Origin of the sequence: uncultured Thiohalocapsa sp., assembly GCF_913063425.1 — a bacterium.
Classification (GTDB): domain Bacteria; phylum Pseudomonadota; class Gammaproteobacteria; order Chromatiales; family Chromatiaceae; genus Thiohalocapsa.
Window position 1 is genome coordinate 1 of sequence record NZ_CAJXYK010000013.1, and the last position, 56,154, is coordinate 56,154.

Here is a 56,154-nt window from a genome sequence, read left to right on the forward strand (position 1 = left end):
AGGATGCCGATGATGGCGACGACGATCATCAGCTCGATGAGCGTGAAGCCGGACTGCTGTTTCTTCATGGTTTCGCTCCGTAATTGGGTTGGAAACGGTTGACGAACGGCCGTCACGTGGAGGGCGCTGTGCGTCCACCGTGCACGGGCTCCGCGAGCCGCGTGCCCGCGGGCCGATGCTCGCACTTGGCAAACTGCAAGAGACAGGCCAGCTCGCCCCCCGTTGGTCGCGCGCGGCAAGGCGTTGTATTTGTGGGGGCGGGCCGTAGGGGTGTGACGGGGTTCCCACTGTGCGGGGGATGGTGTTCGGGCGTGTTTCGCCGACGAACGGCGGAAAGTGACAATTTGCGTCACTTACAGGTCGGTGAACGTCTTGGCCGGCGGTCGGGCGGCCTGTTGTGCAGGTGTCGGGCGGTTGCTGTTCCTTCAGTCTGCTGTGGTGGTGGTTCGCCTGGCGGTGAGGGCTGGGGGCCTGTCTGGCGTGTATTGCCGGGCTGCCGTCACGATGTGTCAAGGGAAACCGGTGCCGCCGGCGGACGTGGAACGAGAGGCTTCATGTGAATTGCGAAGCACGTCACGTGCCGGGTTGTTGGGTCTGGTGGTTGGGGTTGGGACTGGCGGCGCCGGGGTCGCTGCGGGTGCCGATGGGCAGTGGATTGGGCGCGGAGACCTGGGCAAGTATTCCGACGTGTTGGCACGGACGGCGCAGTTGCAGGGTCGCCCGGGGGTGGCGGCGGAGGCGCTGGCGCGGTGGCGGGCGCTGCGGCCGGATGGGCCGGAACCCACCGGCAGGTCGCGCTCGGATGGTGTTGGGACGGTGTCGGAGTGACGGGGAAGTCGCGGCAGGAATGCCGCTCCCACGGGGTGCTGGTGCGGCTGTGGGAGCGGCCTCCGGCAGTGTTTGCTCGCTTGAGCGGCGGCGATGGACGGGCCGATGCGGCGTTGCCGGTGCGGGCGGTCAGTCTTTGGGCGCAGGGTGCTCGCGCAGCCAGGCTTGTAGGTCCGCCGGGGTGTTGAAGTCGAACAGGGCCTCGGACAGCTCGCCGCGCTGGGCGCTGGTGAGGGCGGTGATGCGCTCCCCCAGGCCGGCTGGGACTTGGTCGAATCGGCGTTTGACCAGACGCAGGAGCATGCTGGTTTCTGCACGCTGTGCGCCTTCTTCGCGGCCTTCTTCGCGGCCTTCTTTCTGTCCTTCTTCGCGGCCTTCGGCGAAGACCTCCTGGTAGAAGCGGGTCTGCTTGAGGTCGGTATCGGGGAGGTGGAGCATGGTCTTGATCTCCTCGCGGGTGAGCGTCGGAAACTTGTCTACCAGGCGTAGAAGTCCGGCTTGGATTGGAACTGCGCCTCGACGAAGATCACCGGTGCGTCACTCGTCCCTTGCGCGGGTACCGGCAAGCCGTCGAGCCGGAGGGCCGTCTGCTTGACCTCGACTGCGCTCAGACCATAGCCGGCGTTTTGGTCGTAGGGCAGGCCGGTGAGCTCGAAGACCGTCGCCGGGCGCTCTTGGAAGAGGCGGTAGAAGAGGGCGTCCGTGTGCCTGTGCGCGCTCGATGGGCCATGTCGAGCGCGCATTTTGGCACAGCGTCGTCATGCCGTGTTCCGCGGCGTTGTGGGAGCGGCCTCTGGCCGCGATGCGTTCGGCAGCGCCCCGGTGCTGCATCGTCGCGGCAGGGATGCCGCTCCCACGGTGCCAAGCCTCAGGGTAACAGCACGTCCGCCAGCTTGAATAGGGTGCCGAGCATGGAGCACACAGTCCAGCAGGCAGCAGGTCGTTGCGCTGGCTGTAGGGGCCGACGAGGCGCCGCAGCGCTGTCCCTGCCCGGGGGCGGTGCGGCGCCTTGGCAGCGCTGTCAGCCGGTCTGTTGGTCCTTGCGCGTTGCATCGTTGTCTTGGGCGGCGGCGATGCGCTCGACCTCGGCGAGGTCGAGGCCGAGCAGCTCGGCGACCCGGGATGCATCGAGCTGGCTGAGCAGTTGGCGGACGACGTGCTGTTGGGTCTTGGCTGCGCCGCGGGCCGCGCCGTCCTGGTAGCCCAGTTGATAGGACGGATACGCAGGGGCCGGATGAATCCGGTCGACGAGGCAGATCTGACGGAGGATTTGGCGGCGCTGGACGATCTGCGGCGGGCTGAACTGTGACGCTGGTCGTTCGGAGACAATCGCCCTTGGCTTGGAGATTGGCGCCAACCTGGTCTTGATGGATGAGCGCGAGGGTCGCCATCGGGCACAACGCATGGGTTTGCGTGTCATGGAGCGGTGCTGACGGTCTCGTGCACCCTGCCGTTACAGCCTCGGCACGATGAAACCGGCTTGAATGAAGTGCTGATCGAAAGCAAGCGCGGTCGTCAATTTCCTTTGACGCATCACGACAAAGGAAACGGAGTCGACTAGTCCCCACTGCTTGTCGGTGTGGCGCCGGTAGAGATCGAGCCCCGATTGGAACAGTTCGGGCGTGAGGTCCACAACGGTCACGCCTGACGAATCACGCAAATCGTCGATGATGAGTACAGCAGCGTCACGATCTATCCTCGACAGGGCGTTGCCGATTTCCAGCAGCACTGCGTCGGTGACCACGATGGGTTGGCCATCGTGCTTCTGTGAGAGGGCGACTGCTTCCGCGTGATGCTGATCATTCTCGTTGACCAGGGCGAGGATTTAGCCGGTGTCGACGAAAACGGACTCAGGCATCCCTGTCGCCGAGGAGGTAGGCGTCATGATTCGTCGAAAGATCCGACGGCCCTTGCGTTGTCACGCGTCGCAGCCGCGCAAAGATCGTGTCTTCGGCATCGGCGCACTGGGGCTCGGCATCGATCAGGACGACGCGTACTGTCTTGCCGTCCAAAAGGCGGCGATGCTCAGGCGGGATGTCGAGAATGCCGTCGTGGCAAACGGCCTGAAATTCGATTGAGCTCATCGTTCTGGATCACCTGTTCCCGAGAGACTCTTGCGAAGTTTGTCACAGACGTCATGTGCGAAGGGACTTGCAAGCACGCACTTGTCGCCCCTTTGAGCATGATACTTGGCAAGACCGAATCCCAGTGCGACCTCATTGCTGCCCGGCACCATAGCGATCGCCCGCGGCGGCGACAAGCGCCTTGGAGTCGTGATTGCACGGGCGGCGCGCGCCTGTCCAGCTGTGGGAGCGGCCTCTGGCCGCGATGACTCCGGCAGCGCCGGTGGTACATCGTCGCGGCAGGGATGCCGCTCTCACGGGGGGCGGGTGCGGCTGTGGGAGCGGCCTCCGGCCGCGACCTGGGCTGGCTGCGGCGCTCGCGGCAGAGGGATGCCGCTCCCACGGGGGGCGGCGTATCAGGGGATCAGCAAGTCCGCGAGCTTGAGCACGCCGCCGGGGACGGCGAGGTCGCCGGGCTGCCGTCGGGTCGTGTCGCTGGCTGTTGCGGTGCAGCCGCGCCGCGTGGCTGTCCCTGCCGGGGCGGTGCGGCGCCTTGGCAGCGCTGTCAGTCGGGCTGTTGGTCCTCGCGCGCGGCATCGCCGTCTTGCGCGGCGGCGATGCGCTCGACCTCGGCGAGGTCGAGGCCGAGCAGCTCGGCAACCCTGGATGCATCGAGCTGGGCGAGCAGTTGGCGCACGACGTGCTGTTGGGTCTTGGCTGCGCCGCGGGCCTCGCCGTCCTCGTAGCCCAGTTGATAGGACGGAAGCCGTTTGACATCGACTTGGGTCAGCATCTTTTCTGCCTCTTTGACTTGGGCCTGGAGATTCCGGTTCTCGGAGAGGATCTCCAGCATGGCCATGTATTCCCGGAAGCGCTTGTCGTTGTCGGCGAGCAGCTCCTTGAGCCGTCTGACAATATAGTGCACCACCTGCGCGGGGGCGCGCTCGCCGAAGTCGCACAGCACCGCCAGCACCAGGGCGTCGGGGTTGTCCTGCACCAGGAGCCCGGCACAGTTGATCTGGTGCATGTCCACGAGTTGATAGTGATAGTCGAGCAGCTTCGGCTCCGTGATGCCGTCGGGCATGGTCAGGCTGTCGCTGCCGATGTAGAGCAGGCACTGGCGCATGGGGCCCGCGTGGCCGGCGAGGCGGATATCGGTGTAGTAGCGCAGCATGCGCAGCGGCATGTCGGCATCGTTGTTGTTGCTGATTTCGGTATGCAGCAGAAATTCATTGCCGTTCGCTCCGCGCATGCGGGCGACGAGGTCGGCGCGGCGGTCTTCGACCCGCTGGTTCTGCGTCTCCAGCAGCTCGACGGCCTCGCCGTCGATGCGGAGCAGCTGCTGAGCCAGATCGGTGGTCAGGCGCTTGAGGGTGGCGCGGCTGATGATGTCTTTGGCGGTCATGGCGGCGTCTGGGCCAGCGTGCGGCGAATCCTTGTCGTGTACGGCGAGTCTACAGCATAGCCGCCTGGGCGCTTGCGCGTACCGGGGAAGCTGCGTTGCGCAGGACGGCCGTCAACGTGGTGCTGCATCGTGGCGGTATGGATGCCGCTGCCACTGTGCCAAGCGCGAGGGGAGCAGCAAGTCCGCCACCTTGAATAAGGAACCGAGCGCGGCAAGGCCGCCGAGCAGCCCACGAGTCTGGCCAGCTATCCTCGCTGCTCACGCCGCCGACGCGGCATCGCGCCGCGTCGGCGGCGAGCGGGCTGGAAAGCCGGCGGTCCCAGTGCGCCGCGCCGGACTCAGTGCCGCGGCTGTTCCGGCGTGCTTGGTGGTTGTCCGTCGCCATCGGCGAAGACCTCCTCGAGGCTGCCGGCGTGGTTGAGGCGTGTGCCCCAGCGCAGGAGCTGCTCGGCGTCGGCCTGCTCGAGTCGCTCGATCAGTGCCGCCGGCAGCGGGGCGAAGCGTTGCTCGAGCTGAGTCCGCAAGAGGCGGCTCAGACCGCGTCGCTCGCCCCGGCGCTCGCCGCGGCGCTCGCCGCGGCGCTCGCCGCGTCGCTCAACATAACTGAGGTAGGGCATCTTCAATTGCTCCTCGATCTGGAACACGGCATCAGTCTATTGCAGCTCCAGATCCTCCGGCAGGCGCATCAGCCAGTCCAGGAACCGGTAGAGATCAATAATGGTCTGCCGCGGCAGGCCGCGCTCGTAGAGCCGGCGGGTGAGGTGCAGCTTGCGCGCAAAGCGTGCCTGGGCATCGCCGCGGGTGGCTTGATTGGCCAGATGGGCAAGCACGACGGTGGCGAAGACGTTGTCGCTGGCCACCAGCGCCGCCTCGCGTCCGGCGTAGTCGAGCAGCTTGACGCTGTCGAGCAGCTCAACGCCGCGGCTGAAGTCGATCTCAGCCGCGGCGGCAGGGAAGAACAGGGCCATGAAGTCCGGGAAGTGGCCTTCCAAGATGTCCTTCCATGGGCTGTCATAGTCATCAGCCATAGGCGGCTCAAACAGCAAGGATGCAAGGGAGAGGTTTGCCGGTCGCACTGCATGCACGGTGCGCGCCTGTCCAGCTGTGGGAGCGGCCTCCGGCCGCGATGACTCCGGCACCGCCGGCGCATTGTCGCGGCAGGGATGCCGCTCCCACGGTGCCAAGGGTCAGGGGCGCAGCAGGTCGGCGAGCTTCAACACCTGACGCAGAGCACCGCAAGGTTGCCCAGCAGGCAGCAGGTCGTTGCGCTGGCTGTAGAGGCGACGATGCGCCGCAGTGCTGTCCCTGCCCGGGGGCGGTGCGGCGCCTTGGCAGCGCTGTCAGTCGGGCGGTTGGTCCTCGCGCGTTGCATCGTTGTCTTGAGCGGCGGCGATGCGCTCGACCTCGGCGATGTGGAGGCCGAGCAGCTCGGCGACCCGGGATGCATCGAGCTGGCTGAGCAGTTGGCGGACGACGTGGCGTTGGTTCCTGGCTGCGCCGCGGGCCGCGCCGTCCTGTTAGCCCAGTTGATAGGACGGATACGCAGGGGCCGGATGAATCCGGCGCAACTTGGGGCTGTCGCCGGGCGCGGCGCGTCAGGGGCTGGTTGAGGTTCAGGGGCCGATGAGTAGGTCCGCGAGCTTGAACACGGCGCCGAGCACGGCGAGGCCACCGAGCAGCCAGCGGGTTTGTGCCGCCATGGCCTGGTGCAGGTTGACCTCGACCTGCTTGATCTGGAGCTCGACGCCTTTGAGCTGCTCTTGGAGGCGGGCTTCGACCTCTCGGATCTGGAGCTCGACGCCTTTGATCTGCTCTTGGAGGCGGGCTTCGACCTCTCGGATCTGGAGCTCGACTTCTTTGATCTCCTTCTGCAGGCGGCCCTCCACTTCTTTGATGTCCTTCTGCAGGCGGCCCTCCACTTCTTTGATTTCCTTTTGCAGGCGCAGCTCGGACTCGCGCACGTGGCCTTGCGTGGCGAGGTCGTTGAGCTGCCGGAAGCGGGCGTCGAGCGCGTCGTAGGCATCGGCGATGATGCGCGCCCGTTTCTTGTCGTCGGTGGTTTCGGTGAGCTTGGCGTAGAGGTCGAGGGCGACGCTCATGGTCGTACGCTTCGGTTCGGCGTCAGTGACGGGGCATCATAGCATCCTGTCGGTGCTGCGGTTTTCGGGCGGTTTACCGGGCGTCGAGCGCTGCATTCGAGCGCTGTGTCGCGGCGGGGACTTGGCCCACACGGGTCGCCCTGGCGTCTGTGGGAGCGGCCTCTGGCCGCGATGACACTGGCATCACCGCGGGTGCATTGCCGCGGCAGGGATGCCGCTCCCGCGGTGCCAAGCGTCAGGGGAACAGCAGGTCGGCACGCTTGAATACGGTGCCGAGGATGGAGCACACAGCCCAGCAGGCAGCAGTTCGTTGCGCTGGCTGTAGGGGCCCGACGAGGCGCCGCAGCGCTGTCCCTGCCGGGGTCGGTGCGGCGCCTTGGCAGCGCTGTCAGTCGGGCTGTTGGTCCTCGCGCGCGGCATCGCCGTCTTGCGCGGCGGCCATGCGCTCGACCTCGGCGAGGTCGAGGCCGAGCAGCTCGGCAACCCTGGATGCATCGAGCTGGGCGAGCAGTTGGCGCACGACGTGCTGTTGGGTCTTGGCTGCGCCGCGGGCCTCGCCGCGGGCCTCGCCGCGGGCCTCGCCGCGGGCTTCGCCGTCCTCGTAGCCCAGTTGATAGGACGGAAGCCGTTTGACATCGACTTGGGTCAGCATCTTTTCTGCCTCTGCTGGGAGCGGCATCCTTGCGGCGATGGTGCTCGCGACGACGACACGGCATCGTCAAGGCAAGGGTACCGCTCCCGGGCGGTGTGGTGCTGTCGCGCGACTAGTCGCGGCGTGTTTGCCGGGCAAGCTCACGCGTGCGCCCCGCTGCCTCGATTAAAGCTGGCGGTACCTTCTCGTGCAAGGTGTTGAGCCAAGCCGTGCTGTCGGCGCTGTCGATGGTGGGGATTGCGAGATCGAGCAGGATGTCGAAGTCGTCGATCTGCTCCATGATGGCTCGGCTCGTCGCCGCGACCTCTGGGCCGAAGCGCTTGTGGATGAGGCCGACCAGCATGTTGCAGCTCGAGTGCAGCTCTTCGAGGCGGGCGCGGCGCGCGGTCGTTTCCGGGTCCGGCTGCTCGCGCAGCCCGAAGAAGCGATCCGGCGTGGCTGTGTATTCGTGCTGGAGCAGTGCCAGGGAAGTGATGCCGATGCCGTGCTCGCGGATGGTGGCGCGCAGTTGCTCCAGTTGCTTGCGCTGCCACGCGTTTTCATCCGGATGTGCAATCGCGTCCGCCGGCGTTGTCAGCACATCGGTTCCGTCGCGCTCGCACAGCTCGATGGCCACCTGGTCGATCCGGAACGGGTCTTGTGGGTCGATCCAGAAGAAGAATCGATAGCGGTAGTCGATATCCCATGACGGCTCCCAGTCGCCGGCGAGCGAGCCCATGTCCCCGGCATGCGTCGGCTGGGTGAGGTACTGCAGCCAACTCAGCAGGTCCAGGCGCAGCCCATAGTCCTGCCAGGGGCGCAGGTACGCTGCCGTGGCAATGAAGCCTCGGACCCTTTGCAACAGGGGGTCGGACTGTGGCGGGATCTCGAAGGGGCGCTCGGCCATGGCCGCATCGAGAGCGAAGCGCACATGGGCATCCGGCGGCTGCCGGCGCCCCTGCACGTCGAGTCCGCGCCAGCGCTCACGCTGCGCTTCGTCTGACGCGCGCTGCAGCAGGAACAGGAAGGCGCCGATTGCGAAATGCGGCGGTAGGCGCGCGTGCAGGTTGCCGAGCTGCTCGCGCAGCAGTCGGTCGAGCCATTCGACGGGCAGGCGATTGCTGTGCTGGTGCAGGCGGCCTTGGAACAACACATATTCCTCAAGCGCATTTTCCGGCGTACCGTCGCCCCATTTGTAGAATCGCATGGCGAGGGACAGCATTCCGGTGTCCGGTGCAATGACGTAGTAGTCGTACCAGGCGCGTGTTGACATGGCAGTGACGCTGAAGTGTTGCGAGTGGCGCCGTCGTGGCTGTGGAGCGGCTTTCGGCCGGTGCGCTGCGCCGGTGGCGCCGCCAGGTCTGTCGCGGCAGGGATGCCCTCTCACAGGACGCGCCAGCGGCTGTGGGAGCGGCCTCTGCAGCGTTTGATCCATTGACCGGCGGCGATGGACGGGCCGATGCGGCGTTGCCGGTGCGGGCAGTCAGTCTTTGGGCGCAGGGTGCTCGCGCAGCCAGGCTTTTGGGTCTGCCGGGGTGCTGCCGAGGTGCGGGACCTCGGACGGCTCGCCGCGCTGGGTGCTGGTGAAGGCGGTATCGTGCTCGCTCTTGCTGTCGGCGCTGTGCATGCCAAGCTCGTGTTCGGGTGACTCGGCTTGCGTGATGCGCGCGGTCACCTGCGCCAAGCGCGCCTCCATTGCCGCGAAGGCGTCGGCGATGATCCGCGCGCGGGTGTCGTCGTCCTTGGCTTCGGTGAGCTGTATGTAGACTTGGAGGGCGATGCTCATTTGGGGCTCCTGGAGTAGCGGTTGCGAAGCACGGCGGTAAGTGTAGAAGGGCGTTGTCGCGGCAGGTATGCCGCTTTCACGGCGACCGTTGAGGGTCAGGCAATCAGCAGGTCCGCCAACTTGAACACGGCGCCGAGCACGGCGAGGCCGCCGAGCAGCCAACGGGTTTGTGCCGCCATGGCCTTGTGCAGATTGACCTCCACCTGCTTGATCTGGAGCTCGACGCCTTTGATTTTCTCCTCGAGGCGGGCTTCCACCTCTCGGATCTGAAGCTCGACGGCCTTGATGTCCTGCTGCAGCCGCGCCTCGACTTCTTTGATGTCCTTCTGCAGGCGCGCTTCGACCTCTCGGATCTGGAGCTCGACGGCTTTGATGTCCTGCTGCAGGCGCGCCTCTACCTCTCGGATCTGGAGCTCGACGGCCTTGATGTCCTGCTGCAGGCGCGCTTCGACTTCTTTGATGTCCTGCTGCAGGCGCGCCTCGACTTCTTTGATTTCCTTCTGCAATCGCAGCTCTGATTCGCGCACGTGGCCCTGCGTGGCGAGGTCGTTGAGCTGCCCAAAGCGGGCGTCGAGCGCGTCGAAGGCGTCGGCGATGAGGCGGGCACGTTCCCTGTCATCCGAGGTTTCGGTGAGCTTGGCGTAGAGGTCGAGGGCGGCGCTCATGGTCGTACGCTTCGGTTCGGCGTCAGTGGCGGTGCATCATAGCATCCTGTCGGCGCAGCAGTTTTCGGCCGGTTTGCCATGCGTCGAGCACGCGGGCAGGCGGCCTGTCGCGGCAGGAATGCCGCTCCCAGGCGGCGCCGGTGCCGCTGTGGGAGCGGCCTCTGGCCGCGACCTGGGCCGGGCTGTGGCGGTCGCGGCCGGAATGCCGCTCCCACCGGCGCATGGGGCCTTGCAGCGAGCCTGACCCTGCCCGTCACGCCTCCAGCAGCACCACCTCGCCGCCGCGCAGCTGGTAGCGCTCGCCGGTATGGGGGCAGGTGGCCTCTGCGGCGCCGGTGAGGGGCAAGTTGAGCTGCTCGCCGAAGCGGCTCATCCAGCCGGCGTGGCGGGCGGGCACGCCCAGCACCAGGGCGAAGTTCGGTACATCCCGCGTGACCACGGCGCCGGCGCCGACGAAGGCATGCCGGCCGATGGTGACGCCGCAGACGATGGTGCAGTTGGCGCCGAGGGTGGCGCCGCGGCGGACCAGGGTGTCGCGGTACTCGTCCTTGCGGCTGATGGCTGCGCGGGGGTTGTAGACGTTGGTGAAGACCATGCTCGGGCCGCAGAAGACATCGTCTTCCAGCGAGACGTTGTCATACACCGAGACGTTGTTTTGGATCCTGACGTTGCTGCCGATACGCACGCGGTTGCCGACGTAGACGTTCTGCCCGAGGCTGCATCCGGCACCGATGACGGCGCCGGCGCAGACGTGCACCCAGTGCCAGATGCGGGTGCCGGCGCCGATGGCGGCGCCCGCGTCGATGATGGCGGTGGGATGGGCGGTGTAGGGGGCGTCCGTCATGGCCTGGGCAGTGCTTGGTACCGATCGCGCGTTTGCGGATGGCCGGGCACCTCATGATACGCGTCTGTGGGAGCGGCATCCTTGCTGCGACGGCAACGGCAGGCTGTGCTGCGGCGGCGGCGTGGCCGGTGGCCGCTGCCACGCAGGCACTCAATACTCCAGCGGCAGTGATACCTTGCGGCCATCCCGGGCGGACAGATAGGCAGCGATGAGCAGCTCCAGGGAGCGCAGCCCCTCGCGACCGTCGGTGGCGGCGTCCGCCTGGCCCTTGAGGGTGGCGATGACGTTTTCGTAGTAGGGCAGGTGGCCCTGGCCGTAGACGGACTGGGTCTGGTAGTTGGCCTGCTCCACCAGCTCATCGTCCGGGTCGCTGTCTGCAAAGGCCCAGTGGTCGAAGCGGTTGACGGCGACGCCACCCAGGCGGGCGGTGCCCTTCTCGCCGAGCAGGGTGATGGAGCCTTCCAGGTTCTTGGGATAGGTCAGCATGGTGACGGCCATGGTGCCGAGCGCACCGGAGCGCCATTCCAGGTTCATGACGGCGGTATCCTCCACCTCGATGCGGCGGGCGAGGGTGCCGGTCATGGCCTGCACGCTCTTCACCGGGCCCACCAGCCAGTCCAGCAGGTCCACGTAGTGGCTCGCCTGGTTCATGAGCGCGCCGCCGTCGAACTCCCAGGTGCCGCGCCAGCTGCTGCTGTCGTAATAATCCTGCGGGCGGGTCCAGAAGACATTCACCTGCACCAGGTAGAGCCGCCCGAAGCGCCCCTTGCGCACGGTGCGCCGCAGCAGCTCCAGCGTCGGGTTGTGCCGGTTCTGCTTGACCACGAACAGCCGGCGGTCGGCGCCGTCGAAGGCGGCCACCATGCGCTTGCCGTCCTGCCAGTGGGTGGCCATGGGCTTTTCGGTGATCACATGGCGGCCGGCCTCGGCGCAGCGGATGGCCTCGGTGGGATGCAGGCCGCTCGGGGTGCAGAGCGCGATGACGTCGGCATCGGAGTGATCCAGCACATCGCTCAGCTCCCGGTAGGTCTCCGCGCCGGTTGCCTGCGCGACGCGGGCGCGGGCGTCGGCGTCGGTATCGCACACGGCCACCAGCTCCATGTGCTCGGCATGGTGGCGGGCGGCGTCGATGTGTCGCTGCGCGATCCGCCCACAGCCGACGATGGCAAGCCTGATCTTACGCTGCTCCGGGATGATGGGGACCACGGCCGGCTCCTGTGCGTCTTGGGAGGGCTGCCGATCAGAGAATACGTGTACTCACCGATCAGTTTCCCCTTAGTGTTGCACAGGTGAGAAGCTTTCCGGGGTGCGGCATCCAAGGTCCGGGAAGCGGTGCACGAAACAGGTCCGAAAATCACGGGAACAAATTACGGGGATTATTTGGGGGGACGGTGTATTGATCTCACTAATAACGGGGACGGTATATCGATCTCCGGGATGGTGTGTAGCAATAACGGGGACGGTATATTGATCTCCGGGATGGTGTGTAGCAGAGTTAGATATACCGTCCCCCGATTCAGTCCCCCGATTCGGTCCCCCGATTCGGCGTACCCCGATTCGGTGTGGAGGTAAGTTAAATACACTGTCCCCTTACTCTGGTGCTGGTGCGGGTCATTAAGGTGGCGAAGCACCAGGACGCTCGCTGGCGCATGGGAGCTTGCGGCAGATCGCTTCGAGGGTGCACGACGGTGGTTTGCTCTTGGGCATACCCGGACACGGTCTTCCACCGTGCAGACAGTGCGCCCTCACGGACGTACGGGCGCCGACTGTCGGTCGGCGAGGCCCGCGGCGGCAGTGCGATGCCCAGGGCACGCACCCCGCAGGCTTCCGGTATCCGACGACTCCGCTCGGCATTATCGGCTGTGAGGATGCTGACTATTGGTCTGGGGCTCTTGTGGTACGGGCAGGGCGGCTATAGTCTGCTGCGATGCACAAATCCGGCGCCGCGCAGGCGCTCGGGGCCGGTTGCGGCGCGTACCCACGCACAGAGACCGGATAAACTCACCGGTCTCCGACGGCCGCCGGCGGCAAAACCAACAGCCTGCGGCGCGGTCACACCATCTGGAGACGGCGGCGGCAACCGTCGCCGCACTGCTGAGGACACAATGACAACGAGCCGACCCGTTTTCCTGGAGCTGTGGCACATCCGCCTGCCGATTCCGGCGGTGGTGTCCATCCTGCACCGCATCAGCGGCGTGCTGATGGTGCTGTCCATTCCCGTCTTCGCCTGGCTCTTCGCACAGGCGCTGGCGAGCCCGGCAGGCTTCGCGGCGTCCGCGGCCTTCCTGACGCATCCACTGGTGCAGCTGGGGCTGTTGGTGATGGCCTGGGCGCTGCTGCATCACCTGATCGCCGGTATCCGCTATCTGGTCATCGATCTCGGCATCGGCGTGGACCGACCCACCGCGCGCAGCACGGCCTGGACGGCGCTGACGGCGGCACTGGCGCTGACGGTGGTCGTGGCCGGGGGGATGCTGCTGTGAGCCGCCGCGCCTCCGGACTCAAGGCCTGGTTCCTGCAGCGGGCCACGGCTGTCTACCTCGGCCTCTTCGGCGTCTATCTGGCGCTCTATTTCATGCTTGCGACCCCGGCGGGCCACGCCGAGCTGGTGGCCTGGGTGGCGAGCCCCTGGGTGGCACTCGGGCTGCTCTTGTTCATCCCCATCCTGCTGGCGCACGCCTGGGTGGGCATCCGCGACGTGCTCATGGACTACATGAAGCCCATTGCGCTCAGGGCGACGGCCATGACGCTGGTGGGCTTCGTGTTCCTGGCCGCCGGGCTCTGGGCGGCGCAGGCCGTCATCGCCGCCCGCGCATTCCAATAACCACGGCTGGAGGTCCGCATGCCCATCCCTCATCGCAAGTTCGACGCATTGATCATCGGTGCCGGCGGCGCTGGACTCAACGCCGCGCTGCGCCTGGCCAGCGCCGACCTGCGCGTGGCCGTGGTGTCCAAGGTGTTTCCAACCCGCTCCCATACCGTCGCGGCCCAGGGGGGTGTCAATGCGGCGCTCGCCAATGTGCTGCCGGACGACTGGCACTGGCACATGTTCGACACCGTCAAGGGCTCGGACTACCTGGGCGACCAGGACGCCATCGAGTACATGTGCCGCGAGGCCATCCCGACGGTGTACGAGCTGGAGCACGCGGGCGTGCCCTTCTCGCGCATCGACGACGGGCGCATCTACCAGCGCGCCTTCGGCGGGCAGAGCCAGAACTTCGGCGGCGACCAGGCGGCACGCACCTGTGCCGCGGCGGACCGCACCGGCCACGCCATTCTGCACACGCTGTATCAGCAGAACGTCCGTGCCCGCACGCACTTCTTCGACGAATACTTCGCCATCGACCTGATCCGGGACGAGGAGGGCGCTATCCTGGGCGCCCTGGTGCTGGAAATCGAGACCGGCGAGACCCTGATCATCGAGGCCAAGGCCACGCTGCTCGCCACCGGCGGCCACGGCCAGGTGTTCCGCACCACCACCAATGCCTTCATCAACACCGGCGACGGCATGGCCATGGCGCTGCGCGCCGGCGTGCCGCTGATGGACATGGAGTTCTATCAGTTCCACCCCACCGGCGTCGCCGGCAAGGGCATGCTCATCACCGAGGGCGCCCGCGGCGAGGGCGGCTATCTGATCAACGGCGACGGCGAGCGCTTCATGGAGCGCTATGCCCCGCGGGCGCTGGACCTGGCCAGCCGCGACGTGGTGGCCCGCTCCATGGTGACCGAGATCCGGGAGGGCCGCGGCGCCGGGCCGGACAAGGATCACGTGATGCTGCGCCTGGATCACCTGGGCGCCGACGTGGTGCACCGCCGGCTGCCCGGCATCACGGACATCTGCCGCGTGTTCCTCGGCATCGACCCCGCGGAGCAGCCCATTCCGGTGTTCCCGACGGCGCACTACGCCATGGGCGGCATCCCGACGGACCGCTACGCGCGGGTGGTGGCGCCGGCAAGGCACGGGCCGGAGGAGATCGTCCCGGGGCTCTACGCCGCCGGCGAATGCGCCTGCGTCTCGGTGCACGGCGCCAACCGGCTCGGCGGCAACTCGCTGCTGGACATCCTGGTGTTCGGCCGCGCCGCCGGCACGGACATTCTGGACTACGTCGCCGAGAACCCGAACCACCGGCCCATGCGCGAGGCCGACATCGAGCCCGCGCTGACGCGCCTCGGCCGCTGGGACCGCACCGGCGAGGGCGAGTCCGTGGCGGCCGTGAAGGCCGATTTGCGCAAGCTCATGGAGGACCACTGCGGGGTCTTCCGCGACGACGCCACCATGGCCGAGGGCGTGGAGAAGCTGAAAGCCCTGCGCGAGCGTGTTGAGCATGTGCGCCTGAAGGACCAGAGCCGCACCTTCAACACCGCCCGCATCGAGGCCCTGGAGCTCGACAACCTGGTGGACGTGGGTATGGCGACCCTGATGTCGGCCTACCACCGCCAGGAGAGCCGCGGCGCCCACTCACGGGTGGACTACCCGGAGCGCGACGACGAGCAGTGGATGAAGCACAGCCTCTACGCCCGCGACGGCGACAGCATGGACTACAAGCCCGTGCGCACCAAGCCGCTGACGGTGGAGAGCTTTCCGCCGAAGGCGAGGGTCTATTGAGGACAGGGCCGAGGGCGGAGGGGTGAGGCAGGTCCCCCGCCAGCCCTCAGCCCTTCGTGCATCAAGCCGCCGCTGGGCAGATACGCTTCGCTTATCCGCTTTAAGACGCGAGAGCCGATCAAGTAAACATGCAAATCACCGTCTACCGTTACCACCCCGAGCAGGACAACAAGCCCCGCATGCAGACCTACGAGGTCGAGGAGCAGCCGGGCATGATGCTGCGCGAGGCGCTGCTCGCCATCAAGGCGCAGGACGAGACCTTCGCCTTCCGGCATTCCTGCGGCGAGGGCGTCTGCGGCTCGGACGCCATAAACGTCAACGGCGGCAACAAGCTCGCCTGCATCACGCCGGTCTCGGAGCTGAAGCGCCCCATCCAGGTGCGCCCGCTGCCGGGCCGCCCGGTGATCCGCGATCTGGTGGTGGACATGACCCAGTTCTATGAGCAGTACCGCAACGTCCAGCCCTACCTGATCCGCAAGGAGCCGCTGCCGGAGCAGGAGATCCGCCAGTCGCCCGAGGACCGGGACAAGCTGGACGGACTCTACGAGTGCATCATGTGCGGCGCCTGCTCCACCGCCTGTCCGTCCTTCTGGTGGAACCCGGAGAAGTTCCACGGGCCGCAGGCGCTGCTGGCGTCGTGGCGCTTCCTCGCTGACAGTCGCGACCAGGCCACCGAGGAGCGCCTGGACGCGCTGGAGGGGCCCTACAAGCTCTTCCGGTGCCACACCATCATGAACTGCGTCGAGGTCTGCCCGAAGGGCCTGAACCCCACCCGCGCCATCGGCAAGATCAAGGACCTGATGCTCGAGAAGTCCATCTGAGCCCGCGCCGGCACGCTGTCATGTATCCCACCGACGCCGCCACGGCCGAGATCAGCGCGCAGGCCGCGCGTCTGCGCTGGCAATGCCGGCGCGGGATGTTGGAGCTGGACCTGTTGTTGAACCGCTTCCTGGAGACGGGCTTCGCGGCGCTGGACGATGCCGGGCGGGCGGATTTCGTGCGCCTGCTGGGCTACCAGGACCAGATCATCCACGATTGGCTCATGGGGCAGGCGGTGCCGGCGGATGCGGCGCTGCGACAGCTGGTGGGGCAGATCCGGGCGGCGATGCGCGACGGCCCGGCGGGCGCCTGCTGACAGCGCCACGCACCACCCGCGTCAATCCTCCGGCGCCGGTAGACGGGCGATCAGGTCGTCCCAACGGATGCTGACCTCGGGCAGCACGCCCACCGGGGTCTGGCCGGAGAGCTCCTGCACCGCTGGCTTGCCATAGCCCTCCGGCCCCAGCCGGTAGATGGTGACCATGCGATCGCCCGGGTGCACCAGCCAGTACTCACGCACGCCGGCGCGCTCGTAGACGTGTCGCTTTTTCACGTGGTCGTGGCTGGCCGTGCTGGGGGAGAGGACCTCCACCACCAGATCCGGGCCGCCGCGCACGCCGCGGCGGTCCAGCTTGCCTCGATCGCACACCACCAGCACGTCCGGCTGGACCACGGTGTCGATGAGCTCATCCGCCTCGTCCGCCTTCGGCAGGCGCACGTCCACCGGGGCGATGTAGACGCGGCAGGGCTTCTCCAGCAGCGTGTTGGCCAGCTGACGGAAGATCTCGCCGGCGATGTCCTGATGCTCCAGCGTCGGCGCCGGCGCCATCAGGTAGGCGACGCCGTCGATGAGCTCGTAGCGGACATCCTCGGGCCAGTTGACGTAATCGCCGTAGGTGTGGTGCTCGCTGTCGCGTTGCGGCAGTCCCATGGATGACCTCCGTGAGGTTGGGCGGGCCGGCGCAGGCGGCAGCGGGTGCAGTAGGATTGGGGAGTCGGCCCCGGCCGGCTGCGTTCCCCGCCATCTTGGTGCTTCGCCCTGACCGTCAACAATGCACCTGATCGACACCCATTGCCACCTCGACGTGTCCGCCTTCGACGCCGACCGCGACCGCGTGCTCGCGCAGTGCCGGGCGCAGGGCGTGCGCGACATCGTGGTGCCGGCCATCGACAGTGCCGGCTGGCCGAAGCTGCTCGCGCTCTGTGCCGATCAGGCCATGCTGCACCCGGCGCTCGGCATGCACCCGGTGTTCATGGCTCGCCACGCTGATGCCGATCTGCCGGCGCTGGAAGCCGCGCTCGCCGAGCACCAGCCCCTGGCGGTCGGTGAGATCGGCCTCGACTTTGCGCTGGAGAAGGACGCCGCCGGCCGTGAGCGCCAGCGGGGCTTCTGCGCCGCCCAGCTCGCCATCGCCGCGGCCGCCGGGCTGCCGGTGCTCCTGCACGTGCGCAAGGCCCACGACGAGATGCTCGGCCTGTTGCGGCGGGCGGGCGTGCCGGGTGGCATCGCGCACGCCTTCAACGGCAGCCTGGAGCAGGCCCGGGCCTATCTGGATCTCGGCTTCAGGCTCGGCTTCGGCGGCATGCTGACCTTCGAGCGCTCCTCCAAGCTGCGCCGGCTGGTGGCGGAGCTGCCGCTGGAGGCCATTGTGCTGGAGACGGACGCACCGGACCTCACCGTCGCCTCCCATCGCTACGAGCGCAACAGCCCCGAGTACCTGCCGGAGGTGCTCGCAGCGCTGGCGGAGGCTCGCGGAGCCGACCCCGAAACCCTGGCCGCGGCCACCACCGCCAACGCCCGAGCGGTGCTCCGGCTCCCATCCGGCGCCTAGCATGAGCGGGGTCAGCCCGATCCGGGAGCGCACGTCGATCCTCATCGGCGCCGCCGGCTGCGAGCGGCTCGCAGCGGCCCATGTGCTGCTGGCGGGCCTGGGCGGCGTCGGCTCCTTCACCGCCGAGGCCCTGGCCCGGGCGGGCGTGGGGCGGCTCACCATCGCCGACTTCGACGTGGTGGCCCCCTCCAACCTGAACCGCCAGCTCTGCGCCCTGAACAGCACGCTGGGGGAGAAGAAGGCCGCCGTCATCGCCGCGCGCATCGCGGACATCAACCCGGACTGCCGGGTGAGCATCCGCGACGAATTCCTGTCCATGGACGCCATGCCGGCGCTGGTGGGGGAGGGTGCCTATGACCATGTCGCCGACGCCATCGACAGCCTGAGCGGCAAGGTCGCCTTGCTGGCGGCCGCGCTGACCGCGGGCGTGCCGGTGGCCGCCAGCATGGGCGCCGGCGGCCGCCTGGACCCCACCCGCATCCAGGTCACGGACCTGATGGACACCCGCGAGTGCCGCCTGGCCCGGGAGGTGAGAAAGCGCCTGCGCCGGCAGGGTCATAGCCGCGGCGTGCTCGCCGTCTGGTCCGACGAGCCGCCACTGCCGCCGCTGCCACCGGCACCCACCGCCCGCGGCCGCGACCGCGCCGTCAACGGCACCATCAGCTACATGCCGGCGCTGTTCGGGCTCACGCTGGCCGGACTCGTGGTGCGGCGGCTGCTCGGCGACACTGCCTGAGCACCGGCCGCTGCCCCGGCTCTCCATAGCGCCCTTGGCAATACGGGGGAAGGTGTGGGCGAATCACCGACCAATCGTGTCCGCCTTTTCCGACATGGTGATGCGCCCACAGGCGGTAATTCGCCGCAAGGCCGGCGTATAGAGTTGCACCCACAACAAGGTCGGGCGCGTCACTGACTCCGGCTGCGCCCGGCATCCCGTCAATGCGGCATCACGAGACAGGGTGCAACCCAATGACCAAGCGAGTGGATGTGGCAGTGATCGGCGCAGGGCACGCCGGTCTCAACGCAATCAAAGAGATCCGCAAGGTCACGGAGGACTGGGTGCTCATCAACGGTGGTCCGCTCGGCACCACCTGTGCGCGCGTCGGCTGCATGCCGTCCAAGGTGGCCATCCATCTCGCGGACACGTACAAGATGCGCGACAACCTGGCACGCTACGGCGTCAGCGGCGGCGAGGGGCTGGCGCTGGACCGGCCGGCGGCGCTGGAGCATGTGCGCGATCTGCGCGACACCTTCGTGGACCTGGTGCTTGCCAACACCACCGACGAGATGGACGACGCCCACCTGATCGAGGGCTATGCGCAGCTGCTTGATGCGCACCGGCTGCGGGTCGGCGAGCAGGAGATCGCGGCCGATGCCGTGATCATCGCCACCGGTGCCCGCTCCGTGGTGCCGCCGGCCTGGGCCGCCGACTTCGGTGACGGCATCCTCACCGTGGACAACGTGTTCGAGCAGACGGAGCTGCCGGCGTCCGTGGCCGTCATCGGGCTCGGGCCCATTGGGCTCGAGATCGGGCAGGCCCTGCACCGCCTCGGCGTGGCCGTCACCGGGGTTGACCACGGCGAGCGCCTGTCGCGCATCCAGGACCCGGCGGTGAACCGCGCGGCCATCGACATCTTCCGGCGCGAGTTTCCGCTCTGGCTCGGCGACGAGCCCGACATCAGCCGCTGTGACGCCGGCTTCCGGGTGCGTGCCGGCGAGCGCGAGGTGGTGGTGGAGAAGCTGTTCCTGGCGCTCGGCCGTCGTCCGAGCCTGGAGCGCCTGCGCCTGGACCGCCTCGGTGTGTCCATGGGCGCGCATGGTGTGCCGAAATACGATCCGCAGACCCTGCGCGTGGGCCGTACCGGCGTCTATCTCGCCGGCGATGCCGCCGGCGGCATCGCCAACCTGCAGCGGGCGGCGGCCCAGGGCCGCATCGCCGGCTGGAACGCGGTGCATCGCAGACAGCGGCGCTGGCGCCCGCACACGCCCATGGCCATCGTCTTCAGCGAGCCGAACATCGCCTGTGTGGGCATGGAGTGGCAGGACTTCGACGCCAAGCGCATGGTCGTCGCCGAGCAGCGCTTCGGGCCCGTGGGCCGCGCCCTCATCATGGGCCAGAACCGCGGTCTGCTGCGGGTCTACGCAGAGCGGCGCAGCGGACGCCTGCTCGGCGCGGCCATGGTCGGCCCGCGCTGCGAGCACCTGGCGCATCTGCTCGCCTGGGCCCTGGAGCAGCGACTCACGGTGACCCAGGCCCTGGCTATGCCCTTCTACCACCCCGTCATCGAGGAGGCCCTGCAGGACGCCCTGCTGGAGCTGCGGGCCGAGCTGGTCAAGCCGCGCCGACGGCACCTGCTGGCATGGGCCAGGGCGTCGTGGCCGGTGGCTCGGGCGCCGCTCGGAACCTGAGCCGCGCGGGCGACTGCGCTTGCACTGCGCATTGGGGCGTCGCGTCCACTGTCGGGCCAAGGCCGGTGAACCGGAGCACTCGCCGGGCCGCAGCCCTGCGCGCCGGCACTCGCCGGCGCCCCCATGCACCAGCGACGAGAGCGAGGTGCCAGCAAGCTGTGCTCGGAGCGCGCGCAAGTGTTGATACTGCGGCGTTTCGGGTGTCCCCTGTGTGTCAGAAACATGACTGCATGTACGGTTCGTCGGTTGGCTGGAGCTGCTGGGGCCGCTGGATCTCAGACTCAACTACCACCACGGGCTCACCGCTCCGCAGCGCGTCGCCGGCTGGGTGGACGGGATTCATTTCCAGGGCTATCGCACACTCACCAACGAGACCTTCGAGGATGCGCTGTCCGGCTGGGACGGGGAGGCGGGCATCCGCTTGCCCGTCGATGCGATGGAGACCCGCGTTTATGCGGGCGGCTACTTGCTGGATGGGGATCTCACCGGCAGTGTCGGGGGCTGGAAGGCGCGGCTGGAGGTTCGCCCGCTCAAGAGCCTTGCCATCGATGTGGGCTACCGCGACGATCCCTGGTTCGGTGGCAGGGTCGGCGTGACCCTGCGCTACGCCTTTGGTCAGAAGCCGGAACGCGGAGTGCGCAGCCTCGATGAGCGCATGATCGAGCCCACCCGCCGTGATCTCGACATCATCGTCTCACCCCCAGATTTGACGCCGCCGCAAAGCGTCGTGCTGCACACCAACACCATCCACATCGACAGCAGGCGTGGGCTGGTGGGCGGTGACGGCAGCTGGGAGCGCCCTTACCCGGGCATCGATGCCTGCCGAGAGGGTCGGTGTGTCGGCGGCGGCGGTGCTCTGGTGAGACTGTGGCAGGGCAACAGCAGCGGCGAGCCTTATGCCTTGACCTCGCCCTGGCGTCTGCCCGAGGGTCTGGACATTTGGGGTGAGGGCTGGCGCATCGAGCCGCGGCCGACGCGCAGCCCGAGCTATCGCGATTGGCTCGCGCGCGGATTTCCGGATGCCTCCAGGGCCCCGCGGATCGCCACCTGGCGTGGTCCCGGCGCGGGTGACCTCGGGCGCGGCGTCGCGAGCTCGTCGTCATCGGCGGATCACGCGGGCGGCACCCAGTCCCAAGCGAATCCGAGCGATACCGCCGGTATTGTCCTGGGTGACGGCGGCGCAGTCCGTGGCGTCGAGCTCGACGTGCGCGGCCTCACCGATGAGCTCGGCACGCCCGCACCCGCGGTGCTTGCGGATGGGGCGGCGGACTTCGTCGTACAGGGCAATGTGCTGATCACAGACGCCGTGGGGGTGGCGGTGCGCGCCCGGGCGGCGGCCATTGCGGCGCCCGCCTCCAATGGCGACGGCCCGGCCGCGGCACCGGAGCTGGCGGGGCCGTCCGTAAGCCTGCCGGACGGCAGTCCGGTCCAGGGCCGCATTCTGGATAACCTGGTGCTCGGCTCGGGTGTGGCGGGCGCGCAGGAGGCCGCCGCCGTCGAAGTCGAGAATGTCGCGACCGGCGGCGTCGAGCGCCGCCAGGCCATTGTCTACGGCAGCTCGGCAGCGCCCGTGTCGGCCGGCTCGCGGTCTGCTTCGCAGGGGCAGCTCAGGGGTGTGCGTGCCGTGAACCGGGCTACCGGCCAGGGTTCCCGCGCTGTCCAGACGGTCTACGTGGTGGGGCCGGGCCAGAGCCTGCCCGATGGCGTTGTGGTCACCAATCGGGCGGAGGCGGGCGGCACTGCGGAGCAGATACTGATTGCCGAGGGGCCGCTGGACACGGCAGGTCTTCGCCTGGACAACAGCGCGGTGGGCGGCGCTTCGGTCGCAGTGCAGTTGGCTGATCTGCGCAGCGTCCGCATCACTGAGCCCACCGATCATGCGCTCGGCGATGCCGGCATCAGCATTGAGAATCGCGCCGTCGACGGCGGCGTCGCACGTCAGGGTGCGGCTTTCGTGGACGCCGAGCTGGCGCTCGGGGCAAGCGGGCTTGCGCTGCGCAACCTGTCGGCGGGCGCAGCCGGCAGCGCAGTGCAGCAATTGGAGCTCGCCGGCAGCGGCAGGATTGGGCGAGTCGACCTGCTGAACGAGGCCCGCGGTACCTCGCGGGCCACCCAGCAGGCGGATATCCGCGGTCTCGCTTTCGGCACCGCCGACGTGCCGGGGCAGTGGGTGGGCATCGTCAATGGCGCATTCGATGGCGCAACCGCCGAACAGGCGGTGCGCCTGGTCGACGCGGAACTTCGCCTGCAAGGCGGTGGCGGGCTCTTCATCGGGAGCGGCGCCTATGGACAGGCCTCCGCGCAACAATGGGTGCGCCTCACCGGCAGCGGCAGGGTGGGTTGGCTCAGCCATTTCAATCAGTCAGCACATGGCGCGAGCTCGACGCAGCAGGTGCACGCCGCCGGCTTCTCCGTGGCCGCCAGCGACCCGGACGGCGGCATCGAGGCCGTCAATGGCGCCTTTCTGGAGGCGACCGCAGAGCAGGGACTCATGCTCGATCTCGATGGGATCGACCTCGCCGAGGCCGGACTCCTCCAGCGCAGCCAGGCCGAGTCCGGTGCCGCTGCTGCGCAGCACCTGAGCCTGATGGCAGCGGCGCCGGCCCGACTGGCGACCGTGGCTGTCGAGAACCGAAGCGACGCAGGCGAGGACCCGGTCGGCGGCGACACGCATCCCACCAGCTCCCTGCAGACAGGGACCCTGTCCCTGACGGGCGGGATGCAGATCGATGACCTGGCCGTCGGGAGTCAGGCCGGGCCGGCGACCCTGGCCCGGCAGGACTTGGACCTGCGCGGCACGGGTGGGGGTCTGCTGGGCGGCCTCCGGTTGAGCAATGCTGCGCACGAGGGGGCGGAATCGACCCAGCGCGTGCGTGGTACAGCCCTGCCGCTGGCGGCGGCGCACGGCAACGGCCGGCTCGGGGGCGTCAACCAGGCGGGAGCGGCGGGGGTCGCGGTGCAGGACGTTGCACTGGGAGTCGTCGCCGCGGCCGTGCCTGGTGGTCGGGCACTGCTGCTCGACAACGAGGCAGCTGCGGACGGCGCCGCGGATCAGACCTTCGTGCTCCGGCGCGATGAGTCGGCGGATAGTCCCGGCAGCATCGGTGCCGTCAGCATCGCCAACGCCGCGGGTGCCGGCGCCGGCGCCCGGCAACGGTTGACACTGCTCGGCCTGGCGGTGGCCTCGGGCTCTGTCCCAGGTCTCTCGGACAGCGAGCCCGCCGCCTCCGGCATCGCGGCCAGCAACCAGAGCGACGCCGGTGAGGCCTGGCAGGCATTGACAGTCGAAAGCGATGGCCGACAGGTTTCGGGAGCGCGTCTGGCCCTGCATAACCATGCCGTGGGAAGCGACGCCGTGGCGGGCCAGGCATTGCTGCTCGCCGGTGGTGAGGGCGTCATCGGGGGGCTCGACATCGACAACCGCGGGTCGTCTCAGGCCATCGCCGGCCAGACGGCGCGTCTGGTCGGTCCTGAACTGGTGCTGGATGGGGACTCTGCCTGGGTGGGCAACGAGGCCGGCGGCGGCACGGCGACACAGTCGCTGCTGGCCGAGCTGCCGGCGCTGTCTCTCGGGGCGACGCAACCACTGGCGATCGCGAATGCGGCTCAGGATGGCGGCGAGGCGGCGCAGGATGTGCGCCTCGTCCTGTCGGGCCCGGTGCTGGGCACGGATGCGGGCAGCGGCACCGCGCTCGCTCTGCGTAACTCCGCGCAGGACGTCGGCACAGCGACACAGGAGCTGGATCTTGCAGCGGACGCTCTGGCCTTGTCAGGACGCGCGTTTGAGATCGGCAACAGCGCATCGGGCGGCGGCTTCGCCGGCCAGATCGCAGTGCTCGGCGTCACCGGTGACGGCCCGGGTCGGCTGGGCGCGCTCAGCATCGACAACGAAGCGGCCGGTACCGCGGCGATGGGCGACGGCGCGGCCGCCTCATCCAGGGCCGATCAGGTGGTATCGGCGGACGGCGCGATGCTCGACGATGCCCTGTCGCTGGCGGCGGAAGCCGTCGCCGGCGCACAGGGGCGTCAGGCGGCGGAGCTGGGGCTCGGCCTCGCTGACGCCTCGGTGCGCGCATCATCCACAGCCGAGGCGGGCGCCGGCTCCGACCAAGGCCTGGCGCTCAGGGCCCGGCCGGGCTCGCGGGCATCCGATCTCGGCATCGAGGCCGATGCCAGCGATGGCGGCTCGCTCCGGCAAGCCGTTCAGGTGAGGGATCTGGCTGTCAGCGCTCGGGCGCCGCAGCGCCAGGGGGCGCCTGTGCGGCTGGCTGCGAGCGCGAGCGCCGGCGCCGTCGAGCAACTCCTCGACCTCACCGACATGGCCATCGTCGGCGCCGACCATGGTCTGGCGATCCGCGCGCTGACCGCGGCCGGCATGGACACCGACATCGCGCAGCAGGTGACCCTGCGGGGCGCTCGGGTCGTCGGCGGTGACGTCGGCATCCTCATCGACCCCGGGGTGCCGGTGCAGGGTCGGGTGGCCCAGCACCTGCTGCTTTGGTCGACGGCGGCAGATGGGCGCTTCGAGCCCGCACGCATCGCCTCCCTGGACGATCTGGCTGGGCTGACCCAGACCCTGACCATCGACGGAGTGCGTCAGACCGTCCACCGCGAGCTGCTGCTCCCCGACGGCAGCGTTGTCCTGATCGACGACGACGGCAACGCTGCCGTCGGCGTCATCCAGGGCGACAATGGCGGCGGTGGCGGCTATTTCGGCGGTGCTGTCATCGACAGCACCATCGGCGTGATCGGCGGCGACCTGCGCGAGCTGAACACGCGCAGTCCCAATTTCGGCGACCTGTTGGGCAGTACCGTCGGCACGTTGGTGCATGATCTCGATCTGCCGGACGCGGCGGCACTGAGCCCGGGAGCCATCGCTTACCTGCGCGACCTGAGTGCCCGTCGCGGGAACCCGCTCACCGATGACGATCTCGTCGAGACATCCTTCACGCTCGATTTGTCACCATAGCCGCTGCGGGTCTCATGACGGTGGTGATCCCGGGCTCGTCAGGATGCAGCGGCGGCGACCTGCTGGCGGGCTGACACGCCGCCCGCCGCTGCCACCGACAGCCCGTCCCTTGTCGGTTGCGTCACCGATAACGGCGGCGCCGGTCGCGGGATCTGTCGGCGCCGGCCGTCGCCGCTGTGACCTGCAGGACCCGGTGCTCGCCGGGCCTGAGCCCGTCCAGACACCAGTCCCCGACGGCGACCCGCACCAGCCGCAGCGTCGGCAGGCCCACGGCAGCCGTCATGCGCCGCACCTGGCGGTTGCGCCCTTCCTGGATGGCGAGCTCCAGCCAGGCATCGGGTACGGACTTGCGCCAGCGCACCGGCGGGTTTCGGGGCCAGAGCTTTGGCGGGTCCATGCGCTGCACCCGTGCGGGCTTGGTTGTGCCGTCCGAAAGGTCAACGCCGTCGCGCAGCGCCCGCAGCTGCGCCGGCGCGGGCATGCCCTCCACCTGTACCCAATAGCGCTTCCACCGTTTGTGCCGCGGGTGTGCGATCCGGTGCTGCAGCGCGCCGTCATCCGTCAGCAGCAGCAGGCCCTCACTGTCCTTGTCCAGCCGGCCCGCCGGGTAGACGCCGGGCAGGTGGATGTAGTCCGCGAGGGTGGCCGGCGCAGGCGCAGCGGCCGCCGCAGTACGCGGCGCGCTGAACTGGCTCAGGACGCCGTAGGGCTTGTTGAACAGGATCAGTCGGGCCATCGCGGCGGCGGGATGTGCTGAACGGGTGTTACCATCTGGGTCATCCGGTGTGCCCGCCACCCGATCCCCATCCATCTCCTGCGCCGCGGCGCGCGGCGCCCTTGCCGAGGACCTGCAGCATGGCCTACCAACACATCCAGATCCCCGCGGACGGTGAGCGGATCGGCGTCGGCGCCGACAACCGGCTCACGGTGCCGAACCGGCCCATCGTGCCCTTCATCGAGGGCGACGGCATCGGCATCGACATCACGCCGGTGATGAAAGACGTGCTGGACGCTGCCGTCGCCAAGGCCTACGGCGGCGAGCGGAGCATCGCCTGGATGGAAGTGTACGCCGGCGAGAAGTCCACCCGCGTCTATGGGGAGGACGTGTGGCTGCCGGACGAGACCCTGGAGGCGGTGAAGGAGTTCGTCGTCTCCATCAAGGGGCCGCTGACCACGCCCGTTGGCGGCGGCATCCGCTCCCTCAACGTCACCCTGCGCCAGCAGCTGGATCTGTATGTCTGCCTGCGCCCGGTGCGCTACTTCGCCGGCACGCCGAGCCCGCTGCTGCGCCCGGAGGACACGGACATGGTGATCTTCCGCGAGAACTCCGAGGATATCTACGCCGGCATCGAGTGGCAGAGCGGCTCGCCGGAGGCGAAGAAGGTCATCGAGTTCCTTCAGCAGGAAATGGGCGTCACCAAGATCCGCTTTCCGGAGACCTCCGGCATCGGCGTCAAGCCCGTCTCCAGCGAGGGCACCAAGCGCCTGGTGCGCAAGGCCATCCAGTACGCCATCGACAATGACCGGCCCTCCGTGACGCTGGTGCACAAGGGCAACATCATGAAGTTCACCGAGGGCGCCTTCAAGGAGTGGGGTTATGAGCTGGCCAAGGCAGAATTCGGCGCCGAGGAGATCGGCGGCGGACCCTGGTGCAGCTTCAAGAATCCCAACACCGGCACCGAGATCACGGTCAAAGATGTCATCGCCGACGCCTTCCTTCAGCAGATTCTGCTGCGGCCGAAAGAATACGACGTCATCGCAACCCTGAATCTGAACGGCGACTACATCTCCGACGCGCTGGCGGCGCAGGTGGGCGGCATCGGCATGGCGCCCGGCGCCAACCTGTCCGACACCGTGGCGATGTTCGAGGCGACCCACGGCACCGCGCCCAAGTACGCCGGCAGGGATCAGGTCAATCCGAGCTCGCTGCTGCTCTCCGGCGAGATGCTGCTGCGGCATCTCGGCTGGACCGAGGCGGCGGACCTGGTGATCAAGGGCATCGAGGGCGCAATCTCCGCGAAGACCGTCACCTATGACCTGGAGCGGTTGATGGAGGGCGCCACCAAGCTCAGCTGCTCCGGGTTCGGGCAGGCGGTGATCGACAATATGTGATGGAGCCCGGTTTGGCGCGCCGACGCCGGACTGCGGCGCGGCGCGCTGCTTCTCTTCGGCTGTGGTGCGATCCCGGCGAGCATCGTCCCGCAGGGAGACGGCAGCGATCAGGCCATCGCCCAGGGGTGGAGCGATGCGGCGGTTTTGGCGCGTGCATCGGACAGGGCGGGCGCCGAGGGTGCGGCACGTGGCGGTACGCCCTGAGTGGCGGCCACGGCGAGCGAGCAGCAGGTCATGGGCTCCAATGCCCGGCGCGTGATGGATGTGGGGCGGAGTTGAGGGCCGGAGGCTCGGGACGCCGACTCGACGCCCGCGCAGTGAAACGGGCGCCGGTCGGTCCGGCAGCCCGAGGTGATGGTCAGTAGGCGCGCTGCACCCTGGCGGCGTGCAGGCCCTTCGGGCCGTGGTTGACCTCGAACTCCACTTTCTGGCCTTCTTTGAGGGTCTTGTAACCCTCCATCTCGATGGACGAGAAGTGGACGAAGACGTCCTCGTCGCGGTTGTCGGGCTTCACAAAGCCGTATCCCTTGGCGTTGTTAAACCACTTAACGACACCTGTCATCATGGCGGCTACTCCTCCGGTGCTTGACCGCTGTGGCGCGGTACTCTTGTGGGTGGCAGTCAGTCGTTGTTGTCGGCAGTTCTGGGCTCAGCTGGGGCTCAGCTGGGGCTCAGCTGGGGCTCAGCTGGGGCTCAGCCGGGACTCAGCCGGACCCTGAATGCCGGGTGCCGGGGAGCAGCGGGCGCCGCCCGACGGTCACCACAACCGCGAAGTATAGTCGGTTGATTCACATGGTCAATCAACGTGATTGCTCGGGCCTCAGCCAGCGCTGCGGCGTACCCGACGTACACGGCATTTCCCACACTCGGGGGCGTAGACGCGGGCGGGCGGGGGCTGTATTTTTCTCTTTGACGCCCTTACAACCTGGGACAGCGCAAGGAAGGTCGGGCGCCGGCTCAATGCCTGCCCGCGGCGCGACGGCATGTACCCTCACGACAGTGCCGCAGACCCAGGCCCGGGGACCGAGTCGGTGCACCCTGGCCAGTCGTGCGCCAGGCGTCCAAGACCCGGCAGCTCAGACGCCAGCAGTCGAGAATGCGCCCCGTGCCCCGACAGTCGCAACCCAACCTTGCACCCAGACCCAGTCGCACAACACCCCAAGCCATGAGCGAGTGGAATTCAAGCGAAGACCAGGACTCGGGTCTCGTCGTCCAGGAGTCCAAGCCCGCGCTGAAGCGCCCGCCGTTGTTCAAGGTCCTGTTGGTCAACGACGACTACACGCCGATGGAGTTCGTCGTCCACGTACTTGAGACCTTCTTCCGCATGAACCGCGAGAAGGCGACCCAGGTGATGCTGCACGTACACACCAGGGGCGTCGGCGTGTGCGGGGTCTACACCCGCGACATCGCCGAGACCAAGGTCAACCAGGTGAACGATTTCAGCCGCGAGAACCACCACCCGCTGCTGTGCACCATGGAGGAGGCGTGAGTCCGCGCACCGCGCCACCTGCTGCGGCGACCGCCGCCGAGTCTGCTGCCCGCGGGCAAGCAGCGTACTTGAGCGCCCGCGCCCATCCGATCCCCGTCGTGTCTGCTGCAAGCTGCATCGCCGGGCTTCCTGCATCCTTTTTTGCACCCAACGCTACGCAGGGTCCAGATCATGCTGAGTAAAGAGCTCGAATTCACCCTGAACCACGCCTTCAAGGAAGCGCGCGAGAAGCGGCACGAGTACATGACCGTCGAGCATCTGCTGCTCTGCCTGCTGGACAACCCCACGGCGGCCAAGGTGCTGCGGGCCTGCGGAGCGGACGCCGACAAGCTGCGGCGTGACATCGCCACTTTCATCGACGAGACCACGCCCTTGATTGCCGAGGGCGACGCCCGCGAGACGCAGCCGACACTCGGCTTCCAACGGGTGCTGCAGCGTGCCGTGTTCCATGTGCAGTCCGCCGGCAAGAAGGAGGTCACCGGCGCGAACGTCCTGGTGGCGCTGTTCAGCGAGCAGGATAGCCAGGCGGTGTACCTGCTGAACCAGCAGGACGTCTCGCGGCTCGACGTGGTCAATTACATCTCCCACGGCATCTCCAAGGTGCCGGGCGAAGAGCAGGACGACGAATCCCAGGCGGAGGCCGAGGAGCCCCGCACCGAAGAGAAGGAATCCTCCAGCGCACTGGAGAACTTCGCCACCAATCTCAACGAGATCGCCCGCCAGGGTCGCATCGACCCCCTCATCGGCCGCAGCAGCGAGGTGGAGCGCACCGCGCAGATCCTCTGCCGGCGGCGCAAAAACAACCCGTTGCTGGTGGGCGAGGCGGGCGTCGGTAAGACCGCCATCGCGGAGGGTCTCGCCAAGAAGGTCATCGACGGCGACGTGCCGGACGTGCTGGCGGATGCCGTCATCTACGCGCTCGATCTAGGCTCCCTGGTGGCCGGCACCAAGTACCGGGGCGACTTCGAAAAGCGCCTCAAGGCCGTGCTCGCCGAGCTGAAGCGCCGCCCAAACGCCATCCTGTTCATCGACGAGATTCACACCATCATCGGTGCCGGTGCCGCCTCCGGCGGTGTCATGGACGCGTCCAACCTCATCAAGCCGGTGCTGGCCTCAGGCGAGCTGCGCTGCATCGGCTCCACCACCTACCAGGAGTTCCGCGGCATCTTCGAGAAGGATCGGGCGCTGACCCGTCGCTTCCAGAAGATCGACGTGCACGAGCCGTCGGTGGAGGAGACCTTCGAGATCCTGAAGGGCCTCAAGAAGCGCTTCGAAGAGCACCATCAGGTGAGCTACACCAATCCGGCGCTGCGCGCCGCGGCGGAGCTCTCGGCCAAGTACATCAACGACCGGCACCTGCCGGACAAGGCCATCGACGTCATCGACGAAGCCGGCGCCAATGTGCAGCTCAAACCTGTGGCCAAGCGCAAGAAGCGCATTGACGTGGGCGACGTGGAGGCCATCGTCGCCAAGATCGCGCGCATCCCGCCGAAGAAGGTGTCCATGTCCGACACCGAGTCGCTGCGTAACCTCGATCGCGACCTGAAGATGGTCGTCTACGGCCAGAACGAGGCCATCGACGCGCTCACTTCGGCCATTCGCATGAATCGCTCCGGCCTCGGCAACGAGGAGAAGCCCATCGGCTCTTTCCTCTTCACGGGTCCCACCGGTGTGGGCAAGACCGAGGTGACGCGCCAGCTCGCGCGCATCCTGAGCATGGAGCTGATCCGCTTCGACATGTCCGAGTACATGGAGCGGCACACGGTGTCCCGCCTCATCGGTGCGCCCCCGGGCTATGTGGGCTTCGACCAGGGCGGTCTGCTCACCGAGGAGATCACCAAGCACCCGCACTCGGTACTGCTGCTGGACGAGATCGAGAAGGCCCATCCGGATGTCTTCAACCTGCTGCTTCAGGTGATGGACCACGGCTCGCTCACCGACAACAACGGCCGCAAGGCGGACTTCCGCAACGTGGTGCTGGTGATGACCACCAACGCCGGCGCCGAGGAGACCAGCCGCCGCTCCATCGGCTTCACCGAGCAGGACCACTCCACCGACGGCATGGAGGCGCTCAAGAAGTACTTCACGCCCGAGTTCCGCAACCGGCTGGATGCGGTGGTACAGTTCAGTGCGCTGGACCAGACCACCATCGCCAGCGTCGTCGACAAGTTCATCTTCGAGCTGGAGCAGCAGCTCGCCGAGAAGAAGGTCGCGCTGATGGTGGAGCCGGACGCCAAGGCCTGGCTCGCCGAGAAGGGCTACGACCCGCTGATGGGTGCGCGGCCCATGGCCCGGGTCATCCAGAACCACATCAAGAAGCCGCTCGCCAACGAGCTGCTGTTCGGAGAGCTGGCGGATGGCGGCACCGTTACCGTCAAGCTGGGTCCTGATGACGATCTGATCTTCAGCTTCGACAGCGAGAAGGCCACCGCCTGAGTCCGAGCCTGAGCCCGAGGCCGAGCCTGACCCAGGCCCAGAGCCTGCGCCAGCAGACGCTCAGCTGAGCCATTGCCGGCACCGCGGGTGACGCGGTGTCGGCAGTCCCTCCATCTGCCGCGCACCGAGCCGGCCGTCGGACGCGCCCAGCGGGCACGGGCGTCGCCCGCAGCGGGGGGAGCGATCAGGGGATTGGTGAGGAGGCTGAGTGCTCGGCGCGCGATCCGCGCCGTGGCGCAGAGGCCGGGATGGTCGCTCGATGGGTGCCTGTGCGGACGGCGAGCAACGGCAGCGCAGAGCCGCCCCGGCGGGCGCCGTCAGCGCGCGCGATAGGTGATGCGGCCCTTGCTCAGGTCATAGGGGGTGAGCTCCACCGTGACCTTGTCGCCGGTCAGGATGCGGATGTAGTGCTTGCGCATCTTGCCCGAGATGTGGGCGGTGACCACGTGGCCGTTCTCCAGCTCCACGCGGAACATGGTATTGGGCAGGGTCTCGGTAACCACGCCCTCCATTGTGATGACGTCTTCTTTAGCCATTGATTCAGGTCACTACTTCGGTTCCGGCGCCGCGCGTGGCGTCGCCGCTGGTCGATCTTGAGGAGTCGGGGATCGGCGCCGGGACCATCGCAGGCAGCGCCTCGCAAGCCCACCATGGTACCACAGCCGGCGGTTCCAGCCGCAGAGATCGCGGCCCTTTCAGCCAGCCACGACGGCATCCATCGGTCGCCGCTGCTGCCGTCAATGCCGCAGCGGCGTCAGCCGCCGCCGGGTCAAAAGCGAATGTCCTCGCCCTTGCCGAAGCGGCGCCACTCGCGGCCGTCCCAGGCCTCGATGGGGCGGAAGCCGTCTTTGTAGGCCATCTTGCGGCTCTCGCCGATCCAGTAGCCGAGGTAGACGTAGTCAAGGCGCAGCCGTCGGGCCTCGCGGATTTGTGTGAGCACGGCATAGGTGCCCGGGGCGCGGTGGGCTTCGTCCGGGTCGAAGAAGGTGTAGACCGCGGACAGCCCGTCGCTGAAGAAGTCGGTCACCGCCACACCGACCAGGCGGCTCTCGCCTGCCACGTCCCGGCGCATTTCCAGAAAGCGGGTGCGCCCGCCCCAGGGCGCAAGCAAAAAGCGGGCGTAGGTCTCCACTGAGACGTCATCGGCCATGTCGCCGTCGCCGTGACGCTCCAGCAGGTAGCGCTCGTAGAGCTGATAGTGCTCGGGCACGAGTGCGGCGGGGCGGGTGACGACGCTCAGCTCGGCGTCGTTCTGGACGATGTTGCGGCGCTGGGAGCGGTTGGGTTTGAAGGCCGCCACCGGCACCCGCACCGGCACGCAGCGCTGGCAGCCGCGGCAGGCCGGGCGGTAGAAGTGCTGACCGCTGCGGCGGAAGCCGATCTGCTGAAGCCATTCGGCGCGGGCGGCGTCGATGTGGGCCAGCGGGTCTACGAACAGCGTGCGGGCGCGCAGCCCTTCGATGTAGGAGCACTCGTGCTCGCCCGTGAGATAAAGCTGCAGGTCGCCCCGGGCGGGGCGGTCATCGCGCATGCCGGGTCTCCGCTGCTTGGGCGTCAGCGCCCGGCGGCTGCGGGTAGTGCAGGTTGCCGTCGTCCCAGGAGCCGCGGGGCGTGGGCCGGTCCCGCAGCTGCTCCACCAGGCGGACGAAGGCCGCGCGCGGAATCTGCTCCGCCCCCATCCGCAGCAGGTGCGTGGTGAGCACCTGGCAGTCGATGAGCGCGAAGCCGTGGTTGTCCAGGAAGCGACTGAGCTGCACCAGGGCCACCTTGGAGGCGTTGTCGACGCGGGTAAACATGGATTCGCCGTAGAAGATACCGCCAATGGCGACACCATACAGCCCCCCGGCGAGTGCGCCATCCTGCCAGACCTCGACGGAGTGCGCGATGCCGTGCACGTGCAGCGCCCGGTAGGCGCTGATCATCTCCGGCACCAGCCAGGTGCCGCCGCCGTCTGCACGCGGCTCGGCACAGGCGTTGATGACGGCCGGAAAGTCCCGGTCCATGGTGACCTCCAGGCACCGCCGCCGCAGCAGCTTGCGCAGGCTGCGGGAGACGCGCAGCGCCTGCGGGCGCAGCACGGTGCGCGGGTCCGGCGACCACCAGAGGATGGGGTCGCCCGCGTTGAACCAGGGAAAGATGCCCAGGCGATAGGCATTCACGAGCCGGGCGACGCTCAGGTCGCCTCCCACCGCGAGCAGCCCGTCGGGCTCCACCAGCGCCTCGCGCACGTCCGGGAAGGCGGCGCTCGGGTCATCCGGCGCCAGCAGGTAGGGGAGGTGGCGGGCAGGCCGGCTCAAGCCTGCGCCGGCTGGCTGCCGGTGGGCTGATCGGGGGACTGGTCCGGGGTGGCCTTGTAGGGGCTGTGGCTGTGCATCTCGTCGATGTAGTCCTCCACGGCCTCGATCTCGTGCTCCAGGAAGGCGCCGATGGGCTGGCGGAAGCGTGGGTCGGCGATCCAGTGGGCGGACCAGGTGCGGGTGGGCAGGAAGCCGCGTGCCACCTTGTGCTCCCCCTGCGCGCCGGGCTCGAAGCGTGTGAGGCCGTGCTCGATGCAGTGCTCAAGGCCCTGATAGTAACAGGCCTCGAAGTGCAGGCTGTGGAAATCCTGAAAGCAGCCCCAGTGCCGGCCGTAGAGGCTGTGGCTGCCCATGAGGCAGAAGGCGGCGGCGACGATGCGCCCCGCATGCTCGCACAGCACCAGCAGCAGATGCTCGCCCATGGTGCGGCCGATCTCCTCGAAGAACGGCAGGCTCAGCGTGGGCAGGCCGCCGCGCTTGTCGAAGGTGTCCTCGTAGAGCTGGTGGAAGATGCGCCATTCCGACGGCGTCACCGCATCGCCCCTGACCCGGCGGATGTGGATGCCGGACTCACCGACCCGGCGGCGCTCGCGCTTGACCTTTTTGCGCTTCTCCGCCGAGAAGGCGCCGATGAAGTCGTCGAAGCTGGCGTAGCCCGGGTTCTGCCAGTGGAACTGGCAGCCGAGCCGCGGCATCAGGCCCTGCGCCCGCAGCCAGTCGGTTTCCGTGTCGCTGGTGAAGAGCCAGTGCAGGCCGGATACGCCGAGGCGCTCGGCCACCTGCACCGAGCCCTGGATCAGCGCCGCGGCCAGCGCCGGGCGCTCCTCGCTGTCGGCCGTGAGTATGCGCAGTCCCGTTGCCGGGGTATAGGGCGAGGCGACGACCAGCTTGGGATAGTAGCGCTCGCCGGCGCGGCGGTAGGCATCCGCCCAGGCCCAGTCGAAGACGAATTCGCCGTAGGAATTGAACTTGAGGTAGCAGGGGGCGGCGGCCACGGGACGGTCGTGGCCGTCGCGCAGCACCAGGTGCCGCGGCAGCCAGCCGAAGCGCTCGCCGACGCAGCCGTGGTGCTCCATGGCGGCGAGGAACTCGTGCCGCAGATGCGGCAGGTCGTCGCCCGCCAGTGCGTTCCAGTCCGCGGCGGGGATCTCGTCGATGGCGGCGAGGGTGGTGAGTCGATACATCCGATGCCGGCCTCTGCTGCCCGGCAGACTGCGCCTGAAAGCCCCGACGGTATGGGCGCCGGCGGCGCTCGGAAAGGCCGGGCGGGCGCCGCCGGCCGCCCCGGCTCAGCCGGGCCAGAACGCCAGCAGGTTGGCGCCGAAGTCCAACGCCAGCAGCAGGTTGGCCGCAAGGCGCAGCAGCGCACCCCGGGGCCGCGGGCGGCTGCGCACTGCGAGCACACCGAACCAGGCGCCGATGGCGTTGATGATGAGCCCAAACTCGGCCACCAGCAGCAGTGCGAGCAGCGGCACCCGCGTCGCGCCGCCCGGGGGGCCGCCGCCGAAAATCATCACCAGCAACAGCGGCACCGACACCAGCAGCGCGATGGTCGGGAAGTTGTGGCGGTTCATTCGGTGAACCGGGCGGCGATCCAGGCGGCGATCCAGGCGGGCGGTCCCGGCGGCGGCTGCCGGCTGCACTCAGGCCTTCTGCGCGATGTCGTCCAGGTACTTCTCCGCGTCCAGCGCCGCCATGCAGCCGGTGCCGGCGGAGGTGATGGCCTGGCGGTAGACATGATCCATGACGTCACCGGCGGCAAAGACGCCGGGCACGGACGTTGCCGTGGCATCGCCCTCGGTGCCGCTCTTGACCTTGATGTAGCCGCCGGCCATGTCGAGCTGTCCCTCGAAGATCTGGGTGTTCGGCTGATGGCCGATGGCGATGAACACGCCCTGGAGGTCCACGTCTTCGGTGGTGCTGTCCTTGACGTTCTTGATGCGCATGCCGGTGACGCCGGATGCGTCGCCCAGTACCTCGTCCAGCACATGGTTCCAGGCCAGGCGTACATTGCCGTTCTCGGCCTTGTCGAAGAGCTTCTGCTGCAGGATCTTCTCTGCGCGCAGGGCGTCGCGGCGGTGCACCAGGGTCACCTCCGAGGCGATATTGGACAGGTAGAGCGCTTCCTCCACGGCGGTGTTGCCGCCGCCGATGACCGCCACCTTCTGTCCGCGGTAGAAGAAGCCGTCGCAGGTGGCACAGGCGGAGACGCCGCGGCCCCTGAAGGCCTCTTCCGACGGCAGTCCGAGATACTTGGCGCTGGCACCGGTGGCGATGATCAGCGCATCACAGGTGTAGGTGGCGCTGTCGCCCTTGAGCTCGAAAGGGCGTCGGCTCAGGTCCACGGCACTGATCTGATCCATGATCAGCTCGGTCTCGAAGCGCTCGGCATGCTTGCGCATGCGCTCCATCAGATCCGGGCCCAGGACGCCGTCCGGGTCGCCGGGCCAGTTGTCCACGTCGGTGGTGGTCATCAGCTGACCGCCCTGCTCCAGGCCGGTGACCAGCACCGGGCTCAGGTTCGCCCGGGCGGCGTAGACGGCAGCGGCATAGCCGGCGGGCCCGGAGCCGAGGATCAGCAGTCGGCAGTGTTTGGTCTCGCTCATGGTCTGTCTCCACTCGGGGCCGATGGGCCTGCCCTGGATCTGCTCGGGAACCCGCCCAGCGCCCCTTGGGGGACCCGCTGGCGGACCCGCGCCAGGCTTCTCGGCACACCCGACCCCGCGATCAAAACCCAAGATGCTACGCGCCGTCGGGGGACCGGTAAAGCGGGGGGGGGCGGGGTCAACGTCGGCGACGCTTGCCAGCGCCGCCCGCGGAGCTGCGCTGGGCGCAGGTTCCGTCGGCGCCCGCTCCTGCATCGTTATACTGCGCAGCTGCGCCGATGGCCGCAGGCCGCCGCTGCGAGCCCGCAGCGCGGCCGTTGGGCCGGCGTCTGCTGTGCCTGTGACCGAAGCCTCCGCCATGTCCCGCAAGCCCGCCTGGATCGCCGCACTCGGCCTGCTCGCCGCCGCCCTCGCCGTGGCGCTGCTGCTGGGCGAGGGGCTGCTGCGGCTTGCCGGCCAATCCTATTACTGGGCCATCGCCAAGCGACCCGATCCCATCCTCGGCTGGCGTCCGCCACCGCACATTGCCGCTTGGCAGCGCTTCGAGGGCGCGGCGCTGGTGCGCACCAATGGGCGCGGCTTTCGCGATGACGACCACCCGCGCCGCAAGCCCCCGGGCACGCTGCGTATCGCCGTGCTCGGCGACTCCTTCACGGAGGCGGTGCAGGTGCCCATCGAGGCGACCTGGTGGCAGGTCATGAGTAAGCGGCTGCGCGGCCCGGACTGCGCGCTCGCCAAGCCCCTGGAGACGCTCAGCTTCGCCGTGAGCGGCTACAGCACCGCCCAGTCGCTGCTGGCCTGGCGGGCGCATGCGCGGGACTTCGCGCCGGATGCGGCGGTGCTGGCCTTCTTCATCGGCAACGATCTCACCGAGAACCATCCGGCGCTCGATGCCGAGCCGCTGCGCCCGTACTTTCGCCTGCGCGACGGCGAGCTGGTGCTTGACGACGACTTCCGGCGGGGTCGGGTGTACCGCAAGGCGACCTCGGCCCCCGGACAGGCGCGGCAGTGGCTGCTGGCGCATTCGCGAATTGCCCAGCTGTTTGTGCAGGCCCGGGACGCCCTGCGGCTGCGCGCCTTCGCCAAAGCGGCGCCGCCGGGCGACCGGGCGGCGCCCGCCGCAGAGCCCCGGGAGCCGGGCGTGGACAACGCCGTGTATCGCGCCCCCGCTGACGCCGTCTGGCGGGAGAGCTGGCAGGCGACGGAGGCCATGCTCGCGGCCTTCGCCCGAGAGGTCCGAAGCGCTGGAGCAGAGCCCGTGCTGATGCTCATCGGCACCGGCGCGCAGGTGCACCCCGATCCACGGGTGCCGAGGGGCTTCGCCGCCGCGCTGGGGGTGGCGGACCTTGGCTACCCGGTGCGCCGGCTGCTCGACGCCGCCGGGCGCCATGGCATGGCGGTGCTCAATCTGCCGGCGTTGCTCGCGGCGCAGGCGGAGCGCGACGATGCACTGCTGCACGGCTTTCCGGGTGGTCGGCCCGGCCTCGGGCATTGGAACGCGGCCGGGCATGCGGCGGCCGGCGCTGCCGCGGCGGCGCTGCTATGCGATCAGCTGGCAGGGGCTGCCGCAGCACCCGGCGGGGCTGCCGCCGCGCCCGCCGTGCCCTGACCCTGGGCGCCCGCGCTGGTGCGCATCCGGACCTACGCCACAGACCCGCAGCGCCCAAGCGGCTAAAATCTGCGCTCGGCAAGGCGCCGGGCGCTGCCGGTGCTGCGTCGGAGGCAAAGTCCCGCTGCGGTTGGGGGGTCGGTCATGAAGAGCAAGATGCTGCCGCGCATGGCGTCCATGCTCGCGGTGTGGACCGTGCTGCTGGTGTGGCAGTTGAGCGCGCCCCACCTGGGCGGGTTGGGATTGCTTGTGTTCCTGCTGCTCCTGGCCTGGCCGATCTCGATGGCGGGGGCGGAGTCGGTGTTCTGCCGCCGGCATGCCTTTCGCAGCGAATATCTCGCCGGCCGCAGCTGGCTCTATCGGCTCATGGGCATGGAGCCCCTGGTGCTCGCCGTGGAGGCGGGCAAGGGCCTCGTCCTGGCGGCCCTGCTGATGACCGTCGCGCTGTCGCTCAACCTGCGCGGCTGGGCCGTGTGGCTGCTGGATGTGCTGATCCTCGCCATGCTCATGCCGCGCCTGCCGGGGCTGCTGGCGGACGCCGTGAAGCGGACCTATTTGTTCGCGCTGGCGCGGCGCTGGGCCATCTGGCTCAGCACCCTGCTGCTGTGGCTCGAGTCCGTGTCGGTGCTGCTGTTGCGTGGTGGCGATGACTATCGCGGCCTCAGCTGGCAGGAGGCGCTGGCCTACAGCATGCCGGACGGGCGGCTCGCGGCGGACGGCCTCGTCGATGCGATGGTCCGCTCTTACGCCGGGATGCAGGGACTCGCCGGCTGGTCGCTGTCGGTGCTTGCGGACGGGGCGGACCTCGCCATGCGCCTTGAGGCGCTGCTCGCCCTTGGCGCGGTTGCCCTCCTGTGGCTCCTGGTGGCGCTCGCGTACAGCCGCGCGCTGATCGGTGCGTTGGCGCGTCCGCTCGCCATCTGGCGGCCGCGACCGCGCCGGCGCGCCGGTGGTGACGTGCTCGAGGCCTGGTGGCTCTAGGCCTGGTGGCTGTAGGCAGACGCCGATTGACGGCGTTTCCCGAGCGGGCCGCGACGGCCCGCACTGCTCAGGGACCCAAGTCGCTGACAATGACGGGAACCGGTAACCTGTTCTTCGCTTCCCGTGCCGATTGAAGCCAGCACGACCAATGATCGGCGTGTCCCCGGGGCAGACAGCGTCGAATTCACACGAAGAACCCACGATAACGGTATACTGCGGTTAGTCATTTCACCGCGGAGGCGTATCTCGTGAGCCAGGCGACGCGCGCAGGCCGACTGACCCTCGGGGATTATCTGGACCGGGCCTGGCGCGAGGGCGCCATGTGGACCTTGGTCTGTGCTGCCTTGTACCTCGTGGTGGCACTGGCGAGCTACTCGCCGCAGGACCCGGGATGGTCCTACGTGGGCCAGAGCAGCTCCGTCGCCAACGCCGGCGGGCGCATCGGTGCCGTGTTCGCGGACTTCGCGCTGTTCCTGTTCGGCGTTCTCGCCTATCTGCTGCCGGTGATGGTGGCCTGGAGCGCCTATCTCGTCTTCCGTCAGCGCGCGCCGGAGCCGGAGACGAAGCTGTTCTGGCTGGTGCTGCGCTGGGTGGGCTTCCTGCTGCTGCTGACGGCCGGGGCGGCGCTCGCGAGCATCTACGGCGCGCATCTGATGCCGGAGCTGCCGAACGGCATCGGCGGCGGGCTCGGGCTCCTGGTCACCGAGTATGCGGTGCTGGGGTTCGGCAGCGCGGGGGCGCCGCTCGCGCTCACCGCACTGTTTCTGGTGGGCTTCCTGCTCACCACAGGCATCAGCCCGCTGATGGTGGTGGACGGCCTGGGCGGGCTCACGCTGGCGCTGTTCCGGCTGCCGGTGCAGGGCCTGCGCGCGCTGGGGCGCATGCGCTGGCGCATCCCGATGCCCAGGCTGCCGCGCCGGCGCTCGGCCGACGCTGCGGAGATCGACGCCGACGACGTGGCGGAGGACCTTGAAGACGCGCCGGAGCCGGCGGTTACCGGGACGGTTTCCGAGGCGGAGCTGGGGCCGGCCCGCACCCGGCCCCAGGATGCCCGCTCGCCGGCCGAGCCCGACGATGCAGCGCTCGATGACGCCGTACTCACCGATGTCGCCAGCTTCTACGGGCGCGCAGCGGCGGAGCCGATACCGGAGCCGGCCGCGGCCGATCCCTTCGCACCGACTGAGCAACGGCTCCCCGATGCGTTCTCCGAGCCCGCCCCGGAGATGCCATCGCAGGCAAGCCCGGAGATGCACCGCGTGGCGCCGGCATCGGCGAAGCGCAGCCGCGGCAGAACCTCGGCCGACGGCCGTCAATTACCGCTGCCGCGGCTCGCCGGCGCATACGGCGACCGCCCGCCCCTGGAGCTGCTGGACCCGCCGAAGAAGAGCAGCCGCGCCGTGAGTCCGGCGCAGCTGGAGGCCATGTCGCGGGAGCTGGAAGCCCGGCTCGCGGAGTTCGGCGTCGTGGCTGAGGTGGTCGCCGTACACCCGGGGCCGGTGGTGGCGCTGTTCGAGCTGGAGCTCGCCCCGGGTGTGAAGGTGAGCAAGATCACCGGGCTCGCCAAGGACATCGCCCGCGCCTTGTCGAAGGTCAGCGTGCGCGTGGTGGAAGTGATCCCGGGCAAATCCGTCATCGGGCTGGAGGTGCCGAACGACCAGCGCGAAATGGTGTACCTGAGCGAGACGCTCGGCTCGCACGCCTATGTGGAGGCCAAGTCTCCGCTCACCATCGGCATGGGGACGGACATCGCCGGCGAGCCCGTGGTGGCGGACCTTGGGCGCATGCCGCATGCGCTCATCGCCGGCACCACCGGCTCCGGCAAGTCCGTGGCCATCAACGCCATGATCCTGAGCCTGCTGTACAAGTCCAGCGCCGAGGACGTGCGCCTTATCATGGTGGACCCGAAGATGCTGGAGCTCTCGGTGTACGAGGGCATCCCGCACCTGCTGACGCCGGTGGTGACGGACATGAAGGAAGCCGCCAATGCGCTGCGCTGGTGCGTGGGCGAGATGGAGCGCCGCTACAAGCTCATGGCGGCGCTGGGCGTGCGCAACATCGCTGGTTTCAACCGCAAGGTGCAGGAGGCCATCGACGCCGGCGCGCCCATCCCGGACCCGCTCTACAAGCTGGCGGACGACATGGCGCCGGCCTTCGGCGCGACGGGCGAGCCCGAAATCCCGACCCTGACCAAGCTGCCCTACATTGTCGTCATCATCGATGAGCTGGCTGACATGATGATGGTGGTGGGCAAGAAGGTGGAGGAGCTCATCGCCCGCCTCGCGCAGAAGGCCCGGGCATCGGGCATCCACCTGCTGCTGGCGACCCAGCGGCCGTCCGTGGACGTGCTGACCGGGCTCATCAAGGCCAACATCCCCACGCGCATGGCCTTCAAGGTCTCGGCCCGGGTGGACTCCCGCACCGTGCTGGACCAGATGGGCGCCGAGCACCTGCTGGGTCACGGCGACATGCTCTACCTGCCGCCGGGCGGCAGTATCCCGCAGCGGGTGCACGGCGCTTTCGTGGACGACCACGAGGTGCACCGCGTCGTAGACTTCCTGAAGCAGCAGGGCGAGCCCGACTACATCGACGACATCCTGCAGGAGCCGGGCGAGCACCTGCCGGGCATCGACCCGGAGCCAAAGGGCGGCGGCGATGTCGAAGATCAGGACCCGCTCTTCGATGAAGCCGTGCAGTATGTCGTCGAGAGCCGCCGTGCATCGATTTCCGGCGTGCAGCGCAAGCTCAAGATCGGGTACAACCGGGCAGCGCGGATGGTTGAAGAGATGGAGCGCATCGGTATCGTCGGCCCGGCGGAGACCAATGGTAACCGCGAAGTCCTGGCACCAACGCCCGTGGAGGGCTGAAATTTTGTCGTTCTCGTTGCTGCAACGGCGCCGCTGCCCGGCGCTGCTCCTGTTCCATGTGCTGCTGCTGGCCGTCGCCTGGGCGGCGCCGGCGGCTGGGGCCGTCGCCGACGGCGTTGAAGAGGTCACGGACTACCTGCGGGGCCTGAACAGCCTGCAGGCGGACTTCCGTCAGATCACCATTCCAGCCGACGGGGGCGCCTCGCTGGAGGCGAGCGGGACCTTCTACCTGCTGCGTCCCAACCGCTTCCTGTGGGAGTATGAGAACCCGAGCACCCAGCGCATCGTCGCCGACGGCAAGCGCATCTACATGCACGACACGGAGCTGAACCAGGTCACCCATCGCGGGCAGAAACAGGTGCTGGACGGCACCCCAGCGCAGCTGCTGGCGAGCCGCGAGCCGCCGGAGAAATACTTCGATATCAGCAACCTGAACCGTGACGACAACCGCACCTGGGCAGAGCTGATCCCGAAGACCCAGGACACGGACGTGGCAAAGCTGCAGATCGGCTTCGTGGACGGCGAGCTGGACACGCTGCTGATGGAAGACCGCTTCGGTCAGCTGACGCGCTTCATCTTCACCGACGTGGATCGTAACCCGCAGCTCCAATATTCCATGTTCCGGTTCGAGCGCCCGGACGGCGCCGACTTTCTGCAAGTGGATTGACGGCCGGTGCCGCACGAGCTGATGACCATCCGGCAGCACAGCGCCACATGTTCACGGGCCTGATCCAAGCCATCGGCCACATCGAGCGCATCACCCCCGTCGGCGGTGATATGCGCCTGCGCGTGCGGGCGGCGGACCTCGACCTGACCCGGGTCAGCCTCGGCGACAGCATCGCCGTGAACGGTGTGTGTCTTACGGCGGTGGAGCTGGACGATGGCCACTTTGCGGCCGACGTGTCGCGGGAATCCCTGGACCACACGACGCTCGGCGCCCTCGGGCCCGGCGCGCGCGTCAACCTGGAGACGGCGCTCACGCTGTCCACGCCCCTGGGTGGTCACCTGGTGAGTGGGCATGTGGACGGGGTGGGGCAGGTGCTGGAGGTGCGCGAAGACGCCCGCTCCTGGCGGCTGCAGATCCATGCCCCCGGCGAGCTGGCGCGCTACATCGCGCACAAGGGCTCCATTTGCGTGGACGGCACCAGCCTGACGGTGAACCGGGTGGTGGGCAGCGTGTTCGACCTGAACATCGTGCCGCATACACTGCAAGAGACCATCATCGGCGACTACCGCGCCGGCACCCGGGTCAACCTGGAGGTGGACCTTGTCGCGCGCTACCTGGAGCGGCTGCTGCTGGGTGACCGCGCCGCGGATGGGAATGTCGAGGGGATCACGGAAGAATTCCTGCGTCGGCATGGTTTTGCGAGCTGACGCCTGAGACATCTGCCGGCGCCCCCCCGGGCGATCATCCCGGTGAAGTGCGATGGCCAGCGCCTGAGCGCTGTCCTGCACGCCCGCGATTGCAGCGAAGACGCGCATCCAGCGGTGACGCTGCCGGGCGCCTGTGATAAGTTGACGGGCTGTTTCGCAGTTCTCGCCCGCAGCCCCCCTCCCGTCCCCTTTGGCCATGCCGCTCAATTCCACCGAAGAGATCATCAGCGACCTTCGCGCGGGCCGCATGGTTGTCATCATGGACGATGAAGACCGGGAGAACGAGGGCGATCTGCTCATCGCCGCCGACTGCGTCACGCCCGAGTCCATCAACTTCATGGCCAAGTACGGCCGCGGGCTCATCTGTCTCACGCTGACCAAGGCCCGCTGCGAGCGCCTGCACCTGCCGCTCATGGTCAACGCCAACAACGCGCCGCATGCCACGGCCTTCACCGTGTCCATCGAGGCGGCGCGCGGCGTCACCACCGGCATCTCCGCCGCCGACCGCGCGCAGACCATCCGTGCTGCGGTGGCGCCGGACGCCAAGTCGTCGGACCTGGTGCAGCCGGGTCACGTGTTCCCGCTCATGGCGCAGCCGGGCGGCGTGCTGGTGCGCGCCGGCCACACCGAGGCGGGCTGCGACCTGGCGCGGCTCGCGGGCTTCGAGCCCGCTGCGGTGATCGTCGAGGTGCTGAACGAAGACGGCACCATGGCCCGGCGACCGGATCTGGAGGCCTTCGCCGCCGAGCACGGGCTCAAGATCGGCACCATCGCGGACCTGATCCATTACCGGGTCGCCAACGAGAAGGCCGTGATGCGCGAGGAGCGCTGTGAGCTGCCGACGGAGCTCGGCAACTTCCACGTCACCGCCTACCGTGACACCATCGAGGGCGAGGTGCACCTGGCCCTGGTGCTGGGCGAGGTCTCCCCGGATCGCCCCACCCTGGTGCGTGTGCACCTGCAGAACACCCTGTGCGACCTGTTCGGGGCCTACCACCCCGCCTGCGGCTGGCCCCTCAAGGACGTCATGCAGCAGATCTCGGAGGCGGGGGAGGGCGTCATCGTCGTGCTGCGCAACCGCGACCGCTCGGATGACGTGCTGGGCAAGGTGCGGCAGCTGTGCAATCTGGAGCGCGAGGAATTGGCCCCACCCCTGCGCACGGACCGCAGCGAGCTTCGCACCTACGGCATCGGCGCGCAGATCCTGGCCGATCTGGGCGTGCGCAGGATGCGCGTCATGAGCGCGCCCAAGGCCATGCACGGCATCTCCGGATTCGACCTCGAAGTGGTGGAGTACGTGGGCAGCTGAGCGGCGTCCCCCGAGACCACCTCAACCCGTTTCGGTAACAGACCATGATCAAGACCGTCGAAGGCGTGCTGCGCGCGGACCAGGGCCGCTTCTGCCTGGTGGTGTCGCGCTGGAACAGCTATATCGTCGAGAGCCTGGAGAAGGGCGCAATCGACACCCTGCTGCGCCACGGTGCCGATGAGGCGAATCTCACCATCGTGCGGGTGCCCGGTGCCTTCGAGATGCCGGTGACCATCGAGCGCATCGCCGCCAAGGGCGGGTTCGACGCCATCATTGCGCTCGGCGCCGTCATCCGCGGCGGCACCCCGCATTTCGAGTACGTCGCCGGCGAATGCGTCAAGGGCATCGCCCAGGTGAGCCTGAAGCACGCGGTGCCCGTGGCCTTCGGTGTGCTCACCGTGGACAGCATCGAGCAGGCCATCGAGCGCGCCGGTACCAAGGCCGGCAACAAGGGGGCGGAAGCGGCCATGTCGGCACTGGAGATGGTCGATCTGCTGCGGCAGCTGGACTGATGGCCGGTCCGCGCAGCGAAGCCCGCCGCTATGCGCTGCTGGCCCTCTACCAGTGGCAGCTGAGCGCCCAGGACCCGGCGGAGGTGGTGCGCCACTTCCTGGACGACCCGGCCTGGGCCGCTGCCGTGGCCGAGGACCTGCTCGGCGAGACGGGCGATGCGGATGCCGACACCCCGACCCCTGCGCGCTGGGACGCCCAGCTGTTCAGCGAGCTCGTGCGCGGCGCCGCGGAGCACGCGGATGCCATCGACGACGCCCTGCGCCCACTGCTGGACCGCGCCGTCACCAGCCTGGACCCGGTGGAGCGCAACATCCTGCGCATGGGCACCTATGAGCTGCTGTACTCGCCGCAGCTGCCCGTGGGGGTCATCATCAACGAGGCGGTGAACCTGGCCCGGGAGTTCGGCGCCAGCGAGGGCCACCGCTACGTCAATGGGGTGCTGGACAGGCTCGCCCGACAGGTGCGGGGCGACGGCCGTGCCGCCGGCACGCGCTGACGGGCGCGCGGGGTACTGAGGCTGGAATCGCTTTGCGCCCGGACGTCTCCGAATTCGATCTGATCCGCCGCTGCCTCACCGGCGTCGGCGCCGCCCGCGACGATGTGCGGGTGGACGTGGGCGACGACTGCGCGCTGCTGCGGGTGCCGCCCGGGCGGGAGCTGGCCGTGGGCATCGATACCCTGGTGGCCGGCGTCCATTTCCTGCCGGACTGCGATCCGGCGGCCCTCGGCTGGAAGGCGCTCGCCGTGAACCTGAGCGACCTCGCCGCCGTCGGCGCCGAGCCCGCCTGGGCCACGCTGGCGCTGACGCTGCCGGCGGCGGACGAGGATTGGCTCGCGGCCTTCGCCCGCGGCTTCGGCGAGCTGGCGGCGGCCGAGGACGTGCGCCTGGTGGGCGGCGACCTCACCCGCGGGCCGTTGACGGTCACGGTGCAGGCGCATGGCTTCGTGCCCATGGACCATGCACTGCGCCGGGACGGCGCCCGCCCCGGCGATCTCGTCTGCGTAAGCGGTGCCTTGGGTGACGCGGGCCTGGCGCTGCGGCACCTGTTGGCGGGGGAGCCCGTGGACGACTATCTGCGCCGCCGCCTGGAGCGGCCGACGCCGCGGGTGGCCCTGGGCGAGGTGCTGCGCGGCCTTGCCACCGCCGCCATTGACCTGTCGGACGGGCTGCTCTCGGACCTGGGGCATGTGCTGGCGGCGAGCGGCTGTGCCGCGCGGGTGGAGCTGGACCGATTGCCCCTGACGGATCAGGTGGCGGCGGCCGTCGCCGCAGCGGACGATTGGACGCTGCCGCTCGCCGCCGGCGACGACTACGAGCTCTGCTTCACCCTGCCGCGGGCCGCCGCGGGGCAGCTGCCGGTGCTGGCGGCCGCCGCGGGGTGCCCGCTCACCACCATCGGCGAGATCGAGTCGGGCAGCGGCCTGCGCTGCGTGCATGCCGACGGGACCCCTTGGCAGCCCCGGGGCCGCGGTTACGATCACTTCGCGACGGCCTGATGTGGGCATGTCGGCGGCCGCGGATGCGCGGCTCGGCCCGCCCGGACAGGTGCGGCTGTGCGACAATGCGCGGCGCCATGAACATTTTCTTGATCCTGATCATTGCCGTTGGGTAAGGAGCCCATGATGAACGCATCCGCAGAGACCACAGCACCCAATTTCAACACCTCCGATCCCAAGCACCTGCTCGCCTTCGGCTTCGGTGCCGGCCTTGCCCCCAAGGCGCCGGGCACCGTGGGCACGCTCGTGGGCGTGGCGCTGTACCTGATCCTGTCCATGCTGCCGGTGGCGCTCTACGTGCTTGTCGTCGCCGGCCTGTTCGCCGCCGGTGTCTGGGCGGTGGGGAGCGTGGCGGAGGAGCTCGGCGCAGATGATCCGCCTGCCATCGTCTGGGACGAAGTCGTGGGCTTCCTGATTGCGATGATCGCCGCCCCCGCGGGCATTATGTGGCTCATCGCCGGCTTTGCGCTGTTCCGTGCCTTCGATATCACCAAGCCCTGGCCCATTGCGAGCTTCGAAGGGCGCTTCAAGGGCGGCATCGGCATCATGCTGGACGACCTCGTGGCCGGCCTGTACACCTGGCTCATCCTGCACGTCATGTGGATGATGGTGGAGGCCTCGCTGCGCGGTGCCGGTGCCCACTGACGCGGCACGCGGGCCAGCGCAGGGCGTCCGGCGGCTGTACCCATGAGCGATCTGACCACGCCGAATCCGGAGGGGCTGGAGCGCCTCCCGCTGCACCTGTTCAGCGAGCGGGCGTATCTGGACTATTCCATGTACGTCATTCTCGACCGTGCGCTGCCGCATGTCGGGGACGGGCTGAAGCCGGTGCAGCGGCGCATCCTCTACGCCATGTCGGACCTTGGCCTCTCGGCGACGGCCAAGTTCAAGAAGTCCGCGCGCACCGTCGGCGACGTGCTGGGCAAGTTCCATCCGCACGGGGACTCCGCCTGCTACGAGGCCATGGTGCTGATGGCCCAGTCCTTCAGCTACCGCTATCCGCTCATCGACGGCCAGGGCAACTGGGGCTCCGCGGACGACCCCAAGTCCTTTGCGGCCATGCGCTACACCGAGGCGCGGCTGGCCCGCTACTCGGAAGTGCTGCTGGCGGAGGTGGGGCAGGGCACCGTCGATTGGCAGCCGAACTTCGACGGCACCCTGGAAGAGCCGAAGCTCCTGCCCGCCCGGCTGCCGAACCTGCTGCTGAACGGCGCCGCCGGCATCGCCGTCGGCATGGCCACGGACATCCCGTCGCACAACCTGCGCGAGGTGGCCCGCGCCTGCATTCACCTGCTCCGGCACCCTGACGCCACGGTCGCGGAGCTGATGCGGCACGTGCCGGGGCCGGACCTGCCCACCGCCGGGGAGATCGTCACGCCTGCGGACGAGCTGAGGCGGTTGTACGAGACGGGCCAGGGCGGCATCAAGCAGCGTGCCCGCTGGAGCCTGGAACAGGGAGAGATCGTCATCAGCGCGCTGCCGTATCAGGTCTCCGGCAACCGGATCATGGAGCAGATTGCGGCCCAGATGCAGGCCAAGAAACTGCCCATGATCGAGGACCTGCGGGACGAATCGGATCATGAATGCCCCACCCGCTTCGTTATCGTGCCGCGCTCCAACCGCGTGGACGTGCCGCGGCTCATGTCGCACCTGTTCGCCACCACGGACCTGGAGAAGGGCTACCGGGTGAATCTCAACATGATCGCCATGGACGGGCGCCCGCGGGTCATGAACCTGCGGGAGATCCTGAGCGAGTGGCTGGACTACCGCCGCGCCACAGTGCGCCGACGGCTTCAGCATCGCCTGGACAAGGTGCTGGAGCGCCTGCATCTGTTGGAAGGCCTGCTCATCGCCTTCCTCAACATCGACGAGGTGATCCGCATCATCCGCACCGAGGACGAGCCGAAGCCCGTGCTGATGGCCCGCTTCGAGCTCTCCGACGCCCAGGCGGAGTATGTGCTGAACACCCGGCTGCGGCAGCTGGCGCGCCTGGAGGAGATCAAGATCCGTGGCGAGCAGGACGAGCTGCGGGCCGAGCGCGATCAGCTGCAGGCGACATTGGGCGACGCAGGGAGGCTCCGCGACCTCATTATCGAGGAGATCGAGCAGGATGCGGAGACCTACGGCGACGAGCGCCGCTCGCCACTGGTGGAGCGCGACGGCGCGCAGGCCCTGAACGACACGGAGCTGAGTCCGAGCGAGGCGGTGACTGTGATTCTGTCCACCAAGGGCTGGGTGCGCCAGGCCAAGGGGCACGACATCGACCCCTCCGGGCTTGCCTACAAGGCTGGTGACGCCTTTCTCGGGGTGGCGCGGCTGCGCAGCAATCAGCCTGCCGTCTTCCTGGATTCCACCGGCCGTGCCTACTCGCTGCCCGCGCATACCCTGCCGTCCGCCCGCGGGCAGGGCGAGCCCCTCACCGGTCGGCTGGACCCGCCGCCCGGTGCCGGCTTCGTGGCCGTGCTGGGCGGCGAGCCGCAGGCGACCTGGCTCTTGGCGTCGGATGCGGGCTATGGCTTCATCTGCACCCTTGCGGACCTGTTTGCTAAGCCCAAGAGCGGCAAGGCGGTGCTGACGCTGCCTGCGGGCGCCCGGGTGCTGCCGCCCGTGCCGGTGCCGGGGAGCGCCGCGGACCTGGTGGTGGCCGCCACCAGCAGCGGGCACCTGCTGGCCTTCCCGGCGGCCGATCTGCCGCAGCTCGCGCGCGGCAAGGGCAACAAGATCATCGGCATCCCCTCGGCGCGGGCGAAGGGACGGGAAGAGACTGTTGCAGCCCTGGCCGTGTTGCCGGCGGCCGCGAGCCTCGCAGTGATTGCGGGTAAGCGCACGCTGACGCTGAAGCCCGAGGACGTGCAACGCTATATTGGTGAGCGCGGCCGGCGCGGGGCGCTGCTGCCGCGCGGCTTCCAGCGGGTGGATGCCCTGCGGGCGGCTTGAGGTCTGACGTTGCTCCGGCGTGCTGGCCCTTGCTCGCTGGCCCAGGGTGCTGCACTGTGTGCCCAACACTCGAGACCGGCGCCGCCGGCTCTGAGCCCGCTTTCTCAGCCTTTGGGCGGCGTACTCGGGAAGCGCTGCCCCGCGGCCTCCCCAACGGGTCGGGCGTAAGGGTATCGCAATGTTGGTTGTGGTCTGAGTCGGCCCCAGACCCCACACTCATGATGGTTCAAGACGCCCTTTCGGGCCCGGAGTGAATGACATGCATGCAGTCTTTTCTACGAGCACTGCTTTACGGACGCCGTGCGGGCATGGGCGGGAACCGTCGGCTGCCCTCGCGTCTGCTGCCCTCGCCTGCTCTGCTCTCGCCTCTGCTGATGGCAATCGCCGCAGTGCCGGCGCACGGCAGCGCCGGCGAGCGTTGCTGCTGAGCCCCCTTGCTTTGGTGTTTGGCTTCTTGCTGATGCTGCCGACCGCGACCTATGCCTTCAACTTCCAGCCGACAGAAAAGGATTACTATTTGTACCCAGACTTCTGTAAGGCGAAGATGTCCGATTTCCATCGCAATCGAAAGGGCTGGTGGGACACGAAGTTTCCCATCAACGAAGGCCAGATCGCGTTTTGGAGAAACGCCATTGGCCCCGATTGGCAGCATCTGCATCATTATTGCTCTGGACTCACGAAGCTGTCACAGGCCAAGGATGTGATGTGGCTGCGCAAGGCTCGGTTAAGTGCCAGGGAGCGGTTCCGGCATGCGGCCGCGCAGTTTGACTACATGCTGAAGCGCTCGCGACCGGGTCAGCCGCTTTGGGAGCAGATGTCGCTGAATTATGCGGAATCCGTAGGCGGCGCGGGTGAGTATAAGGAGGCGATGGAGGTGCTTGCCGGGGTGCTGAAGCAGAACCCGAAGAGTACGGATGCATACGTGCTCATGGGCCGGCTGACCAAGCGGCGCGGCGACATCAATGAGGCCATCGCCTATCTGGAGCAGGGGCTCGAGGCGGGCGCGAAGCCGGGGCCGCTGCTGTTCTACCTGGCCGACTATTACTTCGACCTGGGCGATTACAGGCAGGCGCAGGCGTACGTGGAGCGCGCGGAGGCCGCGGGCATGAAAATGGACAGGCTGAAGCGCAAGCTGCCGGACAGCTACGCCGGAACAGGCGCGGACTGACGGCGTCCCCCGGCCGGCGGGGAGCGCCGAGGCTGCATGGGTGAGGCAGCGGGCGGCGGCCTCCGTCAGGCGGCCTGGTGGAGCTACGCCGGCAGCCTCTACCTGACCGCAGGCCAGTTTATCCTGGGCATCGTGCTGGCCCGTATCCTCGGGCCGGCGGACTTCGGCGTCTTCATCGCGGTGACCGCCTACACCTCGCTGCTGTTGCTGGGGGCGCAGCTCGGGTTTCCGCAGGCTCTGCTCCAGGCGCGATCCCTGACGCCTGAGGCCATCGACGCGGTCTTCTGGACCATCACGTCCCTGACCTTCCTGGCGGTGCTCGCTGCTTGGCTGTTGTCGGCGCAGCTGGCGGTCTTCTACGATGCGGCGGCGTTCCGGCCGGTGCTGCTGGCCACGAGCCTCGGCCTGCTGCTCATGCCCTACACGGCGGTGGGCTTCGCGCTGTTGCGCCGCGAGATGCGCTTCGCCGAAGTGGCGCGGATGAACATCCTGGCGTTCAACGCCTCGGCGGTCGTCTCCTTGGCGGCGGCGTTGAGCGGCCTCGGCGTCTACAGCCTTGTGCTTGCCGGGATTGTCAGCATGGCGGTGAACGGCGTCAGCATCTTTCGCGCCTTGGGCTGGCGACCCTGTGGGCCTGCGCTGCGGCCGGTGACGCCGCTCTTGCATTACGCGCGCTACGCCGCCGTCAACAGCCTGATCGGGGCGTCGGCAAGCCGCATCGACAACATGATCATCGGCGCGCTGCTTGGGGCGGCCCATCTGGGCCTCTACAACCGCGCCTACTCCCTCGCGCGGATCCCCACGGATCAGTTCGGTGAGAGCCTGGGCCCGCTGCTGCTCGGGGCCCTCGCCCGCATCCAGGACGATGCTGCCGCCTCCAGAGCGCAATTCTTCAAGGCGCTCACCGCCATCTGCGTGGTGACCTTTCCGATGCTGGCTTTGCTGCTGGTGGCGGGGCCACTGGCCATCGAGCTGCTCTACGGCAGCGCCTGGGCAGGTGCCGGGATGCCGGTGCAGGTGATGGCGCTGGGGGGTATGGCGCTCGCGGTGGCGGTGTCACTGCGGGGGGTGGTGAACGCGCAGGGTCTGGTGCGCGAGCTGGCGGTGGCCAATCTGGTCACGCTCGGGCTGACGGTGATTGCCGTCTTCGCGCTGGCCCCCTGGGGGTTGGTGGCCATCGCCGCCGGCATCTCCCTGCGGGAGGCCGTTATGACGCTGTGGCTGCATCGGCTGGTGGCACGCTCGCAGCTTGCGGTGCGGCCTCGCGAGACCCTGCATGCACTGTTGCCGCCGTTGGCTGCCGCCGCCATCGGCGTACTGGCGGGGTCTGTCGTCGCCTGGGTGGTGCCGGACCTGTCCGGGCCTGGGGCCTTGCTGCGCCTGGCAGGGATCTGTGCCGCGATACTCGTCTGCTTTGCGGCGGCGCTTGGCCTGCTCGCGCGCCTGTGGCGCTCACATGGGCCGCTGCGAGCCGTCGCGGATCTCGCAACCGAGAGCCTGGGTCGGGTCAATTCGCGGGTGGCGCGCCGGCTGCGTCAGCTGCTGGCGTTGTGACGGGCACATCGGATCGACATCGGTCCCGACCCCGCGCAGCCGTTCTCGTCGCAGGCAGTCAGTTCCGGGAGCGGTCCCACCGGGGATGGGACCGTGGATGCCGTGGGCTCAGCCCAGGTCAGGCCTCAAAGCTCGCCGTTGGCCCCGGCCGTCATGATGGACTCGATCTTGTCCCGCACCATTTCCGCCTTCTCCAGCAGCTCCGGCGACAGGTTGGCGCTGGGGATGATCTTGCCGAGGTCGAGGGTCACCAGCCACGGCTTGCCTTCCGCGTCTTCGATCAGGGTGATGCGACAGGGCAGATAGGCGGAGAAGTCCGGATTGAAGATGACCATCTCGTTGGCGATGCGGGCGTCACAGAACTGGAAGATCTCGATGCGCTTGCTCTCGATGCCCATGGATTCCAGCTCCTTGTACAGCGGCAGATGGGCGACGAGCTTGAAGTTCAGGGTATTGGCGCGGAGCTTCATCGAATCCACCGCATCGTCCATGGAAACATCGTCCGCCAGCGGCATCTTCAGCACCGTCTCGGCGATGGAGATCCCCTCCGCCGCGGTGGCGCTGATGGGCGCGCCCAGCAGCATGGACAGCAGGACAAGGATCGGCATGATTGGGTTACGCATCGGAACGAGGTCTCCTCTTACAGCCGTCGGCCGGGGTGGCTCCTGTGCATCCGACGGCGGCTATCGTTGTCACCTGCGCCGGCCCGAGGGGGCGCAGAACCACTCAAGGCGCCCGCGGCAGGCGCCGGCGCGGGAGCCAATTGTGACGCCTTGGCGCGGGCCTGCCAATCGCGGCGGGCGCACGAGCTGACCCGGAGCAGGCGCCACCGTGCCACAAACCGCGTGCAGCCATGCCCACCCTGGAATCCCCTATACTCCCAGGTCGGCCGCGGGCGGGCCGTGCCGGCGCCGCCGCTGAGTCAGGAGACCGGCCGACCGACGGGATGGAAGCAGACAGAACATCATAAGGGGAAGCAGATGGGGAGGATACAGATGGATGCGAAGCTCGATGCCGTCGTGGACGGCCTGCGCGAAGCCCGCGGCGTGGCCGTGGCATTCTCGGGCGGGGTGGACAGCACGCTCATGCTCGCCTGTGCGCGTGAAGCCGTGGGAGCGGAGCGGGTTGTGGCCCTCACCGCCGTCACGCCCTACATGGTGCGCCAGGAGATCGGCGATGCGGTGGCCCTGGCAACCGCCATGGGGCTGCGTCACGAGCTGGTGGAAATGGACATGCCCGAGGGCATGGAGAACAACCCACCAGACCGCTGCTATCGCTGCAAGTATCGCATGTACGAGCTGCTGCGCGAGCGCGCCGGGCGGCTCGGGCTCGACACCCTGGTGGATGCGAGCAACCTGAACGATGCCGAGCAGAGCCGCCCGGGTCTGCACGCGCTGCGCGAGCTCGGCATCGGCACGCCCTTCATCCGCCACGGCATCGATAAGGCGCGGGTGCGCGCCATCTCCGAGACGCTCGATCTGCCCACCTGGCGCAAGCCCAGCAACGCCTGTCTGCTGACCCGTCTGCGCCACAACCACCCCATCTCCATGCGCGAGCTGCAGCGGGTGGAGGAAGCGGAGCGCCTGCTCGCGGGCATGGCGTTCGAGTCCGTGCGGGTGCGCAGTCACGGCAGTCTCGCCCGCATCGAGGTGGCCGCGCCGCAGCGCGAGCGCCTCATCCGGCACGCGGACGAGATCGGTTCGGCACTGCACGGGCTCGGTTTCCGCTATGTCGCGCTGGACTTGTTCGGCTACCAGCACGGCAGCATGGACGATCCGGGGGCATGAGGCTTCAGCCCGGCGGTGTCAAGACTGTGATCTCAGGCGGGCGGAGTCAGGCCTGAGGTGTCAAGCCTGAGGTGTCAGCAGGCGGCCGCCGGGCGTCCGGCCGCCGCTCACTGGAAATCGTAATGCTTCTCCACCGCCTCGGTGATGTCCCAGGTGCAGGCCAGCCCTGCCGGGAAGGTGATCAGATCCCCGCGGCCGAACTGCTGCGGCTCGCCGCCCTCCGGCGTCACCGTGAACTTGCCGCGGACGATGTAGCAGGTCTCGGTCTGATCGTAGGTCCAGGGGAAGGTGGAGGGCTCCTTCTTCCAGATGGGCCATTGCTCCACGCCCAGCACCTCCAGCTTGGCGGGTGAGGGCTTGCGCTCGCAGAGGATTTCCAGGTCTGACATGGGATGGTCTCCTTCATGAACGGATTCAGGCGGGCGGCGACCGCGCCCCGCTGCCAAATCCGGGCGGGCCGTCCGGAATCAAAGGGGTGGCAGGCGGCCCAGCAGCCCGGCAGCCTTTACAGGTCCTCGGTCTTCTCGGCCGCGGTGAGGGTGCCGACGCGGACCGCCGCGAGGTCCGCTTCGTCGATGTCGAGGCGCGTGCCGGTGAGATCCTCCGCCGCCCGCACCAGTGCCGCCGCGTCCAGGCCGTACTCGCGCAGCAGATAGGGCCGGCTCGCGCCATGGGCGTAGGTGTCCCGCAGCCCGAGCCGCAGCAGCCGGCGGCCGATGCCGTGCCCGGCCATGCGCTCCGCCACCGCAGCGCCGAGGCCGCCGATGATGCTGTGGTTCTCCATGGTGACGACACCGGCGCGCACAGCGGACAGGGCCTCCAGCACCGCCGGGTCGTCGAAGGGCTTCAGCGTCGACACGTGCAGGTGCCGCACGCCGAGACCCCGGTCCTGGAGCGCCGCCGTGGCGCGCAGGGCCTCCTCGGTGCAGATGCCGCTGGAGATCACGCACAGGTCGTCGCCGTCCGCCAGCAGCCGGGCACGACCCAGGCGCATGGGCTCATCCGCCGGGAACAGCCGCGGCACCTCACCGCGCAGCTGGCGGATGTAGACGGGGCCGTCCACTGCCTGGGCCACGTCCAGGATGGAGGTCACTTCGGTGGCATCGCCCGCCTCGAGCACCGTCATGTTGGGGATGAGGCGCATCAGGCCGACATCGTCGATGGCCTGGTGCGTGACGCCGCCCGGCGTCGTGAGCCCGGGCAGGAAGCCCACCAGCCGCACCGGCAGGTTGGGGTAGGCGATGGCCATGGCCACCTGATCGAACGGCCGGCGGGTGACGAACACCGCGAAGGTGTGGATGTACGGAAAGAACCCCTCCCGGGCGAGGCCGGCGGCGAAGCCCATCATGTTCTGCTCCGCCATACCGAGGGAGAAGAACCGCTGCGGATACGCATCGCGGAAGGCGTCGGCCTCGCAGGAGGAGGTCAGGTCCGCGGACAGCACCAGCACCTCGGGCTTGTCCGCAGCCCAGCGCACCAGATGATCGCGGTGCGGGCGGGTGACGGTCTCGGTCATGGAGCCGGCTCTCTTATCGTGTTGCGGTTCGGCGCGCGCATGGCATGAACCCGTGAGTACGGCAATGCAGTCGCACCGTGCGATCGTGGCGGTTTTGCCGACGTCACGCGTGGGTGGCGAAGTCCGGTACGTCCAGCGCAGCACTGGCCATCACGGCGAGGGCGACCTCGTTGCGGTCGTCATCTGTCAGATTATCGAGCCGGTCCATGGTGCGGCGCATGGTTTTGGCGGCAGGATGGGCGGAGCCGACCTCGGCTTCGCCGAAGCGAGCCCGCCAGCGTATCAGCTGAGCCTCATCGCGTGTCGCGAGCAGATGGAGAAAGCCGCTCTCCATGGCGGTCTGCGGAAACTCTTGTTCCATCTGCGCCCAAGCATCCGCATGTGCCGCTGTTTGCCAAAGACGGCAGGTACGCCAGGCCCAAGCATAGGGCGGCGGCTCCAAGACCGTATCCGGCTCCAGCCACTGCCGATAGAGGCCTGCCAGTGCATCACCCTGCTCGGCCTGCGCCCTGATCTCTGCAATCCGCTCGAACAGGTCGGGACCATCCCCCTGCGTTGCCAGGCGGGCGTCTGTCAATTCTGCCGACAGCAGTGCGCGTCGCTTGATCTCATCGATCGCACGGGACTGCGTATGCATGGGCACTCCCTGAACAGCGGTGTCGCTGACGGATTTGGGCTCGCGGTGCTCCAGCTGAGCGTCTTCCGCAGGCTCTCCCGCATCCATGTACGGGTCGAAATCCATATTGGCTGCCACTTCGCCTTGCAGCTTCTCCAGAAGCTGTTGCGCTGCTGCGTTCTCTGGATACCGCGAGACGAAGCCCGCCAGCAGCTCGATGGCCAGGTCCCGCTGTCCGCGTCGTTCCAGTAAGGCCGCAAGTACGATTCTTGATGGCGCATTCGTCGGATCACGGTCGGCGACCTGTCGCAGCCAGCGCTCCGCCTCGTCCCAGTGCGGCTCGCCGCGCCGGATGAGCAGGCGGGCGAGCACGACCCGGGAATGCTCGTGGTCTCGGTTACGGTCGGCGACCTGTCGCAGCCAGCGCTCCGCCTCGTCCCAGTGCGGCTCGCCGCGCCGGATGAGCAGCCGGGCGAGCTCGACCCGCGTATGCGCGTCGTCCGGAAACAGCCGCGCCATCTCGCGCAGGACCC

General features: G+C 68.4%; 56 protein-coding genes (1 of these 56 only partly in view). 27 read left to right on the forward strand and 29 right to left on the reverse strand.

Translation table 11 applies throughout. From position 1 onward, the window contains the following. From QZ607_RS09180 to QZ607_RS09220, 9 genes are all read right to left on the reverse strand, one after another. Positions 1-68: prepilin-type N-terminal cleavage/methylation domain-containing protein (locus QZ607_RS09180; protein WP_295882264.1), on the reverse strand; the 68-nt coding region annotated here is incomplete at its 3' end. Between the two features lie 889 nt (positions 69-957). After that, on the reverse strand, positions 958-1,266 hold the full coding sequence (locus tag QZ607_RS09185) for a DUF4351 domain-containing protein (RefSeq protein ID WP_295882082.1): 309 nt from the start codon (positions 1,264-1,266) through the stop codon (positions 958-960). Between the two features lie 38 nt (positions 1,267-1,304). Continuing rightward, the gene (locus tag QZ607_RS09190; protein WP_295882084.1) at positions 1,305-1,571 is read right to left on the reverse strand and encodes a DUF2887 domain-containing protein; all 267 of its coding nucleotides are present in this window, start codon (positions 1,569-1,571) and stop codon (positions 1,305-1,307) included. A 278-nt stretch (positions 1,572-1,849) separates the two neighbouring features. Then, entirely contained in the window at positions 1,850-2,185 is a 336-nt protein-coding gene (locus QZ607_RS09195; protein ID WP_295882086.1) for a hypothetical protein, read from the reverse strand. A 96-nt stretch (positions 2,186-2,281) separates the two neighbouring features. Beyond that, positions 2,282-2,653, reverse strand: a complete 372-nt coding sequence (locus QZ607_RS09200) for a type II toxin-antitoxin system VapC family toxin (RefSeq protein WP_367268177.1) — start codon at positions 2,651-2,653, stop codon at positions 2,282-2,284. A 25-nt stretch (positions 2,654-2,678) separates the two neighbouring features. Continuing rightward, entirely contained in the window at positions 2,679-2,912 is a 234-nt protein-coding gene (locus QZ607_RS09205; protein ID WP_295882087.1) for a hypothetical protein, read from the reverse strand. Between the two features lie 544 nt (positions 2,913-3,456). Then, positions 3,457-4,296 (reverse strand): hypothetical protein, encoded by an 840-nt coding sequence (locus tag QZ607_RS09210; protein ID WP_295882089.1) that lies wholly within the window; start codon positions 4,294-4,296, stop codon positions 3,457-3,459. A gap of 338 nt (positions 4,297-4,634) precedes the next feature. Further along, positions 4,635-4,940 carry a transposase gene (locus QZ607_RS09215; RefSeq protein WP_295882090.1) on the reverse strand — a complete coding sequence of 102 codons (306 nt, stop codon included), beginning with the start codon at positions 4,938-4,940 and terminating at the stop codon, positions 4,635-4,637. A 9-nt stretch (positions 4,941-4,949) separates the two neighbouring features. Beyond that, the gene (locus QZ607_RS09220; protein WP_295882092.1) at positions 4,950-5,324 is read right to left on the reverse strand and encodes a hypothetical protein; all 375 of its coding nucleotides are present in this window, start codon (positions 5,322-5,324) and stop codon (positions 4,950-4,952) included. A 300-nt stretch (positions 5,325-5,624) separates the two neighbouring features. Between QZ607_RS09220 and QZ607_RS09225 the strand changes: the two genes are divergently transcribed. Next, positions 5,625-5,906 (forward strand): hypothetical protein, encoded by a 282-nt coding sequence (locus QZ607_RS09225; RefSeq protein WP_295882093.1) that lies wholly within the window; start codon positions 5,625-5,627, stop codon positions 5,904-5,906. 3 nt (positions 5,907-5,909) lie between these two features. Here the strand turns inward: QZ607_RS09225 and QZ607_RS09230 are convergent, their stop codons facing one another. The 7 genes from QZ607_RS09230 to QZ607_RS09260 form a co-directional block, all read right to left on the reverse strand. Beyond that, positions 5,910-6,395, reverse strand: coding sequence for a DUF1640 domain-containing protein (locus QZ607_RS09230; RefSeq protein WP_295882094.1), 486 nt, complete (start codon positions 6,393-6,395; stop codon positions 5,910-5,912). A 388-nt stretch (positions 6,396-6,783) separates the two neighbouring features. Beyond that, positions 6,784-7,047: a hypothetical protein gene (locus QZ607_RS09235; RefSeq protein ID WP_295882095.1), complete on the reverse strand. Its 264-nt coding sequence runs from the start codon at positions 7,045-7,047 to the stop codon at positions 6,784-6,786. Between the two features lie 112 nt (positions 7,048-7,159). Continuing rightward, entirely contained in the window at positions 7,160-8,299 is a 1,140-nt protein-coding gene (locus QZ607_RS09240) for a hypothetical protein (protein WP_295882096.1), read from the reverse strand. A gap of 210 nt (positions 8,300-8,509) precedes the next feature. Continuing rightward, a complete protein-coding gene (locus QZ607_RS09245) occupies positions 8,510-8,812 on the reverse strand; it encodes a hypothetical protein (protein ID WP_295882098.1) in 303 nt (100 codons plus the stop codon). Between the two features lie 95 nt (positions 8,813-8,907). After that, positions 8,908-9,477: a DUF1640 domain-containing protein gene (locus QZ607_RS09250; RefSeq protein WP_295882100.1), complete on the reverse strand. Its 570-nt coding sequence runs from the start codon at positions 9,475-9,477 to the stop codon at positions 8,908-8,910. A 253-nt stretch (positions 9,478-9,730) separates the two neighbouring features. Further along, positions 9,731-10,321, reverse strand: a complete 591-nt coding sequence (locus QZ607_RS09255) for an acyltransferase (RefSeq protein ID WP_295882102.1) — start codon at positions 10,319-10,321, stop codon at positions 9,731-9,733. Positions 10,322-10,471: 150 nt separating this feature from the next. Further along, positions 10,472-11,527: a Gfo/Idh/MocA family oxidoreductase gene (locus tag QZ607_RS09260; protein WP_295882104.1), complete on the reverse strand. Its 1,056-nt coding sequence runs from the start codon at positions 11,525-11,527 to the stop codon at positions 10,472-10,474. Positions 11,528-12,426: 899 nt separating this feature from the next. Between QZ607_RS09260 and sdhC the strand changes: the two genes are divergently transcribed. From sdhC to QZ607_RS09285, 5 genes are all read left to right on the forward strand, one after another. Then, a complete protein-coding gene (sdhC, locus tag QZ607_RS09265) occupies positions 12,427-12,804 on the forward strand; it encodes a succinate dehydrogenase, cytochrome b556 subunit (RefSeq protein ID WP_295882105.1) in 378 nt (125 codons plus the stop codon). Next, positions 12,801-13,145: a succinate dehydrogenase, hydrophobic membrane anchor protein gene (gene sdhD / locus QZ607_RS09270; RefSeq protein WP_295882106.1), complete on the forward strand. Its 345-nt coding sequence runs from the start codon at positions 12,801-12,803 to the stop codon at positions 13,143-13,145. The genes sdhC and sdhD overlap by 4 nt, the downstream gene beginning before the upstream one ends. A gap of 18 nt (positions 13,146-13,163) precedes the next feature. Beyond that, a complete protein-coding gene (gene sdhA / locus QZ607_RS09275; RefSeq protein ID WP_295882108.1) occupies positions 13,164-14,927 on the forward strand; it encodes a succinate dehydrogenase flavoprotein subunit in 1,764 nt (587 codons plus the stop codon). A 128-nt stretch (positions 14,928-15,055) separates the two neighbouring features. Then, complete coding sequence (locus QZ607_RS09280) at positions 15,056-15,748, forward strand: succinate dehydrogenase iron-sulfur subunit (RefSeq protein WP_295882110.1); 693 nt, start codon at positions 15,056-15,058, stop codon at positions 15,746-15,748. A gap of 20 nt (positions 15,749-15,768) precedes the next feature. Next, complete coding sequence (locus tag QZ607_RS09285; RefSeq protein WP_295882111.1) at positions 15,769-16,062, forward strand: succinate dehydrogenase assembly factor 2; 294 nt, start codon at positions 15,769-15,771, stop codon at positions 16,060-16,062. 21 nt (positions 16,063-16,083) lie between these two features. Here QZ607_RS09285 and QZ607_RS09290 read toward each other — a convergent pair whose 3' ends face one another. Beyond that, positions 16,084-16,677 carry a Uma2 family endonuclease gene (locus QZ607_RS09290; RefSeq protein WP_295882112.1) on the reverse strand — a complete coding sequence of 198 codons (594 nt, stop codon included), beginning with the start codon at positions 16,675-16,677 and terminating at the stop codon, positions 16,084-16,086. Between the two features lie 121 nt (positions 16,678-16,798). Between QZ607_RS09290 and QZ607_RS09295 the strand changes: the two genes are divergently transcribed. The 4 genes from QZ607_RS09295 to QZ607_RS09310 all read left to right on the forward strand — a co-directional run bounded on the left by QZ607_RS09295 (position 16,799) and on the right by QZ607_RS09310 (position 24,956). Beyond that, on the forward strand, positions 16,799-17,578 hold the full coding sequence (locus tag QZ607_RS09295) for a TatD family hydrolase (RefSeq protein WP_295882114.1): 780 nt from the start codon (positions 16,799-16,801) through the stop codon (positions 17,576-17,578). Between the two features lies 1 nt (position 17,579). Further along, positions 17,580-18,314, forward strand: a complete 735-nt coding sequence (locus QZ607_RS09300) for a tRNA threonylcarbamoyladenosine dehydratase (RefSeq protein WP_295882115.1) — start codon at positions 17,580-17,582, stop codon at positions 18,312-18,314. 233 nt (positions 18,315-18,547) lie between these two features. Beyond that, positions 18,548-19,987: a dihydrolipoyl dehydrogenase gene (locus QZ607_RS09305; protein WP_295882116.1), complete on the forward strand. Its 1,440-nt coding sequence runs from the start codon at positions 18,548-18,550 to the stop codon at positions 19,985-19,987. Positions 19,988-20,315: 328 nt separating this feature from the next. Then, on the forward strand, positions 20,316-24,956 hold the full coding sequence (locus QZ607_RS09310; RefSeq protein ID WP_295882117.1) for a hypothetical protein: 4,641 nt from the start codon (positions 20,316-20,318) through the stop codon (positions 24,954-24,956). Positions 24,957-25,077: 121 nt separating this feature from the next. Here QZ607_RS09310 and QZ607_RS09315 read toward each other — a convergent pair whose 3' ends face one another. Continuing rightward, positions 25,078-25,692: a pseudouridine synthase gene (locus QZ607_RS09315; protein ID WP_295882118.1), complete on the reverse strand. Its 615-nt coding sequence runs from the start codon at positions 25,690-25,692 to the stop codon at positions 25,078-25,080. A gap of 119 nt (positions 25,693-25,811) precedes the next feature. On the opposite strand from QZ607_RS09315, the gene icd reads away from it, so the two are divergent. Beyond that, positions 25,812-27,068, forward strand: a complete 1,257-nt coding sequence (gene icd / locus QZ607_RS09320; RefSeq protein ID WP_295882119.1) for an NADP-dependent isocitrate dehydrogenase — start codon at positions 25,812-25,814, stop codon at positions 27,066-27,068. Positions 27,069-27,426: 358 nt separating this feature from the next. Here the strand turns inward: icd and QZ607_RS09325 are convergent, their stop codons facing one another. After that, the gene (locus tag QZ607_RS09325; protein ID WP_295882120.1) at positions 27,427-27,633 is read right to left on the reverse strand and encodes a cold-shock protein; all 207 of its coding nucleotides are present in this window, start codon (positions 27,631-27,633) and stop codon (positions 27,427-27,429) included. Between the two features lie 600 nt (positions 27,634-28,233). On the opposite strand from QZ607_RS09325, the gene clpS reads away from it, so the two are divergent. Further along, a complete protein-coding gene (gene clpS / locus QZ607_RS09330) occupies positions 28,234-28,557 on the forward strand; it encodes an ATP-dependent Clp protease adapter ClpS (RefSeq protein ID WP_295882121.1) in 324 nt (107 codons plus the stop codon). A gap of 171 nt (positions 28,558-28,728) precedes the next feature. Next, positions 28,729-30,993 carry an ATP-dependent Clp protease ATP-binding subunit ClpA gene (gene clpA / locus QZ607_RS09335; RefSeq protein ID WP_295882122.1) on the forward strand — a complete coding sequence of 755 codons (2,265 nt, stop codon included), beginning with the start codon at positions 28,729-28,731 and terminating at the stop codon, positions 30,991-30,993. Between the two features lie 317 nt (positions 30,994-31,310). Here the strand turns inward: clpA and infA are convergent, their stop codons facing one another. The 6 genes from infA to trxB form a co-directional block, all read right to left on the reverse strand. Further along, on the reverse strand, positions 31,311-31,529 hold the full coding sequence (gene infA, locus QZ607_RS09340; RefSeq protein ID WP_295882123.1) for a translation initiation factor IF-1: 219 nt from the start codon (positions 31,527-31,529) through the stop codon (positions 31,311-31,313). A 233-nt stretch (positions 31,530-31,762) separates the two neighbouring features. Next, positions 31,763-32,524 carry an arginyltransferase gene (locus QZ607_RS09345; protein WP_295882124.1) on the reverse strand — a complete coding sequence of 254 codons (762 nt, stop codon included), beginning with the start codon at positions 32,522-32,524 and terminating at the stop codon, positions 31,763-31,765. Continuing rightward, positions 32,514-33,290: a leucyl/phenylalanyl-tRNA--protein transferase gene (gene aat / locus QZ607_RS09350; protein ID WP_295882125.1), complete on the reverse strand. Its 777-nt coding sequence runs from the start codon at positions 33,288-33,290 to the stop codon at positions 32,514-32,516. Before aat ends, QZ607_RS09345 begins: the two co-directional genes overlap by 11 nt. Further along, a complete protein-coding gene (locus QZ607_RS09355; RefSeq protein WP_295882126.1) occupies positions 33,287-34,474 on the reverse strand; it encodes a GNAT family N-acetyltransferase in 1,188 nt (395 codons plus the stop codon). The genes aat and QZ607_RS09355 overlap by 4 nt, the downstream gene beginning before the upstream one ends. Positions 34,475-34,579: 105 nt before the next feature. Then, entirely contained in the window at positions 34,580-34,864 is a 285-nt protein-coding gene (locus QZ607_RS09360) for a hypothetical protein (protein WP_295882127.1), read from the reverse strand. A gap of 69 nt (positions 34,865-34,933) precedes the next feature. Continuing rightward, on the reverse strand, positions 34,934-35,896 hold the full coding sequence (trxB, locus tag QZ607_RS09365) for a thioredoxin-disulfide reductase (RefSeq protein WP_295882128.1): 963 nt from the start codon (positions 35,894-35,896) through the stop codon (positions 34,934-34,936). A 358-nt stretch (positions 35,897-36,254) separates the two neighbouring features. Here trxB and QZ607_RS09370 point away from each other — a divergent pair, with 358 nt between their 5' ends. The 13 genes from QZ607_RS09370 to QZ607_RS09430 all read left to right on the forward strand — a co-directional run bounded on the left by QZ607_RS09370 (position 36,255) and on the right by QZ607_RS09430 (position 51,702). After that, the gene (locus QZ607_RS09370) at positions 36,255-37,505 is read left to right on the forward strand and encodes an SGNH/GDSL hydrolase family protein (RefSeq protein WP_295882130.1); all 1,251 of its coding nucleotides are present in this window, start codon (positions 36,255-36,257) and stop codon (positions 37,503-37,505) included. Between the two features lie 144 nt (positions 37,506-37,649). Further along, the gene (locus QZ607_RS09375; protein ID WP_295882132.1) at positions 37,650-38,486 is read left to right on the forward strand and encodes a hypothetical protein; all 837 of its coding nucleotides are present in this window, start codon (positions 37,650-37,652) and stop codon (positions 38,484-38,486) included. A 248-nt stretch (positions 38,487-38,734) separates the two neighbouring features. Further along, the gene (locus QZ607_RS09380) at positions 38,735-41,350 is read left to right on the forward strand and encodes a DNA translocase FtsK (RefSeq protein WP_295882134.1); all 2,616 of its coding nucleotides are present in this window, start codon (positions 38,735-38,737) and stop codon (positions 41,348-41,350) included. Positions 41,351-41,354: 4 nt separating this feature from the next. After that, on the forward strand, positions 41,355-42,017 hold the full coding sequence (gene lolA, locus QZ607_RS09385; RefSeq protein WP_295882135.1) for an outer membrane lipoprotein chaperone LolA: 663 nt from the start codon (positions 41,355-41,357) through the stop codon (positions 42,015-42,017). A gap of 47 nt (positions 42,018-42,064) precedes the next feature. Beyond that, positions 42,065-42,724 carry a riboflavin synthase gene (locus QZ607_RS09390; RefSeq protein WP_295882137.1) on the forward strand — a complete coding sequence of 220 codons (660 nt, stop codon included), beginning with the start codon at positions 42,065-42,067 and terminating at the stop codon, positions 42,722-42,724. A 196-nt stretch (positions 42,725-42,920) separates the two neighbouring features. Next, on the forward strand, positions 42,921-44,033 hold the full coding sequence (gene ribBA, locus QZ607_RS09395) for a bifunctional 3,4-dihydroxy-2-butanone-4-phosphate synthase/GTP cyclohydrolase II (RefSeq protein WP_295882139.1): 1,113 nt from the start codon (positions 42,921-42,923) through the stop codon (positions 44,031-44,033). A 44-nt stretch (positions 44,034-44,077) separates the two neighbouring features. Then, positions 44,078-44,545, forward strand: coding sequence for a 6,7-dimethyl-8-ribityllumazine synthase (gene ribE, locus QZ607_RS09400; protein ID WP_295882141.1), 468 nt, complete (start codon positions 44,078-44,080; stop codon positions 44,543-44,545). Next, on the forward strand, positions 44,545-45,042 hold the full coding sequence (gene nusB, locus QZ607_RS09405; RefSeq protein WP_295882143.1) for a transcription antitermination factor NusB: 498 nt from the start codon (positions 44,545-44,547) through the stop codon (positions 45,040-45,042). The genes ribE and nusB overlap by 1 nt, the downstream gene beginning before the upstream one ends. 32 nt (positions 45,043-45,074) lie before the next feature. Next, positions 45,075-46,043, forward strand: coding sequence for a thiamine-phosphate kinase (gene thiL, locus QZ607_RS09410; RefSeq protein ID WP_295882145.1), 969 nt, complete (start codon positions 45,075-45,077; stop codon positions 46,041-46,043). Between the two features lie 126 nt (positions 46,044-46,169). Then, a complete protein-coding gene (locus QZ607_RS09415; RefSeq protein ID WP_295882146.1) occupies positions 46,170-46,688 on the forward strand; it encodes a phosphatidylglycerophosphatase A in 519 nt (172 codons plus the stop codon). A gap of 42 nt (positions 46,689-46,730) precedes the next feature. Continuing rightward, on the forward strand, positions 46,731-48,980 hold the full coding sequence (gene parC, locus QZ607_RS09420) for a DNA topoisomerase IV subunit A (RefSeq protein WP_295882148.1): 2,250 nt from the start codon (positions 46,731-46,733) through the stop codon (positions 48,978-48,980). A gap of 259 nt (positions 48,981-49,239) precedes the next feature. Then, positions 49,240-50,148: a tetratricopeptide repeat protein gene (locus QZ607_RS09425; protein ID WP_295882150.1), complete on the forward strand. Its 909-nt coding sequence runs from the start codon at positions 49,240-49,242 to the stop codon at positions 50,146-50,148. Positions 50,149-50,184: 36 nt separating this feature from the next. Further along, entirely contained in the window at positions 50,185-51,702 is a 1,518-nt protein-coding gene (locus tag QZ607_RS09430) for an oligosaccharide flippase family protein (protein WP_295882151.1), read from the forward strand. Between the two features lie 125 nt (positions 51,703-51,827). On the opposite strand, the gene QZ607_RS09435 is transcribed toward QZ607_RS09430, so the two are convergent. After that, on the reverse strand, positions 51,828-52,325 hold the full coding sequence (locus QZ607_RS09435) for a DUF302 domain-containing protein (RefSeq protein ID WP_295882152.1): 498 nt from the start codon (positions 52,323-52,325) through the stop codon (positions 51,828-51,830). Positions 52,326-52,697: 372 nt separating this feature from the next. Between QZ607_RS09435 and larE the strand changes: the two genes are divergently transcribed. Continuing rightward, positions 52,698-53,489, forward strand: a complete 792-nt coding sequence (gene larE / locus QZ607_RS09440; protein ID WP_295882153.1) for an ATP-dependent sacrificial sulfur transferase LarE — start codon at positions 52,698-52,700, stop codon at positions 53,487-53,489. Positions 53,490-53,596: 107 nt separating this feature from the next. Here larE and QZ607_RS09445 read toward each other — a convergent pair whose 3' ends face one another. The 3 genes from QZ607_RS09445 to QZ607_RS09455 all read right to left on the reverse strand — a co-directional run. Beyond that, entirely contained in the window at positions 53,597-53,878 is a 282-nt protein-coding gene (locus QZ607_RS09445) for a cupin domain-containing protein (protein WP_295882154.1), read from the reverse strand. Between the two features lie 116 nt (positions 53,879-53,994). Further along, positions 53,995-55,005, reverse strand: a complete 1,011-nt coding sequence (locus QZ607_RS09450) for a transketolase C-terminal domain-containing protein (protein WP_295882155.1) — start codon at positions 55,003-55,005, stop codon at positions 53,995-53,997. 103 nt (positions 55,006-55,108) lie between these two features. Then, a protein-coding gene (locus tag QZ607_RS09455; protein WP_295882156.1) for a tetratricopeptide repeat protein crosses the window boundary here: on the reverse strand, positions 55,109-56,154 show its 3' portion. 946 nt of this gene lie beyond the right edge of the window; the window shows 1,046 of its 1,992 coding nt (coding positions 947-1,992); its start codon lies off the right edge, out of view — the gene reads right to left on this strand; it ends in the stop codon at positions 55,109-55,111.

Bases quoted from the DNA above. Each gene is read 5' to 3' on its own strand.
- clpA (WP_295882122.1), top strand. From the start codon at position 28,729: ATGCTGAGTAAAGAGCTCGAATTCACCCTGAACCACGCCTTCAAGGAA.
- QZ607_RS09250 (WP_295882100.1), bottom strand. From the start codon at position 9,477: ATGAGCGCCGCCCTCGACCTCTACGCCAAGCTCACCGAAACCTCGGAT.
- clpS (WP_295882121.1), top strand. From the start codon at position 28,234: ATGAGCGAGTGGAATTCAAGCGAAGACCAGGACTCGGGTCTCGTCGTC.
- QZ607_RS09450 (WP_295882155.1), bottom strand. From the start codon at position 55,005: ATGACCGAGACCGTCACCCGCCCGCACCGCGATCATCTGGTGCGCTGG.
- QZ607_RS09295 (WP_295882114.1), top strand. From the start codon at position 16,799: ATGCACCTGATCGACACCCATTGCCACCTCGACGTGTCCGCCTTCGAC.
- QZ607_RS09185 (WP_295882082.1), bottom strand. From the start codon at position 1,266: ATGCTCCACCTCCCCGATACCGACCTCAAGCAGACCCGCTTCTACCAG.
- trxB (WP_295882128.1), bottom strand. From the start codon at position 35,896: ATGAGCGAGACCAAACACTGCCGACTGCTGATCCTCGGCTCCGGGCCC.
- QZ607_RS09375 (WP_295882132.1), top strand. From the start codon at position 37,650: ATGAAGAGCAAGATGCTGCCGCGCATGGCGTCCATGCTCGCGGTGTGG.
- sdhA (WP_295882108.1), top strand. From the start codon at position 13,164: ATGCCCATCCCTCATCGCAAGTTCGACGCATTGATCATCGGTGCCGGC.
- QZ607_RS09280 (WP_295882110.1), top strand. From the start codon at position 15,056: ATGCAAATCACCGTCTACCGTTACCACCCCGAGCAGGACAACAAGCCC.
- infA (WP_295882123.1), bottom strand. From the start codon at position 31,529: ATGGCTAAAGAAGACGTCATCACAATGGAGGGCGTGGTTACCGAGACC.
- nusB (WP_295882143.1), top strand. From the start codon at position 44,545: ATGGCCGGTCCGCGCAGCGAAGCCCGCCGCTATGCGCTGCTGGCCCTC.
- QZ607_RS09325 (WP_295882120.1), bottom strand. From the start codon at position 27,633: ATGATGACAGGTGTCGTTAAGTGGTTTAACAACGCCAAGGGATACGGC.
- QZ607_RS09360 (WP_295882127.1), bottom strand. From the start codon at position 34,864: ATGAACCGCCACAACTTCCCGACCATCGCGCTGCTGGTGTCGGTGCCG.
- QZ607_RS09300 (WP_295882115.1), top strand. From the start codon at position 17,580: ATGAGCGGGGTCAGCCCGATCCGGGAGCGCACGTCGATCCTCATCGGC.
- QZ607_RS09255 (WP_295882102.1), bottom strand. From the start codon at position 10,321: ATGACGGACGCCCCCTACACCGCCCATCCCACCGCCATCATCGACGCG.
- ribBA (WP_295882139.1), top strand. From the start codon at position 42,921: ATGCCGCTCAATTCCACCGAAGAGATCATCAGCGACCTTCGCGCGGGC.
- QZ607_RS09245 (WP_295882098.1), bottom strand. From the start codon at position 8,812: ATGAGCATCGCCCTCCAAGTCTACATACAGCTCACCGAAGCCAAGGAC.
- larE (WP_295882153.1), top strand. From the start codon at position 52,698: ATGGATGCGAAGCTCGATGCCGTCGTGGACGGCCTGCGCGAAGCCCGC.
- QZ607_RS09435 (WP_295882152.1), bottom strand. From the start codon at position 52,325: ATGCGTAACCCAATCATGCCGATCCTTGTCCTGCTGTCCATGCTGCTG.
- QZ607_RS09220 (WP_295882092.1), bottom strand. From the start codon at position 5,324: ATGGCTGATGACTATGACAGCCCATGGAAGGACATCTTGGAAGGCCAC.
- QZ607_RS09205 (WP_295882087.1), bottom strand. From the start codon at position 2,912: ATGAGCTCAATCGAATTTCAGGCCGTTTGCCACGACGGCATTCTCGAC.
- QZ607_RS09210 (WP_295882089.1), bottom strand. From the start codon at position 4,296: ATGACCGCCAAAGACATCATCAGCCGCGCCACCCTCAAGCGCCTGACC.
- QZ607_RS09370 (WP_295882130.1), top strand. From the start codon at position 36,255: ATGTCCCGCAAGCCCGCCTGGATCGCCGCACTCGGCCTGCTCGCCGCC.
- QZ607_RS09390 (WP_295882137.1), top strand. From the start codon at position 42,065: ATGTTCACGGGCCTGATCCAAGCCATCGGCCACATCGAGCGCATCACC.
- QZ607_RS09190 (WP_295882084.1), bottom strand. From the start codon at position 1,571: ATGCGCGCTCGACATGGCCCATCGAGCGCGCACAGGCACACGGACGCC.
- QZ607_RS09425 (WP_295882150.1), top strand. From the start codon at position 49,240: ATGCATGCAGTCTTTTCTACGAGCACTGCTTTACGGACGCCGTGCGGG.
- QZ607_RS09345 (WP_295882124.1), bottom strand. From the start codon at position 32,524: ATGCGCGATGACCGCCCCGCCCGGGGCGACCTGCAGCTTTATCTCACG.
- QZ607_RS09230 (WP_295882094.1), bottom strand. From the start codon at position 6,395: ATGAGCGTCGCCCTCGACCTCTACGCCAAGCTCACCGAAACCACCGAC.
- QZ607_RS09305 (WP_295882116.1), top strand. From the start codon at position 18,548: ATGACCAAGCGAGTGGATGTGGCAGTGATCGGCGCAGGGCACGCCGGT.
- parC (WP_295882148.1), top strand. From the start codon at position 46,731: ATGAGCGATCTGACCACGCCGAATCCGGAGGGGCTGGAGCGCCTCCCG.
- QZ607_RS09285 (WP_295882111.1), top strand. From the start codon at position 15,769: ATGTATCCCACCGACGCCGCCACGGCCGAGATCAGCGCGCAGGCCGCG.
- icd (WP_295882119.1), top strand. From the start codon at position 25,812: ATGGCCTACCAACACATCCAGATCCCCGCGGACGGTGAGCGGATCGGC.
- ribE (WP_295882141.1), top strand. From the start codon at position 44,078: ATGATCAAGACCGTCGAAGGCGTGCTGCGCGCGGACCAGGGCCGCTTC.
- QZ607_RS09240 (WP_295882096.1), bottom strand. From the start codon at position 8,299: ATGTCAACACGCGCCTGGTACGACTACTACGTCATTGCACCGGACACC.
- QZ607_RS09235 (WP_295882095.1), bottom strand. From the start codon at position 7,047: ATGCTGACCCAAGTCGATGTCAAACGGCTTCCGTCCTATCAACTGGGC.
- QZ607_RS09415 (WP_295882146.1), top strand. From the start codon at position 46,170: ATGAACGCATCCGCAGAGACCACAGCACCCAATTTCAACACCTCCGAT.
- QZ607_RS09445 (WP_295882154.1), bottom strand. From the start codon at position 53,878: ATGTCAGACCTGGAAATCCTCTGCGAGCGCAAGCCCTCACCCGCCAAG.
- sdhC (WP_295882105.1), top strand. From the start codon at position 12,427: ATGACAACGAGCCGACCCGTTTTCCTGGAGCTGTGGCACATCCGCCTG.
- QZ607_RS09355 (WP_295882126.1), bottom strand. From the start codon at position 34,474: ATGTATCGACTCACCACCCTCGCCGCCATCGACGAGATCCCCGCCGCG.
- QZ607_RS09315 (WP_295882118.1), bottom strand. From the start codon at position 25,692: ATGGCCCGACTGATCCTGTTCAACAAGCCCTACGGCGTCCTGAGCCAG.
- QZ607_RS09290 (WP_295882112.1), bottom strand. From the start codon at position 16,677: ATGGGACTGCCGCAACGCGACAGCGAGCACCACACCTACGGCGATTAC.
- QZ607_RS09430 (WP_295882151.1), top strand. From the start codon at position 50,185: ATGGGTGAGGCAGCGGGCGGCGGCCTCCGTCAGGCGGCCTGGTGGAGC.